Raw genomic sequence first — 56,418 nt, 5'->3', positions numbered from 1 at the left:
ACCGTCCGTACCGTGGCCGACCCGACGCCGGGGGACGTGGTCCCCGAGGGGGCGGACGGTCGTGACCGACGCGCACCGCGCCTCCTCGTCCGACGACGCCTTCGGGTCTGACGCGCTCCTCGCTCACGTGCCGTCGGCCGACCCTTCGACGGTCGGCGTGCTGACGGCGGGCAGCCGCCGGCTGGCAGGCCAGGTGCGCATCGTCGGTTCGGGTCTGCTCGGTGCCAGCATCGGTCTGCGTCTGCGCCAGCACGGCGTCGACGTGATCCTCGACGACGTGTCACCGGCGGCGCGCAGCCTCGCCGTCGACTACGGCGCCGGGCGGCCCCCGGCCGACGGCGACGCCCCCGGGCTCGTCGTCGTCGCCGTGCCGCCCGACGTCACCAGCGACATCGTCGCGCGCGAACTCGACGCCTGGCCCGAGGCGCTCGTGACCGACGTCGCATCGGTCAAGGTCGCCCCGCTCGCCGAGTTGCGTGCGCGCGGCGCCGACGTGTCGCGGTACATCGGATCGCATCCCATGGCCGGCCGCGAACGCGGGGGAGCCGTCTCGGCTCGCGCCGACCTCTTCGTCGGCCGCCCGTGGGTCATCGCGGGGCACGACGACATCACGTACCGTCGGGCGGCCGCCGTCGAAGACCTGGCGCTCGACCTCGGAGCGACCCCGATCGAGATGACGCCGGAGGAACACGACGCCGGCGTCGCCCTCGTCAGCCACGCGCCGCAGGTCGTCGCCTCCCTCATGGCGACGCGTCTGCGCTACGCACCCGACGCCTCGCTCGGCCTCGCCGGTCAGGGCGTCCGGGACGTCACGCGGGTCGCGAGCAGCGACCCGGCGCTCTGGACGCAGATCCTGGGGGCGAACGCCTCCCGCGTGGCCGTCGTGTTGCGCGACCTGCGCGCCGACCTCGACCGCGTCGTCGAGGCCCTCGAGGCACCCGACGCGCCGGGCAGTCGCCGCGCCGTCGCCGAGAGCATCGGCGCCGGCAACGTCGGCGTCGCCCGTCTGCCCGGCAAGCACGGGCAACAGACCCAGTTCAGCTCGGTGATCGTCATGGTCGACGACACTCCCGGGCAACTGGCCCGCCTGCTCACCGAGATCGGTGAGATCGGCGTCAACCTGGAAGATCTGCGGCTCGAGCACTCGCCGGGCGCGCAGGTAGGACTCGCGGAGGTATCGATCGTGCCCGAACAAGAAGACCGACTCGTCACCGAACTCGAGACCCGGGGTTGGACCGTCGTGGGGGCGTTCGCGTGAGCGGCGACCTGGGCGGCACGAGCCCCGTCGGCTCGTCGGACGTCGACCCCGAGCGCTCGCCGGGTGAGCACGGCGTCGGGGGTCCCGCCGGCGAGGCCCACGTCGAAGAGTTGCGGGCCGAGACCGCCGAGGCCGTGCACCGCCACGTGGTCGTGGCCGTCGACGGGCCGGCCGGGAGCGGCAAGTCGAGCGTCAGCCGCGCCTCCGCAGCTTCCCTCGGCTTCGATTACCAAGACACCGGGGCGGCCTACCGGGCCTTCGCCCTGCACGCGCTCGACAGCGGCGTCGACCTCGACGACGCCGAGGCCGTCATCGCGACGCTGCCGACGTTCCACTACGCGATCGGGATCGACCCTGCCCGCGCCTCCTCGGTGACGATCGGTGGTCGCGACGTCACCGACGAGATCCGCACGCCACGCGTGACGACCGCCGTCAGCCACGTGGCCAAGCTGCCCGAGGTCCGCCGGTTCATGGTCGACCTGTTCCGCCGCATCATCGCGTCGACCGACAAGCCGGGCATCGTCACCGAGGGGCGCGACATCACGACCGTCGTCGCACCGGATGCCCAGGTCAGAATCCTGTTGACCGCGAGCGAAGCCGCTAGAATGGCCAGGCGTTCGGCCGAGGTGACCGGGCAGAGTGCCGAAGAGACAGCTCGGCAGCTCTCGACCCGCGACCGGCTCGACAGCAAGGTCGTCGACTTCATGACCGCCGCACCCGGCGTCTCCACCGTCGACTCCACCCAACTCGACTTCGACCAGACCGTGCAGGCCGTGGTCGAGCTCGTGCGAGCGAGCACCCCCATTTCTTAAGGAAGCCCCCATGGCAGACGACGACAAGTACCCCGAGCTCGACGAGCAGATGGTCGACCGCATCCAGACGATGCCCGACGAGGACGCCGACCAGCGCGCCCGAGCCCTCCGCGCCGGCCTGACCGACTACGACCTCGACGAGGGTGACATCGACGTCCTCGAGGGGGCCGACTGGGACCCCGACGCACTCACCTACGCCCCGGCCCTGCCGGTGCTGGCGATCGTCGGCCGACCGAACGTCGGCAAGAGCGCCATGGTCAACCGCATCCTCGGGAGGCGCGAGGCCGTCGTCGAGGACAAGCCCGGCGTCACGCGCGACCGCGTCTCGTACAAGGCCGAATGGGGCGGACGCCGCTTCACGCTCGTCGACACCGGCGGATGGGAGCCCGACGCGATCGGCATCGACCGCTCGGTCGCGATGCAGGCCGAGATCGCGGTCGACCTGGCCGACGCCGTGCTGTTCGTCGTCGACGTCAACGTCGGGGCGACCGCCACCGACGAGGCCGTCGTGCGCATGCTCCGTGCCTCGCACAAGCCGGTCATCCTCGTCGCCAACAAGAGCGACGACGCCCGGAAAGACCTCGAAGCCGCGTCACTGTGGTCGCTGGGGCTGGGCGAGCCCTTCCCCGCGTCGGCGCTGCACGGTCGCAACGTCGCCGACCTGCTCGACCTGTGCATGACCAAGCTGCCCGCGGTGTCGACCGTGGCGAAGCAGGAGATCGGCGGCCCTCGTCGCGTCGCGATCCTCGGTCGACCGAACGTCGGCAAGAGCTCGCTGCTGAACAAGGCCGCGGGCGAAGAGCGCGTCGTCGTCAACGAACTCGCCGGCACGACCCGTGACCCCGTCGACGAGCAGGTCGAGATCGCCGGTCGAGTGTGGACCTTCGTCGACACCGCCGGCATCCGCAAGCGCGTCCACCTGCAGCAGGGCGCCGACTTCTACGCGTCGCTGCGCACCTCGGCCGCGCTCGAGAAGGCCGAGGTCGCGGTCGTCGTGATCGACGTCACGGAGCAGATCTCGACGCAGGACCTGCGCATCATCGACCTCGTGCTCGAGTCGGGTCGCGCGCTCGTGCTCGCCTTCAACAAGTGGGACCTGCTGGACGACGACCGTCGCCGCTACCTCGAGCGCGAGATCGAGCAGGACCTCGACCACGTGTCGTGGGCCCCGCGCGTGAACATCTCGGCCCGCACCGGGCGCCACCTCGAGAAGCTCGTGCCCGCCCTCGAGCTCGCGCTCGAGTCGTGGGACACCCGCATCCCGACCGGCAAGTTCAACGCCCTGCTGGCCGAGCTCGTCGCCGAGCACCCGCACCCGCTGCGGTCCGGCAAGCAGCCGCGCATCCTGTTCGGGACCCAGGCCGCGAACCGCCCGCCGACCTTCGTGCTCTTCACGACCGGGTTCCTCGACCCGCAGTACCGTCGCTTCATCACGCGACGCCTGCGCGAGATCTTCGGCTTCGAGGGGACGCCCATCACGGTCAACATGCGCGTCCGCGAGAAGCGCAAGCGCCCGTAGTCCTTCTCCCGTGCCCGTCCCGTCGACGGATCGGCACCGCCCGCAGGCCCGCCTGTGGACTGAACGCCCGGTTGTGGATCGTTTCCACACCGGGCGTTCTGCATTGCTAGGGTGGCTCTCATCGGCAGCGATATGTGAATGTCGCATGATGGAGGGCGAGGGTGCATGGCAGACCTGGTGGTGGACGAGAAGACGCTGACGTCGGTTGCGTGGCGGGTGTCGACGGCGGCCGTCGACGCCGGGGTGTCGGCGACGCTGACGCTCGGATCGGTGGCCGACGTCGGCTCACCGAGCGTGGCGGGGGTCCTCGACGAGGCGACGGGGCAGCTGGTGAGACGGGCGGGGTTGGCCGTCGAGGCGATCCAGGCGGTGGGCGACTTCACGACGACGTTCGTGCGCGAGTTCGAGCAGGTGGAGTCGCGGCTCGCCGCCGGCTTGCCGGTGGACGACCTGGCCGCTGGCTTGCCGGTGGGCGAGCTGGCCGGGGTGGGGTCCAAATGAGTGCCGACGCCGGCCCGGGGGTCGGGTCGGTCGAGGGCATCCGGCAGCTCGCGACGACGAGGCGGACCGAGGTCGACGATCTCGAGGTGGCGGCCTACCGGTTGGCCGAGGCGGCGAGCTGGGGTGCCGAGTGCTGGCGGGGACGCTCGGGCGAGCAGTTCGTCGCGTCCATGACGGACGTGTCCGCCGAGGTGACTGCTGTGGCTCGGGGCCTCGAGCACCACGCGGCGGCGCTCGACGCCTACGCGGTCGACGTGTCGTTGATCCAGGGGTCTCAGCAGACCCTGGAGGCGCGGCGCGCGATGGCCGAGCAGAACATCCTCTCGACGGGGGTCGCGCTGAAGACGGTCATGCGCGAGGCGCGGGAGGCGGCACAGGGCGACCTGTTCGGCATCGTCGTGGAGTCCGAGTACCGCTCGGGTGAACGGTCGACCTTGCAGCGTCGCATCGACGACGAGCAACGCGAGCTCGAGGTCGTCGCGGGCTTGTGGGCCGACCTGGTCGAAGAGCGGGCTGCGGCCGATCGTCGGTGCATCGCCGCGCTGCAGAGCCCCGAGGCGATGGGGTCCCTGCCGCAGGTCACCGGGGAGGCCCTGGCCGCGGGGTCGTCCGAAGAATTGCTGGCGCTGCTGGCAGGGCTCTCGTCCACCGAGCTGACGATGTTGCTCGAGCAGCACCCCGAACTGGTCGACGAGGCGTTCCTGGCCGATCCCGAGCGGGTGCGGGCCTGGTGGGACGAGCTCGGCCAGCAGGGTGCGCGGAACGCTGATGGGCTGACCGCGGTGCAGGTGGCACTGGTGCGAGGGGCTCCGGCGATCATCGGGGCCCTCGACGGTCTGCCGCCGTCGGTACGGGTCGCGGCGAACGTGTTCAACGCGAAGCGGCGGATGGCCGAGATCGACGAGATGGTGGGGCCGATCGGGCGGCGGGGGCTGCAAGGCGACGATGAGCTGCTGGCCGCACTGGCGCGCGAACGCGGGTACCTCGGGCGAGCGGTGGCGGAGCCGCCGACGGTTCAGTTGTACCTCTTCGATCCGTCGAAGAGTCGCATCATCGAGATGATCGGCGACTGGAACGAATCGACCAGGACGGTGCTGACCTACGTGCCGGGGACGCTGACGAACATGGACTCGTTCTACGGGAAGAACGGAAGTCTGCAGCAGATGGCGAAGTGGCTGGAGGCGAACGATCCGGATGGAACGTCCGTGGCGTTCGTCTTCAAGGACGGAGTCTTCCCGGGTGGCGCCGAAGGCAGCAAGAACCCGGCCGAATTCGTCGGGGCTTTCGCGCAGGCCAACGACCCCGAATTCGCGCGCGGGACGAGCAAGGCGCTGTACGACTTCCAGCGGGGGCTGGCCGTGGATCCGATCAGAACGGAACCCGGATACCGCGACGTGGCCATCGGGCACAGTTGGGGGTTGGCGAACATCACGTCCGCCGAGGTCCATGGGGCCACGTACGACAAGGTGATCTCCCTCGCGGGTGCCGGGATGCCGCCGGAGTGGGAGCCGCGAGCGGGCACGACCTACACCGACTACAGCTACTGGGACTTCCTGATGGAGGCCCAGTCAACCGGTGGTGTCTGGGGCGGGCGGAACCCGAACCGGTCCGACGACTTCGACTCGCGTGGGTACTACCAGAGTCCGCATGACGTGGAACTTGAGCAGACCGGGGCAAGCTACACCCCGGTCTGGAAGCTGGACGACAACCATGCGCTCGTCGCTCGATCGAGTGACGACAATGCGCCGGTGCGCGATGCCTTGAGGCGGGAGCTGTTCCCTGATGGCTAAAACCAAGGCGAGAGCTATCGCGGTTCGGTGTGCAGCCGTGATTGCAGCGTTGTCCAGCTTGGTCGCGGGTTGCGCCCAAGAGACCCCGGAGGGGCTTGAGCAGATGAAGTACATAAATGAACAGACCGATCGAGTGGATCTCGCGGCCTTGAAACGCGACATCATGGTGACTCAACGAGACCTGGCGTCCATGGGCGGCGCGGAGAGCATCGTGGGCATCCTGGAGCCAGCTGACGGGGTCCTGATGTCGTGTTCCGAGGGTCGACACCAATGGACCGGGTCGACGACTATCGAGTACGCCGAAGCCCCAGAACAAGAGGCGTACTTCTCCCTCGTGGAATCAGAACTGGCTGACTCTGCGGACTTCCGGACCGAGCGGGTCTTTACGCCTGATGGCAGGGACGAATGGCTCGTAGTGTGGAGCACAGATGGAACTCGCTACTCCATCACGGTCTACACGGGCCGCTCGAAGGTCCAGGTGTCGTCGAGTTCGTGGTGCTTCATGCTGCAGCCCGGGCAGGCAGAGGGTGGTCAGTTCTGAGGGCGGAGTAGGGCACCATTGGTGTTCGTGAGACGAGCGGACGGGGTGCGAGGGTGACGGGCGCTGGGCTGTGGCACCGCGCCTCCTCGGGGGCGGGGTTGTCGGCCGCGGCCGACCGGGTGTGGCAGCGGCTGCAGCTCGACCGGCTGGCCGGGGGGCGTCACTCGGGCTACGTCATCCACGAGGACATGCAGCGGCACCCGCGCACGGTCCGTAGCTTCGTCGGCATCCGGTGGCTCCTGTTCGGCGAGACCGTCGTCGGGCTCACCGCCATCTTCATCGCCGCCGTCCTCACCAGCCGAGGCGAACACGTGCCGTGGGCCGTGTGGTTCCGCTCCACGGTCGTCCTGTTCATCACCGCCTCGCTGTACGTCTTCGCGTGGCGCGCCCAGCTCGGCTACTACTGGGCCTACTCGCGCCTCCGCCTGTTCAGCCGCATCTTCCCGATCGTGACGCTGATCGTCGCGACCATTCCCGGGCTCTACCCCGGGTGGATGGTCGTCGAACAGATCGTCTTCTCGCTGCTGATGATCGGCATCGGTGACCTCCTCACGAGTGACCACATGCGCGCGGCCTTCCCGCGACCGGCCAAGCCCGACGCGGTCGAAGGCACGGGCTGAGGGTCCGCGCGCCCCGCACGCATGCGCGCGGCCTTCCCGCGACCGGCCAAGCCCGGCGTGGTCGACAGCACGGGCTGAGGGTCCGCGCGCCCCGCACCACGCCACGAGATAAACACCCCGCCATTCGATTCTGTGGCGGGGGGTTTAGTTCGTGGCGGGCAGGCTGGCAGGCGGGCTCGCAGGCGGGGCTGCGGGGTTGGCGGGTGGACCGACAGCCGGGCGAAGGCAGGCAGGTGGGCCGGCGGCAACGGCCGCAGGCCCGAGGAGGCGGGGCCTAGTCGCTCGCGCTCAGCACCATCTCGACGTCGGCGGGTTCGACCACGTGCCCGTCGCCCGTGACGAACGCGACCCGCACGGGTTCACCCGAGCCGGCGACGCTGAACCGCCGTGCGGCGCCGTCGGGGTGCGGATCGTGCTCGTCGCCCCAGACGGCGAGGGCGGCCAGCACGGGGGAGAGGTCGCGGCCGGCGTCGGTCAGCAGGTACTCGACCCGCTCACGGGCCCCGTCTTCTCGGTAGGTCGAGCGTTCGAGCACGCCGGCGGCGACGAGCGACTCGAGCCGGGCCGTCAGCACGTCGGGCGACAGGCCGAGCCGCGTCCGGAACTGCGAGAACCGGGTGTGCCCGAGCAGTGCCTCCCGCACCACGAGCAGGGCCCAGCGCTCGCCGAGCAGGTCGAGGCTGCGTGCGATGCCGCAGCGCGGGTCCAGGGGTCCACGAGAAGCCATGCCGACAGCCTACCTCGATAGGCTTTTCGTATCCAGGGTGCTAGCGTCGCCGTCATGCCCCGTGACCTCGCTGCCTCCGTCCGTCCCGACGGGCCGGACCGGCTCGCGTTCTGGACCTGCGCCTCCGTCCTCGCCCTCGCCTTGTGGACGAGCGGCGCCGCGACGCCGGTCTACCCGCTCTACGCGACCGACTGGCAGCTGACGCCGTTCGTCACGACCGCGATCTTCGCGGTCTACCCGCTCGTCCTCGTCGTCGTGCTGCTCGTCTTCGGCAGCCTCAGCGACACGATCGGTCGGCGGGCGAGCATCCTGCTCGGCGTGAGCGCGTCGATCGTCGGCGTGCTGCTGTTCGCCCTGGCGCCGGACGTCGGCTGGGTGCTGGTCGGCCGCGCGTTCATGGGCCTCGGCGTCGGCCTGTCGCTCAGCCCCGCCACCGCCGCGATGATCGACATCGCCGGTCCCGTCAACTCGGCGCGCACCGGAGCCATCAGCACCGCCTCCACCGCCGTGGGCCTCGTCTTCGCGACGCTGCTCGGCGGAGCGCTCGTCCAGTACGCGCCCGAACCGCTGCATCTCACGTAGTGGGTTCTGCTCGTCGTCGAGGTGGGCGTGCTCGTCCTCGTCTGGCGGCTGCCGCGGGACCGGGACGCGCTGGCCGGGCGCTGGAGGCCACGGTGGCCGAGCGTGCCGCGCGCGCTCCTCGGGGCGGTGGGCGCCGCAGCCGTCTGTGTCAGCGCCTCCTACGCTCTCGGGGCCGTGGTCCTCTCGCTCGGTGCCGAGATCGGCGTGACGCTGATCGGCAGCGACAACGCCTTCGTGACCGGCGCGGTGATCGCCCTGTCGATGGTGGTCATCGCGGTCGTGGCGCTGGCGTCACGACGCGTCCCGGTGGTCGTCGCCGTCATCGTGGCGGCGGTGGCGACGGCGCTCAGCTTCACGGCGCTGGTGCTGGCCGCGGCCCAGCAGTCGTTGGGCCTGTTCTTGGCGTTCTGCGTGCTGTCGGGCGTCGGCTACAGCCTCTTCTTCGCGTCGGGGCTAGGGATCGTGTCGCGGTTCGCTCCGGAGCACCATCGGGCGGGGACGCTGTCGGCCGTGTACCTCGTCGCCTACCTGGTGCAGGGGGCGACCGCCCTGTGGCTCGGCGCGCAGGCGACCCGCGGAGGGCTCGAGAGCGCCGTCGACGTCGGGGCCCCGGCGATCGTGGGGCTGGCGCTCGCGGCGATGGTCGCGGTCGTGGTGGTCATGCGCGGGCGGGAGCGGAGGCGGGTGGCGGCGTAGGGGCAACGTGCGGCGGGCGTCGGGCGGCCAGCGGCGGGCGGCAGGCGGCGGCCAGCGGCCGGCGGCGGGCAGCGGGCGGCGGCCAGCGGCCGGCAGCGGGCCGCGGGCGTCGGTCGTGGGGCGGCACAGTTTGCAGCCGGCAGCACAGACCGCGGGCCGCGGCCCGCGGTCGGCGTTCAGCACAGCTTGCGGTGGTCGGCACAGCCTGCCCGGGTAGGTCGCGCCATAGGGGGCAGGGAGCGGAGTGCAGGAGGCGCGGGCCGGGCAGGACGCGCGGCGGGCGGACGGTACGAGTGCAGGAGGCGCGGGGCGGGCAGCGCGCGCGGCGTGCGGATGGGGCGAACGTCGGAGGCGCGGGCCGGGCAGGGTGCGCGGCGTGCCGACGGCAGGTGCTCGGCTTGCATCCCGCCACGAGGTAAATACGCCGCCACGCGATGTCGTGGCGGCGTGTGTAGTTCGTGGCGTGGCGTGACGAAGTGGGGCGGGCCACGACGCCAGGAAGTGGTCACGGCGCCAGGCTTAGTCCTGGCGCAGTGACCACTTCCTGGCGTCATGCCCGGGCGGCACGGCAGACCGCCCGCCGCCTACCGCCCGCCGCCTACCGCCCGCCGCTCGCCTTCCGCCGCCTGCGGCCTACCGCCAGCGCCGCAGCGCCACGCGCTGCACGACGTTCAGCACGGTGTCGCTCAGCGTCCCGAGCAGCGCCAGCAGGACGATGGCGAGGAAGATCCGGTCGACGCGTCCGTTGGACTGCGACTCGGTCAGCAGGAAGCCGAGGCCCATCGACGACGCGATCAGCTCGGCCGCGACGAGGAACAGCCACGCCTGAGCCAGCGCGAGCCGCAGTCCCGACACGAGCGACGGCAGCACGGCCGGCAGCTGAACCCGGGTGAAGAGCGACACCCGCCGCAGGCCGTAGGCGCGCCCCGCCTCGACGAGCTGCGGGTCGACGTGCCGCAGCGACCCCGCGACGGTGGTGAAGACGGGGAACGCCGCACCGATCGCGATCAACGTCACCTTGGAGTCCTCGCCGATGCCGAGGTACAGGATCAGCAACGGCACCCAGGCCAGCGACGGCACCGCCCGCACGGCCGCGATCGACGGGGCGAGCAACGCCTCGCCCACCCGTGACAACCCGACGACGGCGCCGACGACCAGCCCGATCACGGACCCGACCACGAACCCGATCAGCACCCGCTGCACCGAGATGGCGATGTAGAGGCCGAGCTGACCCGTGGCGGCGAGGTCGACTCCTGCCTGCACCACGTCCGCGGGGGACGGCAGGCGGTACGAGGGCACTCCGCCGACGGTGGTGGCGAGCACCCAGGCGGCGAGCACGGCGGCCGGCACGAGCACCCCGAGCAGTGCCAGGCGGCGGGGAGCAGGCGCGCCCGGGGTGCCCGGGCGTCGCGGGGCGGGCGACCCGGACGAGGAGGCGCGGCGTCCGTCCTCGACGACCCGCGCCTCCTCGGCACGGGGGGTGGCGGTCAGGGTGCTGCTCACGAGGTGGACGCGGCCGTCGCGTACGAGTCGTCGAAGAGCGAGTCGAGGGCGGCGTCGACGTCGTCCTGCGAGGGGACGTCGCCCGACTCGACCAGGATCGGGCCGACGGTGTCGAGGACGGCGCGCTGGTCGGCTCCGGGGGCGGGGTCGATGTCGAGGTGGGTGCGGTCGATCACCGTGGTGGCGACGGCGGGGTCGATGGCGGCAGCCTTCGCGAGGATCGCGGCGGTCTCGTCCGGGTTCTCGAGCGCCCAGGCGCGGGCCTTCTCGTACGAGTCGACGACGACCTGCGCGACGTCGGGCGACGCCTCGAGGAACGACTCGGTCGCGTTCAGGAACCCGTAGCTGAGGAAGTCCACGTTGCGGTAGAGCAGCTTCGTCCCCGACTCGGCCTCGCTCGCGGCCATGATCGGGTCGAGTCCGGACCAGGCGTCGACGCTGCCGTTCTCGAGGGCGGCGCGTCCGTCGGCGTGCTGCAGGTTCTGGATCGTCACGTCGGAGGCGCTGAGCCCGGCCTGGTCGAGCGCCTGCAGCAGGAAGAAGTACGGGTCGGTGCCGGTGGTGGCCGCGATGGTCTTGCCCCGGAGGCCTTCGACGTCGGTGATGGTCGAGTCGCCCGGGACGACGAGTGCCGACCACTCGGGCTGCGAGTACACGTCGATCGTCTTGATGGGGGAGCCGTTCGAGCGGGCGAGCAGCGCGGCCGAGCCGGCGGTCGAACCGACGTCGACCGCTCCGGCGCGCAGCAGCTCGTTGGCCTTGTTCGAGCCGGCCGACTGGGTCCAGTTGACGGTGACGTCGTCGCCGAGGGCGTCCTCGAGGTAGCCCTGGTCCTTCACGACGAGGCTGAGCGGGTTGTAGGTCGCGAAGTCGATGTCGAGCGTGTCGGTCGACCACTCGCCGTCGCTCGACCCGGCGCCGCCTGCCGCGTCGGCCGAGCCGGTGCCGGCGTCCTCACCCGCGACGCAGCCGGTGAGGAGGAGGGCGCTCGCCGCGGCGAGGGCGAGACCCCCGGCCCAGGAGGCGCGGGTGCGGGTGGTGGGGCAGGTGCGGAAGGTCATCGGTTCGTCTCCGTGCTGTCGGGGGCGGTGCGGTGGTCTGTGGGGGTCGGTGCGGGTTCGGGTACGGTCTCGGTCCGGGTGCGTCCGGCGGTGGCCGTCGCGGTCAGCGTGCTGGTGGTCGAGTTGCCGGCGTGCACGCGGTGGACGCCGAGGTCGGCGAGCAGCTGGAGGCGCAGCTCGGCCAGGGCGGGGTCGTCGCGGTCGCGGGGGCGGTTGCCGGGCACGGTGACGATGCGCTGGATGCTGGGGGCGCCTCCTGCGGTGTCGGCGTGCGCCGCGCCTCCTGCGGTGTCGGCGTGCGCCGCGCCTCCTGCGGTGGCGGCGGCGACCGTGGCGCCGGCGGGCCGGGGCTGTTGCTGCGAGAGGTCGGCGAGGACGACGATGCGGTCGGCGAGGTAGAGCGCTTCGTCGACGTCGTGGGTGACGAGCAGGACGGTGGTGGGTTCGGCGCGGTGGATGTCGAGCAGCAGGTCGTGCATGCGGAGGCGGGTGAGGGCGTCGAGGGCTCCGAACGGTTCGTCGAGCAGCAGCACCTTGGGGGCGCGGGCGAGGGCGCGGGCGAGGGAGGTGCGTTGGGCCATGCCTCCGGACACCTGGCGGGGGCGGAGTCCGGCCGAGCTGCCGAGCCCGACGAGGTCGAGCAGTTCGGTGATGCGGGCCCGGCCGGCGGCCTTGTCTGGTGTGCTGCCCCTGGTGCCCTTGCCGGCCTCGGCGCGCTCGCTGCGCCTGCGGGCCTTCGGTAGGCCGAGTTCGACGTTCTGGCGGAGGGTGCGCCAGGGCAGGAGGCGCGGCTCCTGGAACGCGATGGCGCAGCGTTGGTCGGTGGGCCGGGCGGGGGAGTCGTCGATGTCGACGGTGCCTGCGTCGGGCTGGTCGAGGCCGCCCACCTGGCGCAGCAGCGTCGACTTGCCGCAGCCGGACGGGCCGACGATGGCGATGATCTCGCCGGCCGTCACGTCCAGGTCGAGGGCGTGGAGCACGGGGCGCTCGCCGAAGCGCCTCCCGACGCCGCGCAGACGGATCGGCAGGGCCGAGGAGGCGCGGGTCGTCGAGGTGGGCATGTCACGACGGTAGGTGGGTGGGGTGCCTGCCGTCCCGTGCGCTGTAACGGGGCGAAACACTCCGTTCGGTCCGCCCTGCTGGGGCTTGGTCTCAGGCACACCCATTCATCGGCTATAGTTGTGGGGTTGCCTCGGTCGGGGCAACACCAAGACCTGGGTCGCAACTCGAACCCGGATCTCGGGCTGTGGCGCAGCTTGGTAGCGCACTTGACTGGGGGTCAAGGGGTCGCAGGTTCAAATCCTGTCAGCCCGACCAAAAAAATGGCGACTTGCCTTTCCCGGGGCTCTCTGGCCGTGGCGTCAACGCGCCGTAGGCAATCAGCGTAATGGGGGCCATCGGTGCGCTCCCCTTCATTGCTTAGTCCGGAGACCTGCATCCAATGGCAGCCACTTCCCGGGTCTCGTTATCCTCTAACTTGGCCTGATTTTGCGCTGTCAGCATTAGGAACCACCTGACGTGGTCTTGATTTAGACCAAGGTGTGATCGCCAATCTCGACGATCAGCGATGCCAATGTTGGTGTGTTTTAGTCTAAGTGGCACATGTCTGCCAGCCGAATGTTTGGCTTCGATCCGAGTCGACTTCTCGCCTAAAACGGGATTATTTCCTTCAGCTTTAATGCGTCGCGCCTATACAGGGGCGCCCCCTCGCCTTATGATCGCTTCATGCCCGATGCTAACTACACAGCCGACGCTGTCGTTCTCTCCGAACTGCTCACAACGGCAGCCACGCCAATCGAAGTCCCTGACTGGCAGCGTTCCTACTCTTGGAAGTCTGATCAAGTCGAGGTCTTCTGGGCCGACTTGAAGAGGTTTGATGAGACGTATCCCGAGTCAAACATTAATAGTCAACAATACTTTCTCGGTTCCATCGTCATTGTTACCACGCCGACGAAAAGCCTCCTTTTGGACGGGCAGCAGCGTCTGGCAACGGCAACTATTCTTCTGTGCGCCATTCGTGAGACACGCCGCCCAGTGGACCAGAACAGTGCTTCAAGCAGGCTTCACTCCAAGTTTATTGCTGACTTTGATGATGCGACCAAATCAAATCAATATAGCTTGACTCTGAATAATTACGACAGGGAGTACTTTCGTCGGGCTATCCAGGCTGAGGGTGTCTCCAACCAGAAGGCAAAGCTTCGGTCTCACGGTCTAATTGATCAGGCGTACAAGTATTTTTTGGGTGAAATTGCCCTGGCAACTGCAGGCATGTCGCCTGAGGAAGCATTCAATTACAGCATTCGTCTCCAAGACGTTTTGCTAAAACATTTCTCCGTTGTGAGTGTAAAGACTACCGATGAGGACACTGCGGCGACTGTGTTTGAGGCACTGAACGATCGCGGTATAGGACTCTCCACTCCAGACCTCCTCCGTAGCTATCTCCTCCGTGCCGCGAACGGTGAGGCCGGCAGGAACGACGTTGTCCAATCTTGGCTTGATGTTTTCTCGCTCTTCGAGGACGCGGGCGTCGATCAATTTTTGCGGCACTACTGGGTTAGCCTCAACGGTGACGTAAAGACGCGATCGCTATATCGCGAGATGAAGGCCTCGTTTGCTTCGCATGGTGTTGACGCTGTCGATTTCTCTCAGAACCTCGCCAAAGCTGCCGCTGATTACCGTACGTTGAAAGACTCGGCGGACATTGATGAGGACGTAAAACGGTCACTGGAGGGAATCAATCAACTTGGCGCTACAGTCCTCTACCCGGCTTTGATGTCAGCTGTAGCAGTGCGCGAGAGTGTCGGCGAACGAGAATTCCGAGAGTACGTTGCAAGCCTTCTCATACTGTTCGTTCGGCACTCCCTGATTCTTGGGCGGGAAAGCACCCGTTTGGAAGCGGAGATCTACGCTGAAGCCAAGGACATTCGGGAACATAAATCTCTCGCCGCAGCCCTCGCCCGTGTTCGCGCCTTCGCACCCCCCCTAAGCGATTTCGTAAGAGGATTCGAACTCGCAATGGTCAGCCGGACTGACTCGGCCAAATACCTCCTTGCAGAGCTAGAACTAGCCATGCGGGCTACTGATGAACTCAAGCTCGGAAGTGGGCGCAAGGTGCAATTGGAACATATTTATCCCCAGACTCCCCAAGCGGGGATGCGTCTTACGAACCATTCCGGCCTCATCAACCGAATTGGTAACCTCACCCTCCTAGACCGTCGACTAAACGCTGCCATCAAAAATGGCGTATTTGCGGCAAAGAAGGCTGACGCGTACGCCACCTCAGAGTTGATGCTGACGAAGGAGCTTCTGGGCTATGCCCAGCCTGTTTGGGGCAGTGCTGAGATCGCTCAAAGGCAGAAAACTCTCGCACTGCTGGCGGCAAGTGTCTGGAGTTTCGACGACATAGAACTTAACGCATTTCGAACAAGCGGTGATGCGCCGGACGCTGGTACCACGGGCGAGATGGTCGATTCTTTGCCAGAAGACGTCGAGAACTCTGTCAACCAGGAGACTGCCACCGGGGCGTGACACTCCGGCTGACTGTGTCGGGGATGGTTGTTGTGGGTTGATCTGCGGCGACGGGGCTGTAGTCCCCGGGGTATGAGGAGGACTTTCTGAGGTGTGGTGGAGTTGCTGACTTCAACCACTTGCCCCAGAAAGCCCCCTTGCCATAACTGACCCGACGCGGACCTCTCTGCATCGCCCGTCTCGTCGTCGACGATGGATGGCCTGTTCCTCATGCCGCGGTGCTTTTTCTACATGTCCTCCGACCGCGAAACGATGGGCCGATCGCTACGCCGCGACGGGTGAGGCCGCCTGATCGACCTCGGTGTCCCGCTCGCCCAGATGGAATTGATTGGCTCGTCCGTCACGACCCCGCCGGCGCCCTCCGGACTATCAACGCTGACCTGGCCGCCACCATCGGGCGGCTGCAACGCATCCGCGCTGGGTTGGCGGCGATCCTCGAGAACCGGACCAGTGCCTGCTTGCCCGCCGGGTTCGCTGGAGCGCCATGACGTTGGTGACACGTTGAGTTGAAAACAGGAGGACCTCCTGGCTTAGTGGAGCTGTCTAGTTCTGCCATCCACCAGGAGGTCCCTGTGTCCGAAGTTAGCGCCCGCCTGACCGTCCACGGGACGGCACTGCTCATCGAGCGAGTCGTCGGGGATCACCGGCCCGTGGCGCATGTCGCCCGCGAGCTCGGAATCTCGCGTCAGTGCGCTTACCGATGGGTCCGACGATTCCGAGACGAGGGCGCGCCAGGGTTGATCGATCGATCAAGCCGTCCTCGTCGAACCCCGACCCGGGCCAGCCCGGCACGAGAGCAGGCCGTTCTTGAGGCCCGGGCCAGGCTCCGCTTCGGCCCCGCTCGTCTTACAGCAGCGACCGGTGTCCCAGCCCGGACTATCAGCCGCATCCTGGCCCGCCATCAGATTCCAAAACTGGCGTGGTGCAACCCCGTCACCGGAGATCTCATCCGCGCGTCCCGGTCGTCCCAAAATCGATACGAGCATCCCCATCCCAGCGACCTGATCCATATTGACGTCAAGACGTTGGGCCGCATCCCCGACGGTGGCGGGTGGCGTGTTCACGGCCGCGCCGCGAACACTCGCGACCGAAAAACCCCCGTCGGGTTCGACTACGTCCACGCCCCAGTCGTTGACCACACCCGCCTCGCCTACGCCGAGATCCATGCCGACGTGAAGGGCGCAACCACAGCTGGGTTCCTCACCCGAGCCGCCGCACGTTTCGCCGCTCACGGCATCACCCGAATCGAGCGCGTCATCACGGACAACGCTTTCGCATACCGCCGCTCCGCTGCATTCAAGACTGCCGTTGCGGACCTCGGGGCCCGGCAGAAGTTCATCAGGCCCCACAGCCCCTGGCAGAACGGGAAAGTCGAACGCTTGAACCGCGCCCTCGCGACCGAGTGGGCATGCCGGCAGCCCTTTACCAGCAACGCTGCTCGAGCAGGAGCCCTTGCGCCCTGGATCGAGCACTACAACACTGAACGAATCCACACCGGCCACGGAACAAGTCCAGCAGCCCGAGTGACACCAACCTGATGGCTCAGTACAACTAGAGCGAGGGCCGTAGTTTCTGGCTTATTTCACTTCTCACAAGTGCGGGTAAATCAAGGTCCTGCAGATTCCTCTCGCGGAGCCATTCCAATAATTGGGGGACGCTGAACGAGTCATTCGCGATGAGAGCCCCGAGAGCGACGGTCGAGCTCCGACTGATACCAAGAGAAGCGATTGAAAGATCCGTTCTTCTTGACACGCCCATCTCGAGCATCATTACTATGTCGCTTAGCCCCTCAGGTATTTCTTCTCCGCGACTATTGGCTACGGCTGTGACTGTGTCTCCGTATAGCCCCAGATATCGTGGCGCCTGGAAGCGACAAACATTTTCGATATCGCTCATGACCTCGCGAATATTGGCTGATAATGACTTAGATGGATAAGCCTTGATGCGATATGTAATCAGTCGCGACAAGGGGATACCCTTCATCCAGTTCACGACGAGGTTGGCAAGCTGCTGTTGCCGTTTCTCGCCCCCAAATGCGGTCGTCACTTCATCAGCCAACCGTCCGAAGATCTCCCCGTAAGAGTTCTTCGCTTCAATATCTTCCGGGAGTGGTAGAGCAAGCTCGCTAGCGGTCACTCGCTCTTGCAAGAGGCGCCTAAATAGATTGTCGATCAGTCGAGGCGAGATCCCCGGGTGGCCGGCTATGACGGTCGTCGGTACTCTGACCGAAGACACCATTCTCTCGATGCTTCTTCGGAGGCTCTGCGAGGCGATGCCCTGAAGGGACGGCGGGAGGGTCTCACCCCGCATGAGCAGGTCTGATGCATAACTAACTGCGGCTTCCGCGAGAGAAGTGTCTTTTGTGCTGGGACTGTCTGAAGACACGATGCGTTCCAGGGCATCGGGTGTTGCGAGGGCATGATCCATGGCCCTTGTAATGGGCCACTTGGTCCTCCTAGTGGGCAGGTTTGCCCAAAGGTCATCAACATCTGTGTCGATGCATACGATATTTCCTGCGAACTCTCTTCCCCAGCGACCAGCCCGGCCGGCCAGATTCCAAAAATCACGATGACTTAAAGCATTCCCCACCCCCTTCTGCGGATTACGGATAAATATGTTTCTGCATGGAAGATTTACTCCCTCGAGAAGGGTCGAGGTGCAGACGAGATAGCGGATCTCTCCCGAGGAAAAGAGACGTTCAATCTCCAGTCGAACAACCATGGGCATATTTCCATAATGGAACGCCACACGCCCGCGTAGGGCTGTGACGAGCGCGTAGCGCGGGTGAATAGTGCTGCGTACGAGCTCGATGAGGTCATCTAGGGGCGAGCCTTTTGCAACTAATTCCGAACCCGTCATCTGCGACAAGAGGCCGGCCACTTTCTCTGCCTCGGACGCAGAGTTTACGTAGACGATATTGCCGGGTGAGTCACCCGCCAGGGCATGAGCGACGCCAGCCAGTCGCAGGGGAACGGATGTTGACCTTTGACCCAGGGTGATATGGCCGAGATCTGAGCGGCCTCGGTCGCTCACGATGCTTACAGATCGTCTTAGGGGCTTTTGCCGAACTCCCTCGACAAAGATGAGGTTTTGCGTAACTGTCACGCTAGGAGTCGACACAATGCTTTGTACGGCGTTGGATGGCGCATCGCGCAGAAGGCTTTCCGGGTTGCTCGACATTGGGCTTGCGAAGACGACCTGTATGTCAGGATTGCGCACGCTCGCTCGGTGAATGACTTGTTCGAGCAGAATTCCTCGACTTCCACCCTCAATACTCTGTGCCTCGTCGACGAAAAGCAGATCAGGTTTGAAATCGGAATCCATCGAAAAAAGAAGCTGAAGTCGTTCCTGGGTGAATACGAATACCCTGGGTCTGTTACTGATCTCCTCTATCCCCCAAGGCATTGTGTGAATGTCGGCCATGCTGCCGACCTCAGCAAGAAGTTCGCGGGAAACCTCCTCAACGAGTGCCCGCGTAGGAAGAACGATGACGCACACCGTTCGGTCTGAACTCAGCAGAGCTTTGGCAATCCACTGCCTCGTTAGCCAGGATTTTCCAGAGCTTGTAGGCGCGGAAGCGCTTATCCACGTTGCGCCCTGAGTGGCATCCCAGAAGGCTGCTTGAAATGGGTTCAAATCGGCAGATAGGGGGACCGTTCGAACGGACGGCTCGGTGGGCCCTACCCGAAGATCACGCTTTAGCTCAACCCGTCGTCGTCGACCTTGAAGCACCTGTAGGGCGTTTTGCTGGAGTTCGGTTTGACTTGCCGAGTATCCGCGGCGTATCGCTAAATCAATGGCAGGACGGTTTCCAAGCGCTTCTAGAATCGCCATAGAAGCCTCGCCGTACCGAACAGCCGTTTCGGGCTGGCTAAGTGCAGTGGTTGCTACACGCAGGGCGTAGGTTTGACAATATTCTTCAGGAATTAGGGCCGCGGCGCTGGCGCACAAGAATGCATGCTCCCAGTCAACGGGCTCGACCGAGGCCTCTGGTTCCACTGCCCGGAAAGTTGCCAGGAGTTCCTGCTTCTGGATGGCCTGGAGGTTTTCCTGGGCATAAGTACTAGAGCGTAAATATTCCGCGATGTTCATGAAAGTCTCCCAAAAGCCGCATTGATTTCGTCACGCAGCTGCTGCACCGATGGCAAAGGAATGCAATAGACATCAATTTCGACGTTTGCTAGTTCATGCTGGTCCACGCTTTGGTAAATACGATCGTGCCAGTATTCGAGCCGCTTCTCTAAGTTTGTCGAGATGCCTTTGATGGCATAGTCCGGGTATTCAGCAATATCGAATGCAATCAACGCCGTGCCATGCAGCCGAACTCTATTCCTCTTCGGGTTCCCTCTTTCGAAATATTTCAATAATGCTACCGCCAGCTCTTGATGGTTTAGGGCCATATAAGAGTGGACAAGCTTGATGTCGCGCTTTCTCGCAACCTCCGACTTTGCATCTAGGAACGGGGCGAGGCTGTGAAAACAGTCGTCGATTGCGGCGGCGGGACTCTTATGCAATTTGGACTCACCCCAAAAGAGATGAAGAACGTCTTGGTCGTCCAACCTGGCATGGACGCCGTCCGTCCCGTGCACGTGCATGTTTGACGAGGTCTTGAGCGACATCTTCGAAAGGAGTTGAGGTATTCCCAAGCTATTCTCTAGAAGAGCAAAAAGGAGGAGCTCTCCGCCTTCCCCCGACTTTGTCGACTTTACAAATAAGTCCACAGCGTCCTGCTTCAAGCCGCTAATTGCATCTGTCGTGCGACTGCTAATGGACACGTCCATTGCATCCGCGATCTCATTCCGCGGGATGCAGAAGTCGATGACCTTGTCGGCCAAGTGCTGCGCGAGCACATAGGTACTTGCCAATCCATTTTCGTCCATCTGAACGAAGTGCGTCCGGATAGTCGTCTTGGTGGCCGGAACAAGAGCACCGGTGCCATGTTCGACGAAAAACTCGAGGGTTGAGATTTGACCGCGCCGTGCCAAGCCATTCAATTCAGTAGCAGTGTTGATGCTCAATTCCCGCTGACGTTCCTTCTCCTGTATGGCGTTGAGGTCAGCGATTGCGCTGGCGTCCTCTGCTCGCTCTAAGTCGATGATGAAGCCTGGAAGCGCCAAGCTTTACTCTCGGTCAAACACGTGTATTCGTGCAGAGCAGTGCCCGAAGGCCTTATGCGGTTTTACGTGCACTGCCGATACTTGAACCAGCCTCACATACGTGAGTCAGATTATTGTTCAGTCTGTGTGCCCATTTATGGGGACAGCTTGCGGGGCTCGGTCGGACGGTACTGAACCGACTGGGCGATGCCGCTGAAGCCTCACCCGAGGGGCTTGGCCCTGCTCTCGGGACATAGTTTGTAATAAGTCACACATCGGCACCACGTCGAATTGACCCAATGAGAGCACTCATGGCTTCCAGTACGCCGATCTGTCCAGCGCGACAGTCAAGTCGGTCCCCTCTACCACCAGCTCGGACTGCGCGTCTAGCCCGGGCTGCTGACAAACGGACAAAAGCAGTACGACGTGCGGCATCTATTCCGCCTCATGCAGATCACTCGCTTGATCGACCTCGGCGTTCCTCTCGCCTCGATCGAGTTGATTGGCTCGTTCGTCAATGACCCTGGCTGCTGACTCCGCACGATCGGCGCCGAGCTGGCTGCCACGATCTAGCGGCCGCAATGCACCTGCGCGGAGGTGGGCGCGACCTTCCAGAACAAAGATGAGCGCCTTCTTGCTTGCCGGGTTCGCTGAAGCGGAACGCGACCTCAGTGAGGCCGACCAGTCACGGCTGCTCATTAGGTCGATGGTGTTCACCGACGGGGCGATGGACTACCCCAAGCAGATGCCGATCGACTTGCCCCGGACGGCTGTCGATGTCGAGCTCGACGACCTTGCCGATGACGCCGACCGCGAGATGCGGCGGCGGTTGAGGGAGGAGTGCGTCACCGTACCGGCGGCAGCGACGGATCAGTACGAGTGGTTGGGCCACCCGGGCGAGTGGTCTCCGGGGGGGTGCCGCTTTCGCATAGGCGACGGTGAGCGATGCAGTGACCGAGCTGCAACGGCTCGCATCGAGAGATGCTCCACCGGGCGTCCATGATCGGTGCGGTCGAGCTCGACTACATCTGCACGAAGGTCACCTGAATGTGGTCTCAATAGGGTCGAGCTGGAACAAGCAGGTGTTGGGCTCGTATTCGACGACTCGTGCGGTGAAGCGCAGCATTGTTCCGACGCCAACCGAGTCGGGAACGGCGCCCAAGTAGTGGAGGTCTGACGTCGTGTTCACGTCCCGAAATTGGAAGGCGGGTCCGGCGGCTGACGTCTCGCTGAAGTCGCCGGCGCCCAGCAAGAGGTCGTAGCGGGTTTTCGCTCCGTCATGCAGCTTGAGCGCAGCTATATGTCCGTCGAAGGTCAGTGTCTGATCTCGGTGGCTCGACGCGAAGGTCGCAATCGAGGCATCACAATAATCCGTGTTCTGCAGGAGCGCAGCGAACGCAGCACTGTTTTCGATGGTCACGGGGGACTCGTCACTTAGTGCGCTGGGCGTCGAAGTTGCTTCTGGCGATGACGATTCTGAAACCGCGACCTCTGAAGTGGCGTCGGCAATCGGCTCACTGGGTTGGGTGCCGTCTCTGGCTTCTGTGATCACACCCCCGATCACGATGCCTACGATTGCGAGGGCGACGATGCTAACGACTAGGACATAGAGACGAACCTGACGTGTCCGTACCTGGCGTCGGACGATGAACTGGGTCCGTAAACGGCCGGGCGACTCAGCGACTATCTCCCAGCCCTCTTGCTGCCACTTCGAACGAGTACGCCCTTCCATCCCTCGGACGCAGCGGACCGCCTTGGACTCATAGCGCACGCCGTCTTCCGTGGCCATACTTTCTCTCCCCTTTAATGCAACACCCGGATAGGCCTCGAATCTATTGGCTGACAGCGGTTCCCTGGACCATCGGTATGCCGTCGTGCGGTATCCAGAGGGGACCGGCCTGAAGCAGGAAGCGACCGAAGTCGCTTCCCGCGACGGAGCTACATCCGCTTGCAGTTACCGCACAAAGGCCAGTTGTTCGTGCCCTGTCTCTTGTTGGCCTGCGGGATCTGTTGCCCGTTCGGACAGTTGTCGAAGACGTGGTGCACGTCTGGGTCTGTCTGAACGGTCGAGTGGTAGGGAGAAACGCGCATGAATGACTCCTTCGTCTTCAGATCGGCAGCAACATGCTGCTGTCATCAAGCTACGTGGCACCACCGACACGCACCGACTGAGGGGCCTAATTTTAGCAATGGGCAAACCTGAGAGTCAGATTGGAAGTCAGCCCGCGCCTCCTTGGTGTCATCGCTTCTAGCAGCTCTTGTACCGCGGGCGGTACGTGGTCGCGACCGCGCCGGAGGCGAGGTCGTGGCGGGCGAGCGGGGTGAGGTCGAGGGGGCGGGGGAGGCCGGCGAGCAGGTAAGGGCCGTGGCCGGCGACCCAGGGGTAGACGGTGAACTCGTACTCGTCGACAGGCCCCAACCGACGACGTCGGTGGCGAAGGTGGAACCTCCGAGACGGAGCGGGCCGCCGGGACGGCTCTTCAGCTCGCGCACCGCCTCACGCACGTCACCGCCGAGCAGCTCGGCGTTCCAGTCGACGCTCTCGAGCGTCGTCGACGCCACGTACTTCGGGATCTCGTGGATGGTCCGCGCGAAGGGCTGCATCCAGTCGGGGAACGCGTCGGAGGCGGGCGGACGCCAGGACTGCTCCATCAGCTCGTAGGTGACCCGTCCGAGCAGCAGACCGTCGGCCCGGGCCAGCGCGTCCGTCGCGAGCTGGTGGACCTCGGCATCCGGCCGGCCCTCACGGTGGTCGATGCAGCCGTCGAGCGTGACGTTGATGGAGTACGTGAGCGTCCTCATGCCGGGGAGGCTAGCCCCGCGACGGAGGCGCCGCCAGAGGCACGAAAGCTAGCGCCCGCCAGCCCAGTGCGTCGGCCACGCGAAGCCCTCGGGCAGGCGCGTCGCCGCATCACCCCGGGCACTGTTGACCTGCATCTGCGTCAGGTAGATCGCCCCCGAGAGGTCCGCCCCACCGAGGTCGGCGTCCCGCAGGTCGACACCGAGCAGATCGCACCGGTCGAGGTCAGCCCCGCGCAGGTCCGCCGCGATCGCAATACTGCCACGGAGCGTCCGCCCCCGCAGCGCCGCCCCTGCCAGGGCCGCACCCATCAGGTCGCTCCCCGGCTCGAGAGTCGGTCCCTTGCCCCTCGACCGCCGAGGAGGCGCGGGTACGGCCGCCCGGGCGACCTCACTCGCCTGGACCAACAGCGCGCGCACCCCGTCGTACTCGGCGTCGACGTCGAGGGCGGCCAGCTCGTCGGGGGTGCCGTCGGTGAGGCTCCGGACGTGCTCGAAGGCGGCGAGCCACGGGGCCGGGTCGGGGGTGGTTGCTCGGGTGCGGCCGTGTTGGGCCGCGGCGGCGTGTGCGCGCTCGCGCTCGACCAGCGTGATCGCCTCATCCAGGTACCAGAGCAGCTCGTGCAGCCTCCGCACGAGCGGGAACGTCGAGAACATCGCCTCACGCGTCGCGGGGTCGTCACGCCACGATCGCCCGGCGAACGTCTGCCGGCTGACCTTTTGCCCCGCCCCGAAACAGTCGAACACCGTGCAGCCCTTGAACCCACGCTCACGCAACTGCCGGTGGATGCGGCAGCCGTCGTGCTCGTCGAGGTTCGTACAGGGGTCGCCAGCCGGCTTGTCGAACGGGAAGTCGGCGCTCTTCGTGAACGCGAGCGCGACGCAGCACAGGCCGAAGCAGTTGGCGCAGTCGGCTCCGAGGTCGGCGCGGCGGCCCAGCTCGATCCGTGTGCGGGTGCTCATCGCGGGCAAGGTTAGCGGGCGTGACGGGCGGGGGTGGTGGAAGAGGGGTGGCTCACTTGTCCCACACCGTCACCGCAGGGAGGCCCCGAGCCACCCGCTCCTCGGTGACGAGGTCGGTGATGAGCGCGGTCTTGGCGGCTGTGTAGGCGCGTCCGTCGTCGAGGCCGGCCAGCGCCTCCTTCAGGGTCCCGTAGCGCTGCCGCGCGACCGGGTCGCGCAGCAGGCGGTCGCGGAACAGTCGCTGGTGGCAGGCGTCCCACTGGTCGGGGCGGAAGACGTGGAGGATGTGCGTGCGTCGCGCTCCGTCCCGCCGGACGTAGACCACGTGGGTCTTCGGGCCCGCTGTGTGTCGTTCGTAGCCGAGGTCGACCAGGGCGAACGGGTCGGTGCCCGCAGACGTGCGGGCGGCGACGTCGATGATCGGCTTCGCGAGGAGGCCGGGGACGGCCGTGCTGCCGATGTGCTCGAGAGCGTCGACCCGGGTGCCGAGGGCGACCGCAAGACGTTCGGCCTCACGGCGGTAGTCGTCGGCCCAGGTGGGGGAGTGCGGCTGCAGATCGACCATCGGGGCGATCGTACGGGGTGTCACTCTCGGCGGGTCGGGGTCGAGTCGTCCTGGATCGTCGTTCGCGGGGAGGGGAAAGACGATACGGGACCACTCGATGACCGGTGGGGCGGGCGTGGGCCGACCCGCGCCTCTTAGGGGGTCGTCGGGCGGAGGTCGTCGAGGGGGCGCGACCAGGCGACCTCGCGGGCGAGCTGGCCGGAGGCGCGGAAGAGTTGCACCTGGTGCGTGTCGGGGAGGGCCGCGGCGAGGGCGTCGCGGTCGGCGGGGGTGAAGCCGAGCTGCTGCCAGAACGGTCCGGAGCGGCGGGAGAAGAGCCAGGCGTGGCGGGCTCCGTGCGTGGCGGCGTCGGCCAGGGCGTGGCGGGCGAGACGGGAGCCCGCGCCGCGGGTGCGGACGGTGGGGGCGACGGCGACGCTGCGGATCAGGGCGTGCTCGCCGTCGGCGCTGAGCTCGTAGCCGGTGCTGCCGACGACGGTGCCGGTGGCGTCACGGTCGACCCAGAGCCGGAGGCGCGGCGAGGGGGAGTCGAGACCGGCGAGCGTGAGGTCGGCGGCGGCGAGGAAGGCGCTGAGGTCGGCTCGGGCGTCGGCATCGGTCGGGGCGATGGGGACGAGGGACATGGGGCCATTCTTCCTGGGGCTCGTCGGGCTCGTCGGGCTCGTCGGGCTCGCCGGGCTCGCCCGGTTCGAGTCTGCCCGGGTGGGCCCGGCAGGCTCGAGTGGGCAGAAAGTGTCGTTGGGGGGCGGCGGAAGGACACTTTCTGCCCACTCGATGATGCCGAGGTGGGCCACGGCGGCTCCGAACGGTCCGCGCGGGGGAGTCGCGTCCGGAGGCGCCGACCTAGCCTGGAGGGATGCTCGCCGTCGTTCCGCTCATCGTGTTCGCCGGGTGCGCTGTCGTCTTCGGAACGACGCTCGCCGCCGCCCGCGGATGGCTCGGGGTCAATCACCTCGCCGGCATCCGGTTCCGGCACGTGATGGCGTCGCCCGAGGCGTGGCGGGCCGGGCACCGGGCAGCACTCGTGCCGGTGACGGTGGGGTGCGCGCTCGCCGTGGGGTCGATCGTGGTGCCGCTCGTCACGGGCCCGTCGGAGGACGCGATGGCCATCTGGGCGATCGGGAGCATGGTCGCGCTGCTGTTCGGCACGCTCGTCGGGGCGTGGCGGGCGGATCAGGCGGCCACGAACGTGCTCGGTTCGCCGTAGGCGCCCGTGACCCGGTGCTGGTGCTGGTGATCGGATCGCCGAGTGGTCAGAAAGTGTCCTTCCCGCGCGACGGAAGGACCTTTTCTGACCACTCGATCGAGCCCACCGACCCGGACGCGGGCTGACCTCCCCAACGGGGGCTCGTCTGCACGTCACGTGTCGCCCTACCGTGTGGGCAAGGGGGAAGACATGAGCGAGACCGTGGCGCGCGGAAGCGTGGCGATGACGTTGAAGGCCCGGCGGCCGGCCTACTCGGTGATGCAGGAGTGCCTACGCGTCCAGGCCGAGGCGCCCGCACTGACCCGGCGGCAGCGCCTCTTCGGTCACTCGCCCCTGAGCGCCGACGCCCAGAGTTGGTACCAGGGCGCCCTCGGTGAGATCGAGGTCGCGCGCGTGCTCGCCGAGCTCGGGCCCGAGTGGACGGTGCTGCACTCCGTCCCGGTCGGCTCGGGCGAGTCCGACATCGACCACGTGGTCATCGGGCCGACGGGCGTCTTCACCGTCAACACGAAGCACCACGCCGGCAAGAAGGTCTGGGTCGGCGGCGGCACATTCATGGTCGACGGGCACCGGACCACGCACTCGCGCAACTCGGCGTACGAGGCGACCCGCGCCTCCCGGCTGTTGTCGACGGCGGCCGACCTCGAGGTCGCCGTGACGCCCGTCATCGTGCTCGTCGGCACGGCGTCGCTGACCGTCGGCAAGAAGCAGCCGACGGTGCCGGTGGTCGTGGCCGTCCGCCTGCGCAAGTGGTTGATGAACGGGCCGCGGGTGCACTCACCCGAGGCGCTGGCCTACCTGGCCATGGTCGCCGAAGAACGCGGTACCTGGCACACGGAGGCGCTGGTGCTGACGGACACGCTCCGTCACGAACACCGCTTCGAACGCCTGCGCCGCGACATCGACGACGCGGCCCGGCGGCGTCGGCGGTGGCGTATGGGCACGGCGCTCGGCGTTCTCGGGGCGAGCGGGGGAGTCGCCATCGCGGTGGTGGCGACGGTCACGAGCACGGTCGTCTCGACCTTCGGGTAGGTGCCCTGCGCCGTGGGCCCTGAGCCGCGGGCCCTGAGGCCTTGGCCCAGAGACGGCAAGGCCGCCCGTGGTGATCCGGTACGTACCGGATCACCGCACGAACGACGACACCACGCGGGCCACCGCCGCGGTCACGGCGGCAAGAGCTGCAGCGATCAGTGCGAACGCCGACCAGACGGCGAGGTCGGCGTGCTGCAGGTGCAGGCCGACGAGGAACGCGGCGAGCGCGACCACGGCGACGGCTGCCCAGACCGCCAGAGCGCGGGCACTCCACCGGCGCGCCCGGGTCGTCGTTCCGCCCGATGCCGACCAGGCCACTGCGAGAGCGGCCACGGTGAACAGTGCGGGGATGAGGGCGACGAGGTTGATCACGGGAATCCGATCAGGAGGGTCGAGGCGGTCAGTCGACGAATTTCCACCGCACGAGAACGATGAGCCCGAGCACGAGTGCCGTCGGCAGGGCGATGACTGCGAGCCCCCAACAGCAGGCCGCCGACGGTCAGCATGATCGTGAACCAGTCGATCGCCGGAGCGGTGGAATAGCGGGCGGCACCGCTCATGCCGGGCGCCACCTCGTTGATCACCATCAACCCGACGGCGGCGGCGACGCCCACGATGCCGAAGACAAGGGCGAGACGGCCGAGGCGGCGACGACGCCTGGCGGGAGACGAAGCATCCATCTGCTGAGGCTAGGTGCTCGGCCGTGTCTCCACCAGGCCGGACGATCAGGAGGCACGACCACCGCGGCCGGGACGCGCACTGACCAGCCGGTGCGCGAGCATCACCACCAGCAGTGCGACCGCGAACCCGATCGAGAGGACCGCGATGAGCAGCAACGGGCCGCCGATCGTCTGCACCCCGTCGAACCCGTCGAAGCCGTCTGTCGACGAGACCGCGACGTACCTGACCGGCGCGGACGGACGGGTGAACGTCCACCATCTGAAGGCCGTGTCCGAGAGGAAGGCGAACGCCCCGACAAGCCCGAAGGCGAGAGCGGGTCGCCCCGGCGGGAGGCGGGGCGTGGTCGGGGTGGCCATGAGCCGAGACTAGGGCGCGGCCCGGCTCCGGACGGTGTCCCGCTTCGAGGGGCAGGCCGGTCCTCCGGGGCCGATCGAGCCGGGCGAGTGGGCAGAAGATGCTGCCCGGCGGTCCTCGACGAGCAGGTTCTGCCCACTCGAGCCTTCGCGGGCGTGACGGGCGCGGGCGGGCCGACCCGCGCCTCCTGCTCGGACGTCGCCCCGGCGGGTCGATCGAGTGGTCCGAGAACGTCCTTCGTGAGGCGGGGAGGGACGTTTGGGGACCACTCGACCGAGACGGAAGCGCGAAGCCGAGGAGGCGCGGGTCGCGTCGGCGAGGCGCGGTCGTGTAACGAGTGGGTGAAGACTGCAGCCCGTGCACGCTGCCGCACGAGCACGCCCGCATCCGCGGCGGGGCGCGGAGAACGGGGGCTGCGGGGGAGCGCCGAGCCGCGCCTCCGGGGCTCCGGCGAGCTGGCCGCCGCCGCGAACCTCCCTTATCGTTCACCCGAACGATAAACGGAAGGCCATCCCCGCATGACACCGATCGTCCCCGAACACCGACACGCGCTCCGCCCGGCGCGAGGCGCAGACGGCAGCACTGGCCCGGGCCGCGCGGACCGCAGCGCCGACCGCAGCACGGGCCCGAGCCGCCGCACCGTCCTCGCCGGCGCCGCGGGGCTCGCCGGCCTCGGCCTGCTCACCCTCGCCGGCTGCACCCCCGCCCGCAGCACCCCGACCATCCCCGAGGCCGCCGCCACCGGCACACCCGCCCGCGGCGGGCGCCTGCGCATCGCGCGCCCGGCCGCCTCCGCCGCCGAGACCCTCGACTCCGCCAGCTCGCTCTCGGCCTACGAGTACCTCGGCGCCCTCTACAACCGGCTCGTCAAGCTCGACGACGCCGGCGTCACCGTGCCCGACCTCGCCGACGACTGGTCCGCCAACGCCGACGGCACGAGCTGGACCTTCCGCCTGCGCGAGGGCGTCCGCTTCCACGACGGCCGCCGCTTCACCGCCGCCGACGCCATCTACTCGATCGAGCACATCCTCGACCCCGACACCGCCTCACCCCAGGGCGAGGTGCTCGCCGCCATGATCGGCCCCGGCGGCATGACCGCCGTCGACCCGCTCACCCTGCGCTTCGACCTGCTGACGCCGAACGCCGAGTTCCCCTCGCTGCTCACCGCGTACCAGTGCTACATCGTCCCCGAGGGCAGCGCCGACCCCAGCCAGGGCGGCGGCATCGGCCGCACGGGAATCGGCACCGGACCGTTCCGCCTGTCGAGCTTCGAGCCCGCGGGCACCGGCAGCGTCGAGGCGTTCGAGGACCACTTCGCCGGCCGCCCGGTGCTCGACGGCATCGACTTCTTCTCGATCCAGGACACCACCGCCCGCGTCAACGCCCTGCTCGCCGGCCAGATCGACCTGATCAGCCAGACCAACCTCGACTTCGCCACCGCCCAGGTCGTCAGCGCCTCGGCCGGCGCCACCGTCGCCCGCGCCCCCGACGCCCAGTGGTACACGATCCCGATGCTCGCCACGAGCGCCGAGTTCAACGACCCACTCGTCCGCCAGGCGATGAAGCTCGCCTACGACCCGCAGGCGATCGTCGCCACCGCCCTGCAGGGCACCGGTTCGCCCGGCTGGGACAACCCCGTGCCTCCCTCGCAGGCCGTCTGGCTCGACGACCAGCGCGCCTACGATCCCGACCAGGCCCGCGCGCTGCTCAAGCAGGCCGGACGCGAGGGGCTGAAGACCGAGATCTACACGTCCAGCTACGAGTCGGTCTTCACCCCGATGGCGGTCGCCTACCGCGACGCCGTCCGCGACGCGGGCATCGACCTGACCGTGCGCAACGCCTCGTCCGACTCGTACTACACGCAGATCTGGATGCAGAAGCCGCTCATGGTCAGCTACTGGTTCACCGGACGCCCGATCGACCAGCTGCTCAACCAGATCTTCCGCACCGGCTCGTCGTACAACGAGAGCGCCTGGTCGAACCCGACCTTCGACGGCCTGCTCGACGACGCCCGCGCCGAGATGGACGACACGCGCCGCATGACGCTCTACCAGGACGCCCAGCGCATCGTCGTCGAGGACTCCGCCGACATGACCCCCATGTTCGGCGACCGCCTCGTCGGCCTGTCGCGGAACGTCCTGAACTACCGCGAGTTCGGCTTCGAGTTCGACTACCTGCAGATCGGACTCCGCGCATGAGCCCCACACCGACCGCCAGCCGCCCGAGCACCAGCGGCCCGGCCGCCGGCGGCACGACCGCCAGCCGCCCCGGCGCCGGCGGCCAGCACCCCACGTCCCCGGTCGTCGCGACCCTGATCGTCGTCGCCCGCCGCGTCGGCACCGCTCTGCTCACCGTGCTGCTCGCCTCGTTCTTCGTCTTCTTCGCGGTGCAGGCCCTGCCCGGCGACGTCGCGCAGCAACTGCTCGGCCAGGACGCCACCCCCGACGCCGTCGCCGCCCTGCGCGAGACGCTCGGCCTCGACCAGAACGTCTGGGTCCGCTACGGCCAGTGGCTGCTCGGTGCGGCCCACGGCGACTTCGGCGTCTCGCTCGTCAGCGGCCTGCCGGTCGGCCCCGACCTGCTGATCGCGTTCCGCAACAGCATGCTGATCGCGCTGCCCGCCATGATCGTCGGCGTCACCCTGTCGCTGACCCTCGGCGTCATCGCCGGCGTACGCCGCGGCCGCCCGAGCGACCACGCGATCTCGCTGATCAGCCTGGTCGTCATGAGCGTGCCCGAGTTCATGGTCGCCACCGTGCTCGTGCTGCTGTTCGCCATCGCGCTGCCGATCTTCCCGGCGGTCGTGCTGCGCGGCCAGGACGCGACGGTCGCCGAACTGCTGCCCAGCATCTGGCTGCCCGTCATCGTGCTGACCCTCGCCATGGCCGCCTACATCGTGCGCACCGCCCGCTCGTCGACGATCGACGTGATGGCGAGCGAGTTCGTCACGACGGCCGAGCTCAAGGGCCTGTCGACGCGCCAGGTCGTCTGGCGCCACGCCGTGCCGAGCGCCCTGCTGCCGACGCTCAACGTCGTCGCGCTGAACGTCGCCTGGCTGCTCGGCGGCGTCGTGGTCGTCGAGAACGTCTTCAACTACCCGGGCATGGGCAAGCTCATGCTCGAGTCCGTCTTCAACCGCGACCTGCCGACGATCCAGGCGATCGCGGTCGTCAGCGCCCTCGTCTACGTGGTGTGCAACCTCGCCGCCGACCTCATCGCGCTCGCCCTCGACCCGAGGCTGCGCACCCGACGGAAGGCCCGCTCATGAGCCCCGCACGCGACCGGACCCCGCCCGTCGACAGCGGCGAGGGCGGCACCGGACACCGCACCGCCGAGGAGGCGCGGGTCGCCACCACCGCGGACCCCGCCACCCCGGGCACGCAGGTCGGCGGCCCGGCATCGGCCGGCCCGCAGGCCGCGGGCGGCTGGCCGAGGCGACTGCGCGCGAGCGCGACGTCCCTGACCAGCAGCCTCAGCGCCTCCTCGTCCTTGAGCATCGGGCTCGGCCTGATCGCGCTGCACGTCCTGCTGGCGCTGCTCGCCCCGGTGCTGACCGGCCACGACCCGGTCGCCACCGACTCGGGAGCCGCCCTGACCGGCACCAGCTGGGCCCACTGGCTCGGCACCGACCAGTACGGCCGCGACATCCTGTCGCGCACGCTGAACGGCGGCCGGTACGCACTCGTCGTCACCTTCCTCGCCACGACGATCGCGGTCGGCATCGGCACCGTGCTCGGTTGCGTCACCGCCTACGCCGACAACTGGTTCGACGAGGTCGTCATGCGCATCGTCGACGCGCTGCTCAGCGTGCCGTCGATCCTGGCGCTGCTCGTCGTCGTGACCGTGTTCGACTCGGGCCTCTGGGTGATCGTGCTCGCCGTCACCGTGATCTACGCGCCGGCCGTGACCCGCGTCGTCCGCGGCGCCGCCCGCACCGTGATCACTCAGGACTACGTGACCGCCGCCCGCGCCCGCGGCGAGAAGCCGCTGAGCATCGTGTTCCGCGAGATCGTGCCCAACGTCACCGACGTGGTGCTCGTCGAGTACGCGATGCGCGCCTCCTGGATCGTGCTGCTCATCTCGACCCTGTCGTTCCTCGGGTTCGGCGCCAACCCGCCGACGCCCGACTGGGGCCTCATGGTGCAGGAGAACCGCACCGCCCTCACCGTCGTCCCGTGGGGCACGCTCGCCCCCGTCGTCGCCCTCGCCACGCTCGTCATCGGGCTCAACCTCAGCGCGGACGGGCTCAGCAAGTCGCTGGGCGTCGACCGCGCACAGAAGGGGGCGGTCTCGTGAACGAGCCCCTCGCCACCACCACTACCACCGCAGGAGGCGCGGGTCGCCTCGTCGACGCTGCCCCCGATCCCGTCGTCCGCATCGACGACCTCTCCATCTCGTACGCCGCCGGTCGCCGCGAGGTGCCGGTCGTGCGGGGCGTGAGCTTCGACGTCGCCGCCGGACGCGCGCTCGGCCTGGTCGGCGAGAGCGGCAGCGGCAAGTCCACCGTCGCCCGCACCCTGCTCGCGCACCTGCGGCGTGGGTCGCGGGTCGTGTCGGGCAGCGTCCGCGTCGCCGGGGACGACGTCTTCGCCCTCGACGAGCGGGCGCGCCGGGCCCTGCGCGGTGGCACGGCGGCCCTGGTCGCCCAGAACGCCGGCCAGGCGCTCACCCCGTCGATGCGCGTCGGACGCCAGCTGCGCGAGGCGCTCGAGAGCCACGGCCTGCCCGGAGGCGACGACCGCGTGCTCGAACTCGTGCGCCACGTCCGCCTGCCCGACCCCGAGACGATCGTGCGGCGCTACCCGCACCAGCTGTCCGGCGGGCAGCAGCAGCGCGTCGCCATCGCCATGGCCATCGCGGCGCGGCCGAAGCTGCTGGTGCTCGACGAGCCGACCACCGCTCTCGACGTCGTGACGCAGTCGGCGGTGCTCGAGCTGATCCGTGACCTGGCCGTCGAACTCGGCATGGCCATCGTGCTGGTCAGCCACGACCTCGGCGTCGTCTCGACCATGGCCGACGAGATCGCCGTCATGCACGAGGGCCGGATCGTCGAGCACGCGCCGACCGCGTCGCTCTTCACGGACCCGCAGCACGAGTACACCCGCGAGCTGCTCGCGAGCATCCCGCGCGTGCACGCCGACGCCACCGCACCGCGTTCCGTGCACGGCACCGCGACCAGTCACGGTGTGCAGCACGAAACGCGGCGCGACGCGGACGACGCACCCGCAGGAGGCGCGGCGCAGGACCGGAGGACCGCAGCCGCCACCGGGCCGGTCGTCACGGCGAGCGACCTCGTCGTCCGGTACGGGCGTGGCCTACCCGCCGCGGTCGACGGCGTGTCGTTCACCATCGGCCGTCGCGAGACCCTCGCCGTCGTGGGGGAGTCCGGCAGCGGCAAGTCCACGCTCGCCACGGCCCTTGCCGGACTGATCCCCGCCGAGTCCGGTCGGTTCGCCTTCCACGGGTCCGACGGGGTCGAGAGTGACCTCACCCGACCCGTCGCCGGGCGCACGGCGACGCTGCGCCGGTCGATCCAGCTGATCTTCCAGAACGCCGACACCTCGCTCAACCCCCGCCGCACGGTCGGCGCCGCGATCGCCCGACCGCTGAAGCTCTTCACGGGCGAGTCCAGCCCCGAACGCGTCGGCGAACTGCTCGTCGAGGTCGGCCTGCCGCCCGAGTTCGCCTCGCGCCTGCCCGCCCAGCTCTCGGGCGGCCAGCGCCAGCGCGTCGGCATCGCCCGGGCGCTCGCCGCCGGCCCCGAGCTGATCATCGCCGACGAGATCACGACGGCGCTCGACGTCCGCGTGCAGGCCGGGGTGCTCGACCTGCTCGCGGGGCTCCGCGACGAGAAGGGGCTCAGCTGCCTCTTCATCAGCCACGACCTCGCGGTCGTCCGCGGCGTCGCCGACCGGGTCGCCGTCATGACCGGCGGCCGGATCGTCGAGGTCGGCCCGACCGAACGCGTCTTCCAGGGGCCGAACCACCCGTACACGCGCACCCTGCTCGACGCGACGCTCGACCCGGGCACGACCGAGCTGCCCGACGTCGGCGACGCACGGCCCCGCTGGCGGGACGCCGACGGCTGGGACGACCACGGCGGCGGACACCACGTGAAGCGCTGGGAGGCGATGTGAGCACGAGCGGCCGACCCGACCCGGGACCCCGAGGCGACGAGCGGGGGGACGGCGCACGCGACCCGCGCCTCCTCGGCGACCCGCGCCTCCTGCAGGAGCCCGCGTGGGCCGGGGGAGTCCGCACCCTCGGAGCCCCGCGCGCCGACCTCGCCGACACCCCCGGGCGGCAGGATTCCGACCGCCCGCACGGCAGCGGCCCGCTCGAGGTCGAGGTGCGCGACGAGTGGGTGCCGATGCCCGACGGGACGCGACTGCACGCCCGCATCTGGGCCCCCGTGGTCGACGAGCCCGTGCCGGTGCTGCTCGAGTACCTGCCCTACCGGCTCGACGACTGGACGGCTCCGCGCGACAGCGAGCGGCACCCCTGGTACGCCGCGCACGGCTACGCGTCGGTGCGGGTCGACATCCGCGGCACGGGGTCGAGCGACGGCCTCTTTGACGACGAGTACTCGGTGCAGGAACTCGACGACGGCATCGCCTTGATCGAGTGGCTCGCCGCCCGGCCCTGGTCGACCGGCGCGGTCGGCGCGTTCGGCATCTCGTGGGGCGGGTTCAACGCGCTGCAGCTCGCCGGGCGGGCTCCGGCGGCGCTCAAGGCGATCGTGACCGTCTGCTCGACCGACGACCGCTACGACAACGACGTGCACTACATGGGCGGTTCCGTGCTCGGCATCGACATGGCGTCGTGGGGCGGCACGATGTTCGCGTTCAACTCGCGCCCGCCGCGACCCGAGGTCGTCGGCGCCGACTGGGTCGCCCGGTGGCGCGAACGCCTCGAACACAACCGCCCGATGACGACGACGTGGCTCTCGCACCAGGAACGCGACGACTACTGGCGGCACGGTAGCGTCTGCGAGGACTACTCGTCGATCACGGCCGCCGTCCTCGCCGTGGGCGGCTGGGCCGACCCGTACCGCGACGCCGTGCTGCGGCTGGTCGAGAACGTCGACGCCCCGGTCAAGGGCATCATCGGGCCATGGTCGCACCAGTACCCGGATCGCGGCCTGGCGCCCGGTCCGGGCATCGGATTCCTGCAGGAGACCCTGCGCTGGTGGGACCGCTGGCTGCTCGACTGCCCCAACGGCGTCGACGCGGAGCCCGTGCTGCGCGCCTGGATCAACGACTCCGAGCCGCCGGCGACGTACTACGCGGAGCGGACCGGGCGCTGGGTCGCGGCCTCGACCTGGCCGTCGCCCTCGACCGAGGCGCGCATCGTGCCGCTGGACTCGCTGAGCGGCGGGTCGGAGGGGCCGGTCGTCGTGCGCTCGCCGCAGAGCACCGGCCTCGACGCGGGGCGGTTCTTCCCGTTCGGCAACGCGACCGACCTGCCGCCCGACCAGCGCGCCGAGGACGGCCGCTCGGTCTGCTTCGACCTGCCGGTCGACTCGCCGCTGGACGTCCTGGGCAGCGTCGTCGCCGACCTCGCCGTGGCGAGCGACGTGCCCGACGGCACCGTCGTCGTGCGCCTCTGCGACGTCGCCCCCGACGGTTCGTCGACGCTCGTCACCCGCGGCGTGCTCAACCTCAACAAGCGGAACGGACGCGAGCGCGCCGACGACCCGATGGAGGCGCGGGTCGAGCAGGTCGTGCGCGTCGCCCTGGTCTCGACCGGGCACTCCTTCCCGGCCGGCCACCGCCTCCGGATCGCCGTGTCGAGCGCCTACTGGCCGTGGGTCTGGCCGCACCCGGTCGAGGCGACCCTCACGCTCGACCCGACGCGCAGCAGCGTGACGCTGCCCGTGTGGACGCGCGGGCCCGGCGACGGGTCGGCGGAGCACCCGGTCGACGACGGCGTCGCGTTCGAGGCGCCCGAGCGGGCCGAGCCCCTGGCCGTCCGCGCCCTGCCGCCGGGCACGGACCTGCCGCAGCGCAGCGTCTCGCGCGACGTCGGCACGGGCGAGTGGGTGCTCGACGTCGACCCCGGCTACGGCGGCGGACGCGAGTACCCCGACGGCCTGGTCTTCACCGAGGACAGCCGCGAGACCTACCGCATCGTCGACGGCGACCCGCTGTCGGCGTCGGCCGAGTCGCGCTGGGCGATCGGACTCGAGAAGCCGACCTGGAAGGCGTGGCTCGAGACCACGTCGCGCGTCACGGCCTCGGCCGAGGCGTTCCGGGTCGAGAACACCGTGCGCGCCTGGGCCCGGGACGGCGGGCCCGAGGCCGAGACGGTGCTCGTCGCCGACCGGACCTTCGACGAGCTCGTGCCCCGGACGTCGGCGTGAGCGGCGCGGGCGGTGCGGGCACCGGCCGCCCGGGCACCGGCGGCGCGAGCACCGGCGGCCCGGCCACCGGCGGCGCGGCCACCGGCGGCACGGGCGTGCGACAGAAGCCGGTCGTCCGGCGGGCGTCGATCGTCGAGGCCGCCCGTGAGGTGATCGTCCGCGAGGGCATGAGCGCGACCCGGCTTCGCGACATCGCCGCCGCGGCCGGGGTCTCGGTCGGCACCGTGACCTACCACTTCGACGGCGTCGCCGAGATCCTCAACGAGGTCGTCGTGCTCGAGACCGCCCGGTTCTACTCGTCGATCATCGAGGCGGTCGACGTCGAGCCCGACCCGGTCGTCGGGGTGCGGATGCTCGTCGAGCCCCTGTTCGCCGACACCGACGCGACCGACGAGCACTGGCGGCTCTGGTCCGACTACTGGACGGCCGTGGCGCGCAAGCCCGCGGTCGCCGCCGAGTACGTCGAGCGCATCCGCGTGTGGGAGGCCTGCCTGACCCGCACCCTGCGCCGCGGGGTCGAGCAGGGGCGCTTCGCGACGGACGACCCGTCGGCGCTCGCCCTCAAGCTCGCCGCCTACAGCGACGGCCTCGCGACCCAGCTCGCCCAGAAGGCGCCCGGCCTCACCCCCGGCCTCGCGCTCGACTGGATGTGGACGCTGCTGGAGCACGAGACCGGGGCGTCCTTCCGGGGCTGACCCGCGCCTCCTCGGCCTCACTCGTAGCGGAGCGACTCCACCGGGTCGGCCTTCGCGGCGCGTGCGGCCGGCAGCGTGCCGGCCAGGAACGCGATCACCATGACCACGACGATGATCAGCGCGATCGACACGGGGTCGAACGCGATCAGCGTCAGCCCGGGCAGGTTCGACAGCAGCGACCCGGCCAGGGTGGCGCTGACGACGCTGCCCGCGATCATCGCGACGCCCACGCCGATCGCGCTGCCGAGGAACCCGATGAACGCGGCTTCGAGGCTGAACAGGCCGAACACCTTGCCGCTGCCCATGCCCATGGCCTTCATCAGGCCGATCTCGCGGGTGCGCTCCTGCACGCTCATGAGCAGCGTGTTGACGATGCCGAAGCTCGCCGCGAGCAGGGCGATGATCGCGAAGGCGTTGAGTACCAGCACGATGCCGTCGATCACCGTCGTGAAGGTGCCCAGCTGGTCGGCGACGGTCGTGCCGGTGTAGCCGGCGGAGGCGAGACGCTCCTTGAGGTCGCTCACCTGCCGGTCGGACGCGTCCGCGGCGAACCGCACCGTGGCCTGCGCGTAGCGGTCGACCTGGTCGGCGGGCAGCCCGACGTTCTGCGCGTCGAACAGGGCCGTGCCGAGGGCCGCGTTCGGGGTGACCGCCGCTCCGGCGGGCGAGGCGATGCTCTCCTCCGCGACGCCGACGACGGTCGCGGTGACCGTGTGCTGCGTGCGCGTGGCGTCGGTCACGGCGAGCGTCACGGGCCGACCGACGGCCGCCTCGTCGTCGCGGTACCCCAGGGGACCGACGTACGACGTCGGGACGACCACCTGCAGGTCGGTCGCGTCGTCGTCGGGCTGGGCGCCCGCCGTCAGGGTGAGCTGCTGCCCGGGCACGAGGGCGCTCGCCGAGACGACGTACTTCGTGCCGCTCTCGCCCTCGACGTAGTCGGTCGCGAGCGACTCGGTCGGCTGCACGGCCAGCACGCCGTCGACGCCCTCGAGGGTCGTCACGTCGTCAGGGGTCAGGGCGACGACGGTCGCCCCGGGGGCACCGAACCCGCCCGCGGCGACGGTGTCGGGGTCGTACTCGGTCGGACCCGAGTCACCCACGCTGAGACCCTGCGCGTCGTCGGAGGCCTTCGTGACCGTCATGGTGTCGGACGAGCCGACGGCCGAGACCGTGTCGTCGATGTAGGCGTTGATGCCGGTGCCCAGTCCACTCGTCAGCGTCAGCGTGAACGCGCCGACGAAGATCGCCAGGATGGTCAGGATCGTCCGCGTCTTCGACCGGAACGTGTTCGAGACGGCGGTCAGCAGCAGGTCGGTGGTCTTCACGCGGCCACCTCGGCCTCGTCGTCGACGATCAGCCCGTCGCGGATCACGATGCGCCGGTCGCAGCGCGCCGCGAGCTCCTCGTCGTGGGTCACCACGATCAGCGTGATGCCGTTCTCGCGGTTCAACGAGAACAGGATGTCCTCGACGACCGCTCCGGTCGCCGTGTCGAGGTTGCCCGTGGGCTCGTCGGCGAAGATGATGCGCGGATCGTTCACCAACGCCCGCGCGATCACCGTGCGCTGCTTCTGACCCCCCGACAGGTTCAGGGCCTTGTTCTTCGCCTTGTCGGCCAGCTCGAGCTGTTCGAGAGCCGCCAGACCGCGGCGACGGCGCTCGCCGCGGGGCACGCCCGCGATCTTCATCGGCAGCACGACGTTCTCGAGCACCGACGAGCTCGACGTCAGGAAGAACTGCTGGAACACGAAGCCGAACGTCTTGTTGCGCGTGCGGTTCAGGCGCCCGCCCTTGAGCGTGCTCGTGTCGACGCCCTCGAGCTCGACGGTGCCGGTCGTCGGGGCGTCGAGCAGCGCGAGCACGTGCATCAGGGTCGACTTGCCCGAGCCGCTCTTGCCGACGATCGCCACGCTCTCGCCCTCGGCGATGTCGAAGCTCACCCCCTTCAGGGCCTCGAACCGGTTCGGGCCGCGCCCGTACGAACGGTGGACGTCTCGGACCGAGATGATCGGCGCCATGGTGCTCCTGTCGCTGACGGCCCCGGTGTCTCCGGGGCCGAGACCCACCCTCGCGGGCCGCGCCGACCGGGTCGTCCCCCCACCGCGGACACCTGCCGGCCGTCGAGTACCGCACCTGCGGTACGCGACGTCGGGCCAGAGGGGGACTCGGCCACCGCCGTTCCAGGGCACGATGGGGTCATGACGACGACGGACGGCGGGAGGCGCGAGCCCGCCTACCCGCGACCTCGCGTCCCCTGGTGGCTGGGCGACACGATCGCCGCGGTGCTCGTCGTCGGTGCGGCGTTCGCCCCCTTCCCCGTCGCGGGGTTCCGGCCGACCGGCGGGCTGGCCGTCGCGGTCGTCGTCGCCCCCGTCGTCCTGCTGCCGTTCCGTCGTCGACGCCCCGTCCCGGTGCTCGCCGCGATCGTCGGCCTGTTCGGCATCGCCGCCCTGCTCGGCACGCTCGCACCGGGCGTCGTCCTCGCCACCGGCATCGCCGTCTTCGCCGTGGCCGCGCGGACCCCGCGCCGCCGCACCATCGTCGTGACGGTCGCCACGGTCCTGGCCGTCGCCCTGCTCGGCCTGCTGGGCGTGGGGGGACGCGTCGTCGACCTGCCCGTGGTCCAGTTCACGCTCCTGGTCGCCTTCGCCGCCGCGGCGGGCGACGCCAGCCGCTCCCGACGGGAGTACATCGAGGCCGTCACCGAACGCGCCGAGCGAGCCGAACGCACCCGTGAGGCCGAGGCCTCGCGTCGGGTGGCCGAGGAGCGGTTGCGCATCGCCCGCGACCTGCACGACGCCGTCGCCCACCAGATCTCGGTGATCAGCCTCAACGCGGGCGTCGCGTCGTCGGCGATCGAGACGCGACCCGAGAAGGCGGTGACGGCCCTCGCGACCATCCGCCGCGCCTCCCGGACCGTCCTCGGCGAGATCGGCGACCTGCTCGAGGTGCTGCGCGCCGGGGACTCCGAGCGGGTCGCGTCGCCGCAGCCGGGCCTCGCGCGACTCGACGAGCTCGTGGCCGGGTTCGCCGACGCGGGCCTCGTCGTGAGCACGCGGGTCGAGGGCCCGCTCGCCGCGGTCACGGGCGCGGTCGACCTCGTCGCGTACCGGGTCGTGCAGGAGGGGCTGACGAACGCCGGCAAGCACGGTGCCGAACACCGTGCGCACGTGCTCGTCGCGGTCGACGAGCACGAGGTGTCGGTCGTGGTGACGAACCCCGTGCCGGCGTCGAAGGACGCGCCCGAAGCGGTGGACGTCCGTGGCGGGTACGGGCTGCTCGGACTGCGCGAACGCGTCGCCTCGGTTCGGGGCGTCGTCGAGACCGGGCCGACGCCGGGCGGCTACCGGTTGGCGGCCGTGCTGCCGGTGACCCGTGGGGTCGACGTGGCCGGCTCGTCCGGCTCGGCCGGCTCGTCCGGTGGGAGCGGGGGAGCCTCGTGACGACCGTGCTCGTCGTCGACGATCAGCCGCTGATCCGTCAGGCCGTGACCGACATCCTCGACGGTGAGGACGGGGTCGAGGTCGTGGGCGACGCCGTGAACGGCCGGGAGGCGGTGATGCGGGCGTGGGACCTGCGTCCGGACGTGGTCGTGATGGACATCCGCATGCCCGAACTCGACGGCATCGGCGCGACGGCCGAGATCTGCGCCGACCCGCTGCTCGCCGGGACGAAGGTGCTGATCCTCACCACGTTCGAGGAGGACGAGTACCTCGTCGCGGCCCTGCGCGCCGGGGCGAGCGGGTTCATCGGCAAGGGCGCGGAGCCCGACGAGATCGTCCGGGCGGTGCGGGCCGTCCACGCGGGGGAGTCGCTGCTGTCGCCCGTCGCGACCCGCAGCCTCATCGAGAAGTACGTGCTGCCGAATGGCGGCGGGGCGGGATCGGTCCCGGGGACGACGTCGTCAGGGGAGTCGTCGTCGGGGGAGTCGTCGCCGGCCGTGCCGACCGAGCTCGCCCACCTGACCGACCGCGAGCGAGAGGTGTTGCTGCTCGTCGCGCGGGGTCGGGCGAACGCCGAGATCGCCACCGACCTGGTCATCTCGCCGCACACCGCGAAGACCCACGTCAACCGCATCATGACCAAGCTCGATGCCCACGACCGGGCGCAGCTGGTGATCATGGCCTACGAGACGGGCTTCCTCGCGCCGGGCGCCGCGTAGCGGCCTTCCCTGCGTCCGAGTGGGCCGAACATGTCCTTCCCCGGCGTGCGGAGGACATCTTCTGCCCACTCGGACGGAGGGGGACGAGGAGGCGCGGGTCAGGCGAGCGCCGCGGGGTCGAGACCGTGCTGCTCGACCTGGATCGCCTGCCGGATGGTCAAGGGGTAGATGCGCGACAGCTCGGGGTTCGACGGATCGCTCGAGATGTACGCCACGCTCTCGACGTGCTGCTCGAAGGCGTTGACCTTGTCGCGCGGTGCGCCCACCACGAGCTGGAAGCCCAGCGAGGTCAGCGCCGCCAGGGCCCGGCCGGTGTACTCGGCGTCGGCCTTGACGAAGCCCTCGTCGAGGACGATCGGCGCGTAGGTCGGCACCCGGTCGGTGCCGTCTCCCAGCCGGAACCGCAGGGCGGCCCCCAGCACGAACGCGATGAGCTCCTGCCCCTCGCCGCCGGACTTGCCGGCCACGCCCTCGTGCACGATCTGCGTCCCGTCGGCGCGGGTCTCGATCGCCCGGAACTGGTAGTGCTCCCGTGCGTCCAGCACCCGGCGGCGCCAGGCGTCACCGACCTTCGACTTCTCCTCGAGGTGGGCGAGGTCGCGGCGGAGCCTCAGGAACCGGCGCTCGACCTCGGACGCGTCCCGCGCCTCCGGGGCCCGTCCGTCCGAGGCACGTGCCTCGGACGTGCCCCCGCTCCCGGCCCCGCCCGTGTGCTCGCGCAGCGTCCGCTTGAACTCGAGCAGGTCGCCGTTCGACACCGGCCGCGGCTCGATGTCGAGCGTCGAGCCCTGCCGGAACTCGATCGACCGCAGGGCCTGCGAGATGGGGCGGACGCCGCGGCGGATGACGTGGCCGTCCTCCTCGATCTGGACGAGCAGCGCCCGCAGGCTGTCGCCCACGTCGCTGCCGGCCCTCTCGAGCCAGCGCTGTCTCGCGTGCGGCAGGTCGTCCTCGACGAGCTGCCGGTGGATCGCCCGGACCGCCGGCAGGCTCTCGATCGTGGCGTCGATGCCCGCGGTGCGGTCGAGTTCGAGGTACCGCTCGAAGACGACGACGAGCGTCGACTCGGCGTTCGCCCGGTCGCGGTCGTGCGCGTCGACCTGGGCCCGGAGCTGCGACGCCGCGTCCCGGTACAGCCGCACGACGTCGGTCGCCTCGCGCGGTGCCGCGAACGGCAGCGGGGCGAGGAGTGCCCGCTCGTCGTCGGTCAGGGGGTCGGCGTCGGCGGCGTCCGCGAACTCGTCCTCGATGTCGACGAGCGTCGCGTGCTTCTCGTCGAGCTGCGCGAGCACCTGGTCGATCTCGGCCAGGCGGCGCGTCGCGGCCGAGCGGTCGTCGTCGTGCTGCGCGGCCTCGGCCTGCAACGTGGCCAGTTCGGGACGCTCGACGGCGATGCGGTCCAGCTGGGCGCGCAGGTCGTCGAGCCTCGCCTGCGCGGGGGCGGTGTCGAGCTCGTCCCAGGTGAACTCCTTCGCGCGGGCGACGGCGTCGGCGACGCGGCGGCGTTCGACCGCCTCGGCCTCGATCGCGTCGTACTCGCCGCGGACCCGGGCCAGCACGGCCTCGAGGTCGACGATCTCGTCGCCGAACTCGGCGATCCGGGCCGCGTTGTCGAGCCCGATCCACGAACGGGTCGACCGGTCGTCCTTGATCACGCGGTCCCGCGAGCCGGTGCGGAGGCCGCGCCGGGTCACGGCGCCGCGGGTGCCGGCCGGGCGGGGACCGCCGAGGTCGTCGGGCCCCTCGACGCAGAGCACGCTGCGGTCGGCGACGAGCTCGTCGTGCAGCCAGCCACGGAACGGGCTCGCCGGGTCGAGCCGCACCATGGCGGGCACGGTGCGGTCGACCGGCGAGAGCGTGGGATCGGCCCCGGTGGTCGCCGGCACGAGCGTGACGCGTCCCCGCACGTCGTTCTCGTCCACCCAGCGGCGCACGGCGTCGAAGTGCGTGCGGTCCACCAGGAGGTGCGTGGCGAGGTCGCCGAGCACGCGCTCGATCGCGACGGCCCACCCGGCGTGCTCGGGCGCGACCTCGAACAGCTCGCCGGCGTAGGGCAGGTCCGACACCGGCACCCCCGCCCCCTCGGCGATGCGCCGGCGTCGCTCGATCGCGTCGTCGGGTACGTTGCTGCGGCGCTGTTCGAACGACCGCTTCTGCTTCTCGAGGGCGGCCAGCGAGCGCTTCGTCTCGCCGATGCGGGCGGCGAGGTCGCTGCGGGCGTCGGCGGTCGCGGCCCGGGCGGCCGCGTCGTCGGCCGCGAGGCGGTCGGCACGCTGCCGGAGCGCGGCGAGTTGTTCGTCGTCGCGGGGGAGGGACGCGCCGGTCCCGTCGAGTGCGGCGGCGAGCCGGCCGCGGGTGCGCTCGACGGCGGCGAGCTCGGCCTCGGCGGCGGCCACGTGCTCGCGGAGCGACTGCGTGGGATCGCCCCCGAGCTCGCTGATCCGCGCCAGGGCCTGTTCACGGGACCGGAACGCGAGCTGCTCGTCCGCCTGGGCGCGCCTCCGGCGTTCGCCCTGCTCGCGCTTCTCGGTCGTGACGCGGTCGACCTCGCCGCTGACCCAGCTGCCGACGCGTTCGGCCAACCAGACGCGGAGGCGGCTGGGCCCGTCGTCGTCGACCAGCAGGCGGCGCTTGGCCGAGCCGTCGCGTCCGGCGAGCTCGTACCGGTCGGCGAGCGTCGGCACGGCCTCGAGCACGTCGAGCTTCTTGCGGGTCGTCTCGAACACGTCGTAGAGCGCCGAGGCCTCGCGATAGGTGGCGAGCGTGGTCTCCCAGCGGCTGAGCGCCTGCGGCTGCACGAGCACGAACTGCTTGAACAGGTCGTCGATCGAGAACACGCCCTTGGACGCCTGCGCCCGACGCAGCAGGGTCAGGGCCTTGAGCTGCGACTCGTCGCTGCCGCCGATGCCGAGCTGACCGCACAACCGCACCCGCAGCTCGGGCTGCGAGGAGGTCGCGAGGTCGTGGGCGGGGTCGAGCAGGCGGGCGAGGGAGCCACGGGTCAGGGGGTTCTGGCTCGTGCCCTCGCGCGTCACCTCGGACAGGCGGCTGAGGTCGAAGCGACCCTGCACGAGCAGGTAGACGCTCGCCTGGGTGACGTCGTCCTGGCTGGCGGTGTCCTCGCCGATCCAGGCGACGCGGACGGCCGTGACCGTCTGGCCGAGCTCGGTGGACCAGGTGATGGCCGCACCGCTCGGGAACGCCTGGCCGAGCGGACGCAGGAACCGCGTCGTCGTGCGGTCGGAGGCGGCGTCGCGCACCTCGTCGGTCTTGCCGCGCGCGTAGCTGTAGACCGTGCGCTCGGACCGCTGCCGGCTGTCGTCGCGGGCGGCCCGGTTGAACTCCTGCGGGTTGGGCATGATGACCGCGGACATCGCGTCGAGCACGGTCGACTTGCCGCGGCCGGTCGGGCCGAGGATGGCGATGCCGCCGCGACCCACCGGCATGCGGTGCAGGCCGGCGTAGCTGCCCCAGTTGAGCAGCTGCACCTGCTCGATGCGGTACTGGCCCGAGTGGAACATGCCGAGGTCGGGCGGGGTGTCGGCGATGCTCATGCCTGGGGTGCTTCCGGGTCGGTGTCGGTGCCGGCGTCGTGCGCGGGCTCGAGGTCGAGGTCGAGCGGGACGGCGGTCGGGTCGGGTTCGGCGTCGGGGGTGTCCTCCACCGTGTCGGCGGGGTCGTCGTCGGCGGGATCGGGTTCGACCTCGACCTCGACGGCGGGCTCGTCGGCGTCGGCGCCGGCATCGGCGTCGACCTCCGCTTCGGCCGCGTCCGCGTCGGCGGGGGTGCCGACCTCGTCCTCGTCGGTCGGGTCGCCCTCGACGCCTGCCGCCTCGAGGTACACCCGCTCGAGGTGTGCGAGTCTGTCGGCGGTCATCAGCGGCACGATCGCGGGCGAGACCACGAACAGCTCGGGGTCGTCGGGCTCGGCCGTCAGCAGGTCGCGGGCGACGAGCGCGGCGATCGCGGCGTCGACCCGGCGACGGGCGCGCACCTCGTCGGAGCCCGAGTCGTCGTGGTACCGACCGAGGAACTCGGTCACGGCGTCCTTCGAGATCACGACCGCCTCGTCGAGCCCGTCCGTGAAGGCGTGCTCCCGGCGGGCGAAGACCATCAGCAGCGAGGCGTCCCGCGACAGCGGCTTCTCGCGGCGCAGCAGCACGGGCACGTCGTCCTCGCCGCCCTGCCGCTTGAAGGCGACCTCGTGGTCGTGGTCGACGACCAGCACCAGGAACAGCTCCTCGAGCCGGGCCCGGATCTCGGGCTCGTGGGCGAGCAGGCCGGCCCAGGCCTCCTGCTGCCGGGCGCGGGACACGAACCGGTGGGTCAGCAGCGTGACGAGTGCCTTGCGTCCGGCCAGCGGCAGCGCGTCCGGCACGCCACCGGCCGCCGCGTCGTCGGCGTCGCCGTCGTCGAAGGCATCGCGGGAGGCGCGCGCCGACTCGTCGTCGGAGGTGGCGGTCACCTCGGCGAAGGAGGCGCGGGTCGCCTCGTCGACGCCGGTCTCGTCCGAGGGGGCTGCGGGGCTCATGCGAGGTCCTTCGTGCTGGTCGTGCCGGTCGTGCGGTCGGGGGCGTCGGGCTCGGCGCCCGGCTCGGCCCCGGGCGGCCCCGCGGGGTCACGCCGGAAGACGAGGCGGGGCAGCGTGACCTGCCGACCCGCGCCTCCTGACGTCGTCGGGTCGGCGGGATCGCCGACGAGTTCGACGGTCTCGGTGTCGTCGCCGACGACGCCGCGCTCGAGCGCGAGGTCGAGCATGCTGAGGACGAGCGCGAGGCGGCGGAACCCGGGCTCGGTCGCCTGGTAGACGTCGACGCTCGTGACCTCGTCGCGGTCGACGAGCAGCCGGTCGATCGTCGCCGACACGGCCGCGGTGCTCGTGCCCGAGGTGAGGCGGAGGGCGGCCCGGTCGGCCTCCGGCAGGGTCGCGTCGCCGATGGTCACCTGCACGTCGACCGTCGGCCGCGCGCGATCGGTGTGCAGCTGCACCTGGCTGACGTCACGGACGTCGAGCGCCCCGAGGCCGAGCCCGTCGCCGTGCTCGACGGGCAGCATGGCGTGGCCCGGCCGGCGCTCGGCCCAGACGCCGCCCGCGTGCAGCGCGCGGTCGGCGAGGGTGAGCAGACGCTGCTGCTGGTCGGAGCCCGACCGGCTGAGGAAGCGCCGCAGCGAGGACGTCCACCGGCCGTACGTCTCTTGCACGCTCTGCTCTTCGGCGAGCAGCGACGAGATGAGCGACTCGAGCTGCGTGCGCTGCCGCTCGGTGAGCTGTGCGGCCGCGTCGGGCTGCGCGAGGACCTTCTCGATGTCGGCGCGCATGACGTCGATCCCGCGCGACGACAGCATCTGGGCGAAGCCGCGGTAGGCGCGTCCCTCGGGGGTCTGCTCGAGCAGGTCGTTGTCGCGCAGGTACTGGTCGACGAGCGCGCCCTTGCCGACGTGTTCGGACGAGGCCCGGCGCGCGACCTCGCGGTGCCGCTGCTCGACCATGGCGCCGAGCTGGCGGAAGTCCTCGGGCAGCGACGCGGTCAGACGCACCACTTCGCGGACCTGACGGCGCAGCACGTCGGGAGCGGTGGGTTCGGTGCCGTGCCGCTCGATCTCGGCCTTGCGGCGCTCGAGCTCGGCGATCTGCTCGTCGAGCCGGGAGAGCTGCGACTCGCGGCTGGGGTCGGCGAGGCCCGCGAGCTGCCCGACGGCGTGGGCGATGCTGCCGAGGCGGGCCTCGCTGACGGCGTTGTCACGCTCGACGAGGTCGCGCACGAGGCGCAGCGCCTTGAGCGCGTGCGGCGACAGGCGGTACTCGGCACGGGCGTCCGGTCCGGAGGCGCGGGTGCGGACGAGCCAACGGCTCTCGACCCAGCTGCGGCAGTACTCGGCCGGGGTGGTCTTCTGTTCGGTGGGGGCCGGCGTGGCGACGGGCGTCGGGGACGCGGGCCGCGCCTCCTCGGAGTCCCGCTCGGTCGTCGCCCGCTCGGACGTCGGGTGCTCGGGGGCGGCCCGCTCGGACGCCGCCTGCTCGAGTGCGGCCTGCTCGGCGGCGTTCTGCTCGAGGGCGTCGGCGACCTGTCGGTGGAACCAGTCCGCCGACACCGGACCCTCGGCGTGCTCGAGGTGGCGGGAGAAGAGCGGCAGCATCCAGCGGGCGTTGTAGCCGCGGAGCAGGGCCCAGGTGGGGTCGTCTTCGTACGCCGCGCGCACGTCGTCGCGGCTCAGGGCGTCGTCGTGCCCCGACGGGTGGTTCACCAAGCAAGACCTCCGGCAGTCGTCGGACGACGATACCAACTGGTGACGCTCCGCTCGGCGACGGTGTCGCTCCTCGTCCGCAGCGGCCAGGATGGGGGGATGGGGATGGGCATCAGGTCGAGGCGGGGCGTCGTGGCGACCGTCGTCGTGGCCGTCCTCGCGCTCGCCGCCGGATGTGCCAGCTCGAGTGACCTGCTCCAACGGTTCGAGTCGCTCATGGACGGTGTCGACGGCGTCGTCGAGATCGAGACGGCCGGGACCGACTCTCCCCTCGGCGTCGCGGAGGCCCAGGCCACGGTCGTGGTCGAGGACGACCTCTCCGACGCCGACCTCGAAGCCGTCGCCGAGCGCATCAGGCCGTTCGTGGCCCGCAACGTCGGCGACTCCTCCGGCTGGCGGTTCGTCGACGTCCGGCGAGGCGCCGTCTCGTTCGAGGTGCTCGCCGACGAGGGCGACACGGCGGCCCAGCTCGACCTCGCGCGTCGCGTCGCGGACGACGCGGTCTTCGCCGAGGTGTCCCTCACCACGCACGCGTTCGGCGAGGACGGGGCGACCGGGGACGACTCGCCTCGGCGAGGGTTCGGGATCACGGTGGTCCCGTCGGAGTCGTCGGACGTCCTCTCGGCCTGGCAGCGGGCACGCTCCCTTCGGGACGCCGCGGCCCAGCTGACCGACGTCGACGTGACGGCGTGGAGCCCGGACACCCGCCGGTTCGTGACCGAGAACGTCTCCGGGTTCCCCTCGGTCCTCGACGATCCCGCGACGTCCGACGTCGTCCTCGACGCCGCCGACCAGGCCCGTCTGCTCGACGCCGTGGGGGCTGCGGATCTCGGGGCCGGGCGGGTCGAGGTCCTGCCGGAGGGCATCCGGGTCGACCTCGACACGCCGAGCGTCACGGGTCACCACTCGCGCGACGAGGTGGCGGAGGCGTCCCCGCGAGCGGCACGGATCGCCGGCGTCCTCGTCGGGATGTCCGAGGTGCCCGGCACCTCGATCGGCTTCGTCTCGTCACCGGATGAACGGCGAGAGCTCGACGGCGACCTGTCCGCCGCCGAGTCGCTGGTGGACGTCGTCGCACCCGACACGGTCACCTACTCGGCGATCAGCGCCCGGTCGGTCGAGGTATGGACGTCGGGGCTCGAGGGCGTCGTGCCCGCGATGCAGGCCATCGGTGGTTCCGCGGCCGTGTCCGGGATGGACGAGATCCGCGTCTCGTCCGGTGGAGCAGACCGCAGGGGACTCTCGTTCTCGGGCCGGCCAGAGGCCCTCGCCGTGCTCGCCACCGTCACGGGCGCCATCGTGGCCGCACCCCGGATCGAGGGCGTGGCCGTGACCGCCACGGAAGGCCGCATCAGCATCGCGCTCGACGACGACGACGCCGCCGCCACCGCCGCCACCGACGCCGCCGTGGCGGACGTCGTCGGCGCGGTTCGGACGGCACCGGCCGGGACCGTCGTGACGTTCCGGCGAGACGGGCGCGGGGCGGCCGACCTCGCCACCGAGACGGTCGGCCAGGCCGCGACGGGCGAGTGCTCGACGCTCGCCGACGACGATGCTGCACTGTGCGCGATCGTCCGGTCCGCCTGGGGCGCGTGATGGTCGGTGCTGGCACCCCGGGCCCGAAGGGTGCACGATCGAACGATGACCTCGCCGATCGACCACGCCGACCCGACACCCGTCGTGCACGTGCTGCACGACAACGCCGAGTGGCTGCCGCCGCTCGTCGCCGCGCTCGACGCCGCGGGGGTGCCCCACCGCGAGCACCTGCTCGACGGGACGTCCTTCGACCTCGCGGCCGCGCCTCCTGAGGGGGTGTTCTGGTCGCGGCTGAGCGGCTCGGCCCACACGCGCGGCCGGGGGACCGCCAAGGAGGTCGCGCGAGCGACCCTGCGCTGGGCCGAACGGCACGGGCGCCGGACCATCAACGGCAGCGGTGTCGTCGAACTCGAGGTGAGCAAGGTGGCGCAGTACCTCGCGCTGGCGTCCGCCGGGTTCGACGTCCCCGCGACGACCGCCGTGTTCGGCACCGCCGACCTCAAGGCCCGGGCACGCGAGCAGAGACTGCCGTTCATCACGAAGCACAACCAAGGCGGCAAGGGCCTCGGTGTGCGGCGCTTCGACGATCTCGACTCGTTCGACGCGTACGTCGACGGCCCCGACTTCGAGGTGCCGGTCGACGGGATCACCCTGCTGCAGGAGTTCCTGCAGGCCGAGGAGCCCTTCAACACGCGCGTCGAATTCGTCGGCGGGCGCTTCGTCTACGCGGTGCGCGTCGACACCTCGGCCGGCAGCTTCGAGTTGTGCCCCGCCGACGCGTGCGTCGTGCCCGACGGCGCCGACCCGGCCACGTTCGCGCCGTTCGCGGTGCGCCCGTCGGTCACCGCGGAGCACCCGCTCGTACGGCGACTCGAGGCTTTCGTCGCCGAGCACGGCATCGAGGTCGCCGGCATCGAGTTCATCGAGACCGTCGACGGCCGCTTCGTGCCCTACGACGTCAACACGAACACCAACTACAACCCGGTCGTCGAGCGGTCGTCGTCGGTGTCGGCCGCCGCGACGCTCGCCGCGTGGCTGGGCGAGGTGTTGGCGGCGGAGTACGCCGCGACCCCGGCCTAGCGCCGGTCGCCTGGACACCGTCGAGTGGACGCCGCGCCACGTCCTGCCGCGGTGCGTCGTCCACTCGGTGGTGTCCCGCGACTGGGTGTCTCGGGCGTCGGAGTCAGGGGCCGGCGATCAGGACGAGGAGTCCCCAGGCAGCGGGCAACAGCGCCACGGCCATGACCACGTTGGCCACCAGGAGCCCGGTCACGCAGGCCTCGCGCCCGGCGGGAGGTGGGGCCCCGTCCGGCGCTGATCCTTCGCGGAGGGGCGCCGAGGGGCGGATGGCCCGCAGACAGGCGACGGCGCCGATCACCCCGGCCAGCGGCACGAGCACGACGGGAACCCACCGGAGGGCATCGTCGGAGCCCCAGGGAACCGCCACGGCGACCACCGCCGAGATCAGCCCCACGACCAGTGCGACGATGCCGGTCCGCGTGGCCACGTCAGCCCGGTCGGCCGCATGCTCGTCGGACGTCATCGGCCCGCTGTGCTGGTCGTACTCGGCCTCGAGCTGCAGGACTTCGTCGACGACGTCATCCGGCCACGGTACCGACCTCACCCGGGCCTGTGGACGATCGCGTGGGCTCATCTGGTCCGGTCCGCTCTGCTGGGCCATGGGAGACGCCCATTCTGCGGCGGGCGGAGAGTAGTTCGGCTTCTACTTTTCCTGCGGCTTCTCGGAGCGGATCGTGTTCCCAGACCCGAACCACCGACCAGCCATCTCGCTCGAGGCGGGAGGTCGTCGCCACGTCGCGTCGGCGGTTGCCGAGCAGCTTGTCGAGCCAGTAGTCGCCGTTGCGACGGGGGATGTGCGCGTGCTCCTCGCAGTAGTGCCAGAAGCAGCCATCCACGAACACCGCGACTCGGAGTCGGGGAAAGGACAGGTCGGGTCGACACCGGGTCCCGTCGATCGTACGGTCGACGAAGTACCGCCAACCCCGGGAGTGGAGCGCCCTCCTGAGGGCCAGCTCCGGGGCGGTGTCCTTCCGGGCGATCCGGCTCATCCTCTGGCTGGTGCCGGCGTCGCAGTCGAGTGCATCAGTCCTCGGCGCGCGCATCGAGATCGATTCGTCGTGGGTCGTCATGGCCTGTCTCACCTCTTCCTCACGCTCTCGGGCCTGGCGTCCGAGGTCGGCGACGTCGACGGCTCAGGACAAGTCCTGTCGGCTCGCGAGGTCGCGGAACGAATGCCGAGTCAGGGTCGTGTAGTAGCCGTCCTCGTCGAACGCGATCTGCCCCAGGAGGTCGAAGACAGCAAGCTCGGGGCGCGCTTCGACGGACCGGTCGGCGTCGTCGAGCGAGACGACCGAGAGCGGTGCGCCTACGGCGCCGTTCGCCTCGTGATCGCGGATGAGTCTCGGGTAGAGCAGGTCGTCGAGGTCCGCATCCCGCTTCGATGATCATGCGTCGACGTTACGGACGGGCTCGCTGTCACAGGGCGGTGGCTCGTCCTCCTCGGGAAGGTGACCCGCGACGGGCTGCATGTGGGCGAGTCGTTCTTGGTGCCTGCACGAGGTGAACAAAGGGCGAGTGGGCAGAAATGGTCCTTCGTTGGGCCGGGAAGGACCGTTTCTGCCCACTCGACGAGCACGCACCCGCGCCGACGTCGAACGGGGTCAGCGACCTGCAGGAGGCGCGGGCGGCGCCGGCGACGTCACCAGCGCCACGGCCGCGAGGCCGGTCAGCACGACCGCACCGATCGTCACGGGTGCGAGCGGCCCGGCGAACGCCGCCGCGAGGCCCTGCGTCGTGCCGAGGCCGACGACGAGCTGGCCGATCACCAGCAGCACGAGGCCGAACGCGGCACCCAGCAGGCTCACCCGGGCCAGGTCGTGCAGTCGGCGGGAGTCGTCGGCGAGGCGGCGCGTGCCCGGCGTTCCCGGCAGGCCGGCCGAGAGCCGACGTCTCATCCGGATGAAGAGCACGAGCGCGACGACCGACAGCACCAACGGGATGGCACTGCCGATCGTGAGGGCGGTCTGCACGACGCCGAACAGCGCGTCGGTGCCACCGGGGGAGGGCGGGGTGCTCATCGGACTCCGTTCAGCGGGGACGGTGGGTTCACGGGCGAGTTCGTGGTGGACGGGCGACTCAGCGGACCGGGGACGACGAACTCGCCCGTGCGCGACCGCTGGCCGCCGACGAACCGCCCGGACACGACGACGCCGACCAGGCGGGAGCCGGGTCGGCGTCGTGGGCCGTGCGGCCGGGTGTCTAGTAGCGGGGCTTGCGGGCGGGCCGCTCGCCACCCTGCGACCGGTCGGGGCGGTCGTCGCGGCGGGGCGCGCCTCCTCGGCGGTCGGGCTTGATCTCGATGAGCTTGCCGCTGATGCGGGTGTCGCTCAGACGGTCGAGCATGTCGCTCGAGACGTCCGAGGCGAGCTCGACGACCGAGAAGTCGGGGCGGATCTGGATCGCCCCGAAGTCGTCGCGGCTCAGACCGCCCTCGTTCGCCAGGGCACCCACGATCTGACGCGGCTCGACACGGTGACGGCGACCGACCTCGATGCGGTAGGCGGTCATCGGCTTCGACGTCCGCGGGCCACGCTCACGGCGCTCGCCCCGGTCGTCGTCGCGACCAGCGCGCGGGGCGCGGTCGTCGCGCTCGCGCAGCGGACGCTCGTCGCGCTGCGGGCGCTCGTCCTTCGGGTCGAGCAGCAGGGGCGTCTCGCCCTGGGCGACCACGGCGAGGGCGGCGGCGACGTCGGCCTCGGGCACGTCGTGGTGCTCGACGTAGTGGCTGATGATGTCGCGGAACGCCGAGATGCGGCTGTCCTGCGACAGGGCCTCGGTGATCGCGTCGTCGAAGCGAGTGAGGCGCGTGCTGTTGACGTCCTCGACGGTCGGCAGCTGCATCTGCGTGAGCGGCTGGCGGGTGGCCTTCTCGATCGCACCCAGCAGACGACGCTCGCGCGGCGTGACGAAGCTGATCGCGGCACCGCTCCGACCGGCACGCCCGGTGCGGCCGATGCGGTGCACGTACGACTCGGTGTCGATCGGGATGTCGTAGTTGACGACGTGGCTGATGCGGTCGACGTCGAGACCGCGGGCCGCGACGTCGGTCGCCACGAGGATGTCGAGCTTGCCGCTCTTCAGCTGGTTGACCGTGCGCTCGCGCTGGGCCTGGGCGACGTCACCGCTGATCGCGGCGGCCGAGTAGCCGCGGGCACGCAGCTTCTCGGCGAGGGTCTCGGTCTCGCTCTTCGTGCGGACGAAGATGATCATGCCCTCGAAGTTCTCGACCTCGAGGATGCGCGTCAGGGCGTCGACCTTCTGCGGGTACGACACCATCAGGTAGCGCTGGGTCGTGTTGACCGAGGTCGTGGTCTTGGCCTTGACCGTGATCTCTTCGGCGTCGTTGAGGTACTGCTTCGAGATGCGACGGATCTGGGGCGGCATGGTGGCCGAGAACAGGGCCACCTGCTTGTCGTCGGGGGTGTCGGCGAGGATCGTCTCGACGTCCTCCGCGAAGCCCATCTTCAGCATCTCGTCGGCCTCGTCGAGCACGAGGTACTTGAGTTCGCTGAGGTCGAGGGTGCCCTTGGCGAGGTGGTCCATGATGCGACCGGGCGTGCCGACGACGACGTGGACGCCGCGGCGGAGCGCGCTCAGCTGGACGCCGTACGCCTGGCCGCCGTAGACGGGCAGGACGTGGACCCCGCGCATGCCGGAGGCGAACTGCTCGAACGCCTCGCAGACCTGCAACGCGAGTTCGCGCGTCGGCGACAGGACGAGGGCCTGCGGCTTCTTGGCCGACACGTCGAGGCGCGAGAGGATGGGCAGGGCGAAGGCCGCGGTCTTGCCGGTGCCGGTCTGCGCGAGCCCGACGACGTCGCGGCCGTCGAGCAGGGTGGGGATCGTGGCGGCCTGGATGGCCGAAGGGGTCTCGTAGCCGATCTCGCGGATGGCCTTCAGGACCTGGTCGCTCAAGCCCAGATCGGCGAACGTCGGCGTCGTGTCGGCTTGCTCTGTGGCGTCGCTCGGGGCTTGCTCGGTGGTGTCACTCATGGTGCAACGGTAGCTTGTCCGGGCCCTCTGCTGTTGCTCCCGCCCGCGAGGCGGGCCGAGTCAGGTCGGTGCGAGGGGCAGCACCGTCGCGACGAGCGTGGTCACGACGACCACCGTGGTCAGCGCGGAGGTCGCAACGGCGAGTCGGCGCAGGGCCCGGGACCGGCCCGGCCGTCGCCCGACCGTGGCCGACACGAGGGCCGTCACGGCGAAGGCCGCCGAGGTCAGGCCGACCACGGGCGTCGACGCCCGGCGACCCCGAGCGAGGTCCAGCGGCAACCCGGTTGCTCCCTCGTCCAGCTCGCCCCAGCCCCACGCGACGTACCCGGCGGCGGCGACCGCCGACAGGGCCAGCGCGAGTGCGGGCTGGTGGGGGATCGGCTCGCGGTGGACGGAGACGCTCGGCGGGCCTCGTCGAGGGGGACGCCGCGGCCGGAGGATCGGGTCGCCGGGGTCGAGGGTGTCGTCGAGCAGGAGTCGGCCCCGACGGCGGAGCACGATCACCTCGTCGACCGGACGGGGTTGCCACGAGTCCGGCTTCTGCTCCTTCGCAGGGGGCGACACGGTCGTTAGCCTACGGGTCGTCAGCCGAACGGACGGGCCTCCGTGTCGGCGGCCCGAAGTAGTCTTCTCGACGACCGATCCCGCCCCGCGACACCCCGAAGGACGATGTGCAACCGACGTACCGCACCGCCAGCGGTCGACTCTTCCAGGCCGACTGCCTCGAGGTCCTCGCCGAGCTCGACGACGAGTCCGTCGACCTCGTGTTCGCCGATCCGCCGTTCAACCTGGGCAAGGTCTACGGCGCGGGCATCGACGACTCGCTCGACGAAGACGCCTACCTGGCCTGGTGCGGTCGGTGGATCGCCGAATGCGTCCGCGTGCTCCGGCCGGGCGGTTCCTTCTACCTGTTCAACCTCCCTCGCTGGAACATCGAGCTGGGCCACGTGCTGAACGGCGAGGGCATGACCTTCCGTCACTGGGTCGCGGTCGACATCAAGTACGGTCTGCCGATCCCCAACAAGCTCTACCCGTCGCACTACTCGCTGCTCTACTACAGCAAGGGCAAGCCGTCGCGCTTCGTCCGTCCCCGCCTGCCGATCCAGGTCTGCCGGCACTGCGGCCGGGACATCAAGGACTACGGCGGCCACCGGAGCAAGCTGCACCCGGACGGCATCAACCTGACCGACGTCTGGCTCGACATCCCGCCGGTGCGACACCGGGCGACGAAGACCCGCGGGGCGAACGAGCTCAGCGAGAAGCTGCTCGAGCGCGTGTTGACCATCAGTTCCGAGCCCGGCGACCTCGTCCTCGACCCCTTCGGCGGGTCGGGCACCACCTACGCCGTGGCCGAGAAGATGCACCGACACTGGATCGGCGCCGAGATCGGCGACGTCCAGCCGATCATCCGCCGCCTCGAGGGCGAGGACGCCCAGGTCGAGCTGCCGGGGCGCGGCGATACAGGACGCGGCGACACGGGCCGTGGCGACGCCGGGCGCGGGGTGACCGCCGGGGCCGAGCGCTAGCCGTTCGAGGTCGCCGCGTCTGCCGGGGGCTCTGCGGATCGGACCGGAGTCGAGAGAGCGACCCCGGGCAGGCGGGGTGCCGTGGGGTCCGCGAGGCGCGGGCGTTCAGGGGTGGGGCTCGGCTTCGAGACCGTCTCGGTGGCCGACGGGACCACGGGGATCGGTGCGGTGGGCGTGGACGACGCGACCGACGGCTCCGCGACGGGTGCCTCCGCGGCGACCGTCGGGACGATGATGCTGATCGGCGTCGTGTCCGTGTGGACCGACTGCACCCGCACGCGCTTGGCCCGGCGCAACCACCGGCGCGCGCCCGGGGTCGCGAGCAGGCTGCCGAGCACGAGTCCCGCGCCGATCGCGAGGGTCGTCAGCATCGAGAACACGAAGTCGACCTCGGCGCCGTCGTTGCCGGCCATGAAGTTGAGCAGCGACGACGCGACGGCCAGCGACGGCAGCAGCGACCCGCAGAAGGCCGGCACGGCGATGACCGTCGCCGCCGTCCGCAGACGAGCCGCGGCCACGGTCGAGAGCGCTCCGAGCAGGGTCGCCGCGACGAACGTGGCCCCCATGAGCGGCAGGCCGAGCTGGCGCAGGGTGAAGAGCGAGAGGTTGCCGACCAGGGCGACGCCGATCGTGATCGGGATCATGCGGGCGGTCGACCCCTGCGCGATCGAGTTGGCCGACGCGGCGGCGAAGCTCGAGATGAGCGAGAGCCAGAGCGGCAGGGCCTGCAGGGTGATGTTCGTCGGGTCGACCTCGATGTCCGCGAACCGTGCGGTCACGGCGAGTCCGGCCGGGATGCCGCACACGACCCCGGCGACGATCAGCCCGATCACCAGGGCGCGCCCGACCGCCATCGACCGGAAGCCCGAGATCGCGTCCTGGGCCCAGGTGACGATCGTGGGGTGCGGCAGGACGAGGACGACCACGGCAGCGACCAACGCCGCCGCGCCTCCCGGGGTCAGCAGCCCCGCCCAGATGCCG

General features: G+C 69.8%; 51 protein-coding genes and 1 tRNA gene (1 of these 52 running past the window's edge). 27 read left to right on the top strand and 25 right to left on the bottom strand.

What is annotated here, in order from left to right:
• The first annotated feature begins 160 nt into the window (after window positions 1-160).
• From ACVJ1F_RS11190 to ACVJ1F_RS11160, 7 genes are all read left to right on the top strand, one after another.
• The gene (locus tag ACVJ1F_RS11190) at window positions 161-1,258 is read left to right on the top strand and encodes a prephenate dehydrogenase (RefSeq protein ID WP_456886273.1); all 1,098 of its coding nucleotides are present in this window, start codon (window positions 161-163) and stop codon (window positions 1,256-1,258) included.
• Window positions 1,259-1,392: 134 nt separating this feature from the next.
• Window positions 1,393-2,070, top strand: a complete 678-nt coding sequence (gene cmk, locus ACVJ1F_RS11185) for a (d)CMP kinase (protein WP_056044916.1) — start codon at window positions 1,393-1,395, stop codon at window positions 2,068-2,070.
• A gap of 70 nt (window positions 2,071-2,140) precedes the next feature.
• Window positions 2,141-3,589, top strand: a complete 1,449-nt coding sequence (der, locus tag ACVJ1F_RS11180) for a ribosome biogenesis GTPase Der (RefSeq protein WP_369700705.1) — start codon at window positions 2,141-2,143, stop codon at window positions 3,587-3,589.
• A gap of 165 nt (window positions 3,590-3,754) precedes the next feature.
• Window positions 3,755-4,090, top strand: a complete 336-nt coding sequence (locus ACVJ1F_RS11175; RefSeq protein ID WP_456886260.1) for a hypothetical protein — start codon at window positions 3,755-3,757, stop codon at window positions 4,088-4,090.
• On the top strand, window positions 4,087-5,880 hold the full coding sequence (locus ACVJ1F_RS11170) for a hypothetical protein (RefSeq protein WP_456886258.1): 1,794 nt from the start codon (window positions 4,087-4,089) through the stop codon (window positions 5,878-5,880). The genes ACVJ1F_RS11175 and ACVJ1F_RS11170 overlap by 4 nt, the downstream gene beginning before the upstream one ends.
• Window positions 5,873-6,421 (top strand): hypothetical protein, encoded by a 549-nt coding sequence (locus tag ACVJ1F_RS11165; protein WP_456886256.1) that lies wholly within the window; start codon window positions 5,873-5,875, stop codon window positions 6,419-6,421. Before ACVJ1F_RS11170 ends, ACVJ1F_RS11165 begins: the two co-directional genes overlap by 8 nt.
• A 53-nt stretch (window positions 6,422-6,474) precedes the next feature.
• Complete coding sequence (locus ACVJ1F_RS11160) at window positions 6,475-7,041, top strand: hypothetical protein (RefSeq protein WP_456886254.1); 567 nt, start codon at window positions 6,475-6,477, stop codon at window positions 7,039-7,041.
• 274 nt (window positions 7,042-7,315) lie between these two features.
• Here the strand turns inward: ACVJ1F_RS11160 and ACVJ1F_RS11155 are convergent, their stop codons facing one another.
• Entirely contained in the window at window positions 7,316-7,768 is a 453-nt protein-coding gene (locus ACVJ1F_RS11155; RefSeq protein WP_456886253.1) for a winged helix-turn-helix transcriptional regulator, read from the bottom strand.
• Between the two features lie 54 nt (window positions 7,769-7,822).
• Here ACVJ1F_RS11155 and ACVJ1F_RS11150 point away from each other — a divergent pair, with 54 nt between their 5' ends.
• Both ACVJ1F_RS11150 and ACVJ1F_RS11145 read left to right on the top strand, forming a co-directional pair.
• On the top strand, window positions 7,823-8,350 hold the full coding sequence (locus ACVJ1F_RS11150; protein WP_456886251.1) for an MFS transporter: 528 nt from the start codon (window positions 7,823-7,825) through the stop codon (window positions 8,348-8,350).
• A 27-nt stretch (window positions 8,351-8,377) separates the two neighbouring features.
• Window positions 8,378-9,046: a hypothetical protein gene (locus tag ACVJ1F_RS11145; RefSeq protein ID WP_456886249.1), complete on the top strand. Its 669-nt coding sequence runs from the start codon at window positions 8,378-8,380 to the stop codon at window positions 9,044-9,046.
• 633 nt (window positions 9,047-9,679) lie between these two features.
• Here the strand turns inward: ACVJ1F_RS11145 and ACVJ1F_RS11140 are convergent.
• From ACVJ1F_RS11140 to ACVJ1F_RS11130, 3 genes are read right to left on the bottom strand one after another with little or no spacing between them, the layout of a single operon-like run.
• On the bottom strand, window positions 9,680-10,549 hold the full coding sequence (locus ACVJ1F_RS11140; protein WP_456886247.1) for an ABC transporter permease: 870 nt from the start codon (window positions 10,547-10,549) through the stop codon (window positions 9,680-9,682).
• Window positions 10,546-11,610, bottom strand: a complete 1,065-nt coding sequence (locus ACVJ1F_RS11135) for an aliphatic sulfonate ABC transporter substrate-binding protein (protein WP_456886245.1) — start codon at window positions 11,608-11,610, stop codon at window positions 10,546-10,548. Before ACVJ1F_RS11135 ends, ACVJ1F_RS11140 begins: the two co-directional genes overlap by 4 nt.
• Window positions 11,607-12,671: an ABC transporter ATP-binding protein gene (locus ACVJ1F_RS11130; protein ID WP_456886243.1), complete on the bottom strand. Its 1,065-nt coding sequence runs from the start codon at window positions 12,669-12,671 to the stop codon at window positions 11,607-11,609. The genes ACVJ1F_RS11135 and ACVJ1F_RS11130 overlap by 4 nt, the downstream gene beginning before the upstream one ends.
• A gap of 179 nt (window positions 12,672-12,850) precedes the next feature.
• Here ACVJ1F_RS11130 and ACVJ1F_RS11125 point away from each other — a divergent pair.
• The 3 genes from ACVJ1F_RS11125 to ACVJ1F_RS11115 all read left to right on the top strand — a co-directional run bounded on the left by ACVJ1F_RS11125 (window position 12,851) and on the right by ACVJ1F_RS11115 (window position 16,676).
• Window positions 12,851-12,927: transfer RNA gene (locus ACVJ1F_RS11125), tRNA-Pro, on the top strand.
• A 408-nt stretch (window positions 12,928-13,335) separates the two neighbouring features.
• Entirely contained in the window at window positions 13,336-15,138 is a 1,803-nt protein-coding gene (locus ACVJ1F_RS11120) for a DUF262 domain-containing protein (protein WP_456886241.1), read from the top strand.
• Between the two features lie 572 nt (window positions 15,139-15,710).
• On the top strand, window positions 15,711-16,676 hold the full coding sequence (locus ACVJ1F_RS11115; RefSeq protein ID WP_456886239.1) for an IS481 family transposase: 966 nt from the start codon (window positions 15,711-15,713) through the stop codon (window positions 16,674-16,676).
• Between the two features lie 13 nt (window positions 16,677-16,689).
• On the opposite strand, the gene ACVJ1F_RS11110 is transcribed toward ACVJ1F_RS11115, so the two are convergent.
• Entirely contained in the window at window positions 16,690-19,230 is a 2,541-nt protein-coding gene (locus tag ACVJ1F_RS11110) for a DEAD/DEAH box helicase (RefSeq protein ID WP_456886237.1), read from the bottom strand.
• A complete protein-coding gene (locus ACVJ1F_RS11105) occupies window positions 19,227-20,255 on the bottom strand; it encodes a HamA C-terminal domain-containing protein (protein WP_456886235.1) in 1,029 nt (342 codons plus the stop codon). The genes ACVJ1F_RS11110 and ACVJ1F_RS11105 overlap by 4 nt, the downstream gene beginning before the upstream one ends.
• Before the next feature lie 601 nt (window positions 20,256-20,856).
• Here ACVJ1F_RS11105 and ACVJ1F_RS11100 point away from each other — a divergent pair.
• Window positions 20,857-21,237 carry a hypothetical protein gene (locus ACVJ1F_RS11100; RefSeq protein WP_456886233.1) on the top strand — a complete coding sequence of 127 codons (381 nt, stop codon included), beginning with the start codon at window positions 20,857-20,859 and terminating at the stop codon, window positions 21,235-21,237.
• 36 nt (window positions 21,238-21,273) lie between these two features.
• Here ACVJ1F_RS11100 and ACVJ1F_RS11095 read toward each other — a convergent pair whose 3' ends face one another.
• Window positions 21,274-21,654, bottom strand: coding sequence for a DUF4839 domain-containing protein (locus tag ACVJ1F_RS11095; protein ID WP_456886231.1), 381 nt, complete (start codon window positions 21,652-21,654; stop codon window positions 21,274-21,276).
• Window positions 21,655-22,482: 828 nt separating this feature from the next.
• Complete coding sequence (locus tag ACVJ1F_RS11090; protein WP_456886229.1) at window positions 22,483-22,653, bottom strand: hypothetical protein; 171 nt, start codon at window positions 22,651-22,653, stop codon at window positions 22,483-22,485.
• A gap of 21 nt (window positions 22,654-22,674) precedes the next feature.
• On the opposite strand from ACVJ1F_RS11090, the gene ACVJ1F_RS11085 reads away from it, so the two are divergent.
• Window positions 22,675-22,896 (top strand): hypothetical protein, encoded by a 222-nt coding sequence (locus tag ACVJ1F_RS11085; RefSeq protein WP_456886227.1) that lies wholly within the window; start codon window positions 22,675-22,677, stop codon window positions 22,894-22,896.
• Between the two features lie 188 nt (window positions 22,897-23,084).
• On the opposite strand, the gene ACVJ1F_RS11080 is transcribed toward ACVJ1F_RS11085, so the two are convergent.
• From ACVJ1F_RS11080 to ACVJ1F_RS11070, 3 genes are all read right to left on the bottom strand, one after another.
• Window positions 23,085-23,996, bottom strand: coding sequence for a pentapeptide repeat-containing protein (locus ACVJ1F_RS11080; protein ID WP_456886225.1), 912 nt, complete (start codon window positions 23,994-23,996; stop codon window positions 23,085-23,087).
• A gap of 52 nt (window positions 23,997-24,048) precedes the next feature.
• The gene (locus ACVJ1F_RS11075) at window positions 24,049-24,561 is read right to left on the bottom strand and encodes a GrpB family protein (RefSeq protein WP_456886223.1); all 513 of its coding nucleotides are present in this window, start codon (window positions 24,559-24,561) and stop codon (window positions 24,049-24,051) included.
• 134 nt (window positions 24,562-24,695) lie between these two features.
• Window positions 24,696-25,184, bottom strand: a complete 489-nt coding sequence (locus ACVJ1F_RS11070; protein ID WP_456886221.1) for a GNAT family N-acetyltransferase — start codon at window positions 25,182-25,184, stop codon at window positions 24,696-24,698.
• 233 nt (window positions 25,185-25,417) lie between these two features.
• Between ACVJ1F_RS11070 and ACVJ1F_RS11065 the strand changes: the two genes are divergently transcribed.
• Together ACVJ1F_RS11065 and ACVJ1F_RS11060 are read left to right on the top strand one after the other, a co-directional pair.
• Window positions 25,418-25,768, top strand: coding sequence for an SdpI family protein (locus ACVJ1F_RS11065; RefSeq protein ID WP_456886219.1), 351 nt, complete (start codon window positions 25,418-25,420; stop codon window positions 25,766-25,768).
• A 189-nt stretch (window positions 25,769-25,957) separates the two neighbouring features.
• On the top strand, window positions 25,958-26,800 hold the full coding sequence (locus ACVJ1F_RS11060; RefSeq protein WP_456886217.1) for a nuclease-related domain-containing protein: 843 nt from the start codon (window positions 25,958-25,960) through the stop codon (window positions 26,798-26,800).
• 90 nt (window positions 26,801-26,890) lie between these two features.
• Here ACVJ1F_RS11060 and ACVJ1F_RS11055 read toward each other — a convergent pair whose 3' ends face one another.
• From ACVJ1F_RS11055 to ACVJ1F_RS11045, 3 genes are read right to left on the bottom strand one after another with little or no spacing between them, the layout of a single operon-like run.
• Complete coding sequence (locus ACVJ1F_RS11055) at window positions 26,891-27,172, bottom strand: hypothetical protein (protein WP_056230203.1); 282 nt, start codon at window positions 27,170-27,172, stop codon at window positions 26,891-26,893.
• A complete protein-coding gene (locus ACVJ1F_RS11050) occupies window positions 27,169-27,480 on the bottom strand; it encodes a hypothetical protein (protein ID WP_456886215.1) in 312 nt (103 codons plus the stop codon). Before ACVJ1F_RS11050 ends, ACVJ1F_RS11055 begins: the two co-directional genes overlap by 4 nt.
• A gap of 45 nt (window positions 27,481-27,525) precedes the next feature.
• A complete protein-coding gene (locus tag ACVJ1F_RS11045) occupies window positions 27,526-27,837 on the bottom strand; it encodes a hypothetical protein (protein WP_456886213.1) in 312 nt (103 codons plus the stop codon).
• A gap of 516 nt (window positions 27,838-28,353) precedes the next feature.
• On the opposite strand from ACVJ1F_RS11045, the gene ACVJ1F_RS11040 reads away from it, so the two are divergent.
• Genes ACVJ1F_RS11040 through ACVJ1F_RS11015 form a run of 6 tightly spaced genes read left to right on the top strand, consistent with a single transcriptional unit; the run spans window position 28,354 to window position 36,892 of the window.
• Window positions 28,354-30,033 carry an ABC transporter substrate-binding protein gene (locus ACVJ1F_RS11040; RefSeq protein WP_456886211.1) on the top strand — a complete coding sequence of 560 codons (1,680 nt, stop codon included), beginning with the start codon at window positions 28,354-28,356 and terminating at the stop codon, window positions 30,031-30,033.
• Window positions 30,030-31,103: an ABC transporter permease gene (locus ACVJ1F_RS11035; protein WP_456886209.1), complete on the top strand. Its 1,074-nt coding sequence runs from the start codon at window positions 30,030-30,032 to the stop codon at window positions 31,101-31,103. Before ACVJ1F_RS11040 ends, ACVJ1F_RS11035 begins: the two co-directional genes overlap by 4 nt.
• A complete protein-coding gene (locus ACVJ1F_RS11030; RefSeq protein WP_456886207.1) occupies window positions 31,100-32,131 on the top strand; it encodes an ABC transporter permease in 1,032 nt (343 codons plus the stop codon). Before ACVJ1F_RS11035 ends, ACVJ1F_RS11030 begins: the two co-directional genes overlap by 4 nt.
• Window positions 32,128-33,972 carry a dipeptide ABC transporter ATP-binding protein gene (locus ACVJ1F_RS11025; RefSeq protein WP_456886205.1) on the top strand — a complete coding sequence of 615 codons (1,845 nt, stop codon included), beginning with the start codon at window positions 32,128-32,130 and terminating at the stop codon, window positions 33,970-33,972. The genes ACVJ1F_RS11030 and ACVJ1F_RS11025 overlap by 4 nt, the downstream gene beginning before the upstream one ends.
• Window positions 33,969-36,197 carry a CocE/NonD family hydrolase gene (locus ACVJ1F_RS11020; protein ID WP_456886203.1) on the top strand — a complete coding sequence of 743 codons (2,229 nt, stop codon included), beginning with the start codon at window positions 33,969-33,971 and terminating at the stop codon, window positions 36,195-36,197. Before ACVJ1F_RS11025 ends, ACVJ1F_RS11020 begins: the two co-directional genes overlap by 4 nt.
• Window positions 36,194-36,892 carry a TetR/AcrR family transcriptional regulator gene (locus tag ACVJ1F_RS11015; RefSeq protein ID WP_456886201.1) on the top strand — a complete coding sequence of 233 codons (699 nt, stop codon included), beginning with the start codon at window positions 36,194-36,196 and terminating at the stop codon, window positions 36,890-36,892. Before ACVJ1F_RS11020 ends, ACVJ1F_RS11015 begins: the two co-directional genes overlap by 4 nt.
• A 17-nt stretch (window positions 36,893-36,909) precedes the next feature.
• On the opposite strand, the gene ACVJ1F_RS11010 is transcribed toward ACVJ1F_RS11015, so the two are convergent.
• Together ACVJ1F_RS11010 and ACVJ1F_RS11005 are read right to left on the bottom strand one after the other, a co-directional pair.
• Entirely contained in the window at window positions 36,910-38,220 is a 1,311-nt protein-coding gene (locus ACVJ1F_RS11010) for an ABC transporter permease (protein ID WP_456886199.1), read from the bottom strand.
• Window positions 38,217-38,912 carry an ABC transporter ATP-binding protein gene (locus ACVJ1F_RS11005; RefSeq protein WP_043595759.1) on the bottom strand — a complete coding sequence of 232 codons (696 nt, stop codon included), beginning with the start codon at window positions 38,910-38,912 and terminating at the stop codon, window positions 38,217-38,219. Before ACVJ1F_RS11005 ends, ACVJ1F_RS11010 begins: the two co-directional genes overlap by 4 nt.
• A gap of 180 nt (window positions 38,913-39,092) precedes the next feature.
• Here ACVJ1F_RS11005 and ACVJ1F_RS11000 point away from each other — a divergent pair, with 180 nt between their 5' ends.
• A complete protein-coding gene (locus tag ACVJ1F_RS11000; RefSeq protein WP_456886197.1) occupies window positions 39,093-40,337 on the top strand; it encodes a sensor histidine kinase in 1,245 nt (414 codons plus the stop codon).
• Window positions 40,334-41,056: a response regulator transcription factor gene (locus ACVJ1F_RS10995; RefSeq protein WP_456886195.1), complete on the top strand. Its 723-nt coding sequence runs from the start codon at window positions 40,334-40,336 to the stop codon at window positions 41,054-41,056. The genes ACVJ1F_RS11000 and ACVJ1F_RS10995 overlap by 4 nt, the downstream gene beginning before the upstream one ends.
• Window positions 41,057-41,154: 98 nt before the next feature.
• Here the strand turns inward: ACVJ1F_RS10995 and ACVJ1F_RS10990 are convergent, their stop codons facing one another.
• The 3 genes from ACVJ1F_RS10990 to ACVJ1F_RS10980 are packed head-to-tail and all read right to left on the bottom strand — an operon-like array spanning window position 41,155 to window position 47,302.
• Complete coding sequence (locus tag ACVJ1F_RS10990; RefSeq protein WP_456886193.1) at window positions 41,155-44,610, bottom strand: ATP-binding protein; 3,456 nt, start codon at window positions 44,608-44,610, stop codon at window positions 41,155-41,157.
• The gene (locus ACVJ1F_RS10985; RefSeq protein WP_456886191.1) at window positions 44,607-45,587 is read right to left on the bottom strand and encodes a DUF4194 domain-containing protein; all 981 of its coding nucleotides are present in this window, start codon (window positions 45,585-45,587) and stop codon (window positions 44,607-44,609) included. The genes ACVJ1F_RS10990 and ACVJ1F_RS10985 overlap by 4 nt, the downstream gene beginning before the upstream one ends.
• Window positions 45,584-47,302 carry a DUF3375 family protein gene (locus tag ACVJ1F_RS10980; RefSeq protein WP_456886189.1) on the bottom strand — a complete coding sequence of 573 codons (1,719 nt, stop codon included), beginning with the start codon at window positions 47,300-47,302 and terminating at the stop codon, window positions 45,584-45,586. The genes ACVJ1F_RS10985 and ACVJ1F_RS10980 overlap by 4 nt, the downstream gene beginning before the upstream one ends.
• 132 nt (window positions 47,303-47,434) lie before the next feature.
• Here ACVJ1F_RS10980 and ACVJ1F_RS10975 point away from each other — a divergent pair, with 132 nt between their 5' ends.
• Together ACVJ1F_RS10975 and ACVJ1F_RS10970 are read left to right on the top strand one after the other, a co-directional pair.
• Entirely contained in the window at window positions 47,435-48,898 is a 1,464-nt protein-coding gene (locus tag ACVJ1F_RS10975; protein ID WP_456886187.1) for a hypothetical protein, read from the top strand.
• A gap of 45 nt (window positions 48,899-48,943) precedes the next feature.
• Entirely contained in the window at window positions 48,944-49,918 is a 975-nt protein-coding gene (locus ACVJ1F_RS10970; RefSeq protein ID WP_456886185.1) for an ATP-grasp domain-containing protein, read from the top strand.
• Between the two features lie 103 nt (window positions 49,919-50,021).
• On the opposite strand, the gene ACVJ1F_RS10965 is transcribed toward ACVJ1F_RS10970, so the two are convergent.
• The 5 genes from ACVJ1F_RS10965 to ACVJ1F_RS10945 form a co-directional block, all read right to left on the bottom strand.
• Window positions 50,022-50,462, bottom strand: a complete 441-nt coding sequence (locus ACVJ1F_RS10965) for a hypothetical protein (RefSeq protein ID WP_456886183.1) — start codon at window positions 50,460-50,462, stop codon at window positions 50,022-50,024.
• Window positions 50,437-50,988 (bottom strand): very short patch repair endonuclease, encoded by a 552-nt coding sequence (locus ACVJ1F_RS10960; RefSeq protein ID WP_456886181.1) that lies wholly within the window; start codon window positions 50,986-50,988, stop codon window positions 50,437-50,439. The genes ACVJ1F_RS10965 and ACVJ1F_RS10960 overlap by 26 nt, the downstream gene beginning before the upstream one ends.
• Before the next feature lie 531 nt (window positions 50,989-51,519).
• Window positions 51,520-51,936 (bottom strand): hypothetical protein, encoded by a 417-nt coding sequence (locus ACVJ1F_RS10955; RefSeq protein WP_456886179.1) that lies wholly within the window; start codon window positions 51,934-51,936, stop codon window positions 51,520-51,522.
• A 181-nt stretch (window positions 51,937-52,117) separates the two neighbouring features.
• Window positions 52,118-53,911, bottom strand: coding sequence for a DEAD/DEAH box helicase (locus ACVJ1F_RS10950; protein ID WP_056044815.1), 1,794 nt, complete (start codon window positions 53,909-53,911; stop codon window positions 52,118-52,120).
• Window positions 53,912-53,971: 60 nt separating this feature from the next.
• Window positions 53,972-54,475, bottom strand: coding sequence for a hypothetical protein (locus ACVJ1F_RS10945; protein ID WP_456886177.1), 504 nt, complete (start codon window positions 54,473-54,475; stop codon window positions 53,972-53,974).
• A gap of 107 nt (window positions 54,476-54,582) precedes the next feature.
• On the opposite strand from ACVJ1F_RS10945, the gene ACVJ1F_RS10940 reads away from it, so the two are divergent.
• Window positions 54,583-55,437, top strand: a complete 855-nt coding sequence (locus ACVJ1F_RS10940; RefSeq protein WP_123569944.1) for a DNA-methyltransferase — start codon at window positions 54,583-54,585, stop codon at window positions 55,435-55,437.
• Here ACVJ1F_RS10940 and ACVJ1F_RS10935 read toward each other — a convergent pair.
• Window positions 55,434-56,418, bottom strand: the 3' portion of a protein-coding gene (locus ACVJ1F_RS10935) for a threonine/serine exporter family protein (RefSeq protein WP_456886175.1). It continues 746 nt past the right edge of the window; 985 of the gene's 1,731 nt are visible here — the last part of the coding sequence; the start codon falls outside the window, past its right edge — the gene reads right to left on this strand; the stop codon is at window positions 55,434-55,436. The genes ACVJ1F_RS10940 and ACVJ1F_RS10935 overlap by 4 nt on opposite strands.

Source organism: Frigoribacterium sp. 2355, from assembly GCF_054060695.1.
The sequence above is the reverse complement of the archived record's forward strand: the minus strand, read 5'-3'. Positions and strand labels throughout refer to the sequence as shown.

What these genes read in the sequence shown, in the direction of transcription:
- der (WP_369700705.1), top strand. Translation starts at nt 2,141, where the DNA reads ATGCCCGACGAGGACGCCGACCAGCGCGCCCGAGCCCTCCGCGCCGGC.
- ACVJ1F_RS11175 (WP_456886260.1), top strand. Translation starts at nt 3,755, where the DNA reads ATGGCAGACCTGGTGGTGGACGAGAAGACGCTGACGTCGGTTGCGTGG.
- ACVJ1F_RS11170 (WP_456886258.1), top strand. Translation starts at nt 4,087, where the DNA reads ATGAGTGCCGACGCCGGCCCGGGGGTCGGGTCGGTCGAGGGCATCCGG.
- ACVJ1F_RS11165 (WP_456886256.1), top strand. Translation starts at nt 5,873, where the DNA reads ATGGCTAAAACCAAGGCGAGAGCTATCGCGGTTCGGTGTGCAGCCGTG.
- ACVJ1F_RS11155 (WP_456886253.1), bottom strand. Translation starts at nt 7,768, where the DNA reads ATGGCTTCTCGTGGACCCCTGGACCCGCGCTGCGGCATCGCACGCAGC.
- ACVJ1F_RS11150 (WP_456886251.1), top strand. Translation starts at nt 7,823, where the DNA reads ATGCCCCGTGACCTCGCTGCCTCCGTCCGTCCCGACGGGCCGGACCGG.
- ACVJ1F_RS11135 (WP_456886245.1), bottom strand. Translation starts at nt 11,610, where the DNA reads ATGACCTTCCGCACCTGCCCCACCACCCGCACCCGCGCCTCCTGGGCC.
- ACVJ1F_RS11130 (WP_456886243.1), bottom strand. Translation starts at nt 12,671, where the DNA reads ATGCCCACCTCGACGACCCGCGCCTCCTCGGCCCTGCCGATCCGTCTG.
- ACVJ1F_RS11120 (WP_456886241.1), top strand. Translation starts at nt 13,336, where the DNA reads ATGCCCGATGCTAACTACACAGCCGACGCTGTCGTTCTCTCCGAACTG.
- ACVJ1F_RS11110 (WP_456886237.1), bottom strand. Translation starts at nt 19,230, where the DNA reads ATGAACATCGCGGAATATTTACGCTCTAGTACTTATGCCCAGGAAAAC.
- ACVJ1F_RS11100 (WP_456886233.1), top strand. Translation starts at nt 20,857, where the DNA reads ATGAGCGCCTTCTTGCTTGCCGGGTTCGCTGAAGCGGAACGCGACCTC.
- ACVJ1F_RS11080 (WP_456886225.1), bottom strand. Translation starts at nt 23,996, where the DNA reads ATGAGCACCCGCACACGGATCGAGCTGGGCCGCCGCGCCGACCTCGGA.
- ACVJ1F_RS11075 (WP_456886223.1), bottom strand. Translation starts at nt 24,561, where the DNA reads ATGGTCGATCTGCAGCCGCACTCCCCCACCTGGGCCGACGACTACCGC.
- ACVJ1F_RS11070 (WP_456886221.1), bottom strand. Translation starts at nt 25,184, where the DNA reads ATGTCCCTCGTCCCCATCGCCCCGACCGATGCCGACGCCCGAGCCGAC.
- ACVJ1F_RS11065 (WP_456886219.1), top strand. Translation starts at nt 25,418, where the DNA reads ATGCTCGCCGTCGTTCCGCTCATCGTGTTCGCCGGGTGCGCTGTCGTC.
- ACVJ1F_RS11060 (WP_456886217.1), top strand. Translation starts at nt 25,958, where the DNA reads ATGAGCGAGACCGTGGCGCGCGGAAGCGTGGCGATGACGTTGAAGGCC.
- ACVJ1F_RS11050 (WP_456886215.1), bottom strand. Translation starts at nt 27,480, where the DNA reads ATGGATGCTTCGTCTCCCGCCAGGCGTCGTCGCCGCCTCGGCCGTCTC.
- ACVJ1F_RS11045 (WP_456886213.1), bottom strand. Translation starts at nt 27,837, where the DNA reads ATGGCCACCCCGACCACGCCCCGCCTCCCGCCGGGGCGACCCGCTCTC.
- ACVJ1F_RS11040 (WP_456886211.1), top strand. Translation starts at nt 28,354, where the DNA reads ATGACACCGATCGTCCCCGAACACCGACACGCGCTCCGCCCGGCGCGA.
- ACVJ1F_RS11035 (WP_456886209.1), top strand. Translation starts at nt 30,030, where the DNA reads ATGAGCCCCACACCGACCGCCAGCCGCCCGAGCACCAGCGGCCCGGCC.
- ACVJ1F_RS11030 (WP_456886207.1), top strand. Translation starts at nt 31,100, where the DNA reads ATGAGCCCCGCACGCGACCGGACCCCGCCCGTCGACAGCGGCGAGGGC.
- ACVJ1F_RS11005 (WP_043595759.1), bottom strand. Translation starts at nt 38,912, where the DNA reads ATGGCGCCGATCATCTCGGTCCGAGACGTCCACCGTTCGTACGGGCGC.
- ACVJ1F_RS11000 (WP_456886197.1), top strand. Translation starts at nt 39,093, where the DNA reads ATGACGACGACGGACGGCGGGAGGCGCGAGCCCGCCTACCCGCGACCT.
- ACVJ1F_RS10990 (WP_456886193.1), bottom strand. Translation starts at nt 44,610, where the DNA reads ATGAGCATCGCCGACACCCCGCCCGACCTCGGCATGTTCCACTCGGGC.
- ACVJ1F_RS10985 (WP_456886191.1), bottom strand. Translation starts at nt 45,587, where the DNA reads ATGAGCCCCGCAGCCCCCTCGGACGAGACCGGCGTCGACGAGGCGACC.
- ACVJ1F_RS10970 (WP_456886185.1), top strand. Translation starts at nt 48,944, where the DNA reads ATGACCTCGCCGATCGACCACGCCGACCCGACACCCGTCGTGCACGTG.
- ACVJ1F_RS10960 (WP_456886181.1), bottom strand. Translation starts at nt 50,988, where the DNA reads ATGACGACCCACGACGAATCGATCTCGATGCGCGCGCCGAGGACTGAT.
- ACVJ1F_RS10955 (WP_456886179.1), bottom strand. Translation starts at nt 51,936, where the DNA reads ATGAGCACCCCGCCCTCCCCCGGTGGCACCGACGCGCTGTTCGGCGTC.
- ACVJ1F_RS10950 (WP_056044815.1), bottom strand. Translation starts at nt 53,911, where the DNA reads ATGAGTGACACCACCGAGCAAGCCCCGAGCGACGCCACAGAGCAAGCC.